The 57,671-nt window shown below is 72.3% G+C and carries 41 protein-coding genes (1 of these 41 running past the window's edge); 23 read left to right on the top strand and 18 right to left on the bottom strand.

Features of this window, described 5'->3' with window-relative positions:
- Both dnaK and UW392_RS44670 read left to right on the top strand, forming a co-directional pair.
- Positions 1 to 1,375 carry the 3' portion of a molecular chaperone DnaK gene (gene dnaK, locus UW392_RS44675; protein ID WP_320781062.1) on the top strand. 530 nt of this gene lie to the left of the window's left edge, so 1,375 of the gene's 1,905 nt are visible here — the last part of the coding sequence; its start codon lies beyond the left edge, outside the window; it ends in the stop codon at positions 1,373 to 1,375.
- Positions 1,376 to 1,456: 81 nt separating this feature from the next.
- Positions 1,457 to 3,289: a gamma-glutamyltransferase family protein gene (locus tag UW392_RS44670; protein WP_320781061.1), complete on the top strand. Its 1,833-nt coding sequence runs from the start codon at positions 1,457 to 1,459 to the stop codon at positions 3,287 to 3,289.
- Between the two features lie 21 nt (positions 3,290 to 3,310).
- Here the strand turns inward: UW392_RS44670 and narI are convergent, their stop codons facing one another.
- From narI to UW392_RS44645, 5 genes are all read right to left on the bottom strand, one after another.
- The gene (gene narI, locus UW392_RS44665; RefSeq protein ID WP_320781060.1) at positions 3,311 to 4,054 is read right to left on the bottom strand and encodes a respiratory nitrate reductase subunit gamma; all 744 of its coding nucleotides are present in this window, start codon (positions 4,052 to 4,054) and stop codon (positions 3,311 to 3,313) included.
- Positions 4,051 to 4,545: a nitrate reductase molybdenum cofactor assembly chaperone gene (gene narJ / locus UW392_RS44660; protein ID WP_320781059.1), complete on the bottom strand. Its 495-nt coding sequence runs from the start codon at positions 4,543 to 4,545 to the stop codon at positions 4,051 to 4,053. The genes narI and narJ overlap by 4 nt, the downstream gene beginning before the upstream one ends.
- The gene (narH, locus tag UW392_RS44655; RefSeq protein WP_320781058.1) at positions 4,545 to 6,161 is read right to left on the bottom strand and encodes a nitrate reductase subunit beta; all 1,617 of its coding nucleotides are present in this window, start codon (positions 6,159 to 6,161) and stop codon (positions 4,545 to 4,547) included. Before narH ends, narJ begins: the two co-directional genes overlap by 1 nt.
- Positions 6,161 to 9,856, bottom strand: coding sequence for a nitrate reductase subunit alpha (locus tag UW392_RS44650; RefSeq protein WP_320781057.1), 3,696 nt, complete (start codon positions 9,854 to 9,856; stop codon positions 6,161 to 6,163). The genes narH and UW392_RS44650 overlap by 1 nt, the downstream gene beginning before the upstream one ends.
- A 139-nt stretch (positions 9,857 to 9,995) precedes the next feature.
- Positions 9,996 to 10,859: a helix-turn-helix transcriptional regulator gene (locus UW392_RS44645; RefSeq protein WP_320781056.1), complete on the bottom strand. Its 864-nt coding sequence runs from the start codon at positions 10,857 to 10,859 to the stop codon at positions 9,996 to 9,998.
- A 127-nt stretch (positions 10,860 to 10,986) separates the two neighbouring features.
- Between UW392_RS44645 and UW392_RS44640 the strand changes: the two genes are divergently transcribed.
- From UW392_RS44640 to UW392_RS44630, 3 genes are all read left to right on the top strand, one after another.
- Entirely contained in the window at positions 10,987 to 11,292 is a 306-nt protein-coding gene (locus UW392_RS44640; RefSeq protein WP_320781055.1) for a 4a-hydroxytetrahydrobiopterin dehydratase, read from the top strand.
- 5 nt (positions 11,293 to 11,297) lie between these two features.
- Positions 11,298 to 12,047, top strand: a complete 750-nt coding sequence (locus UW392_RS44635) for a class I SAM-dependent methyltransferase (RefSeq protein ID WP_320781054.1) — start codon at positions 11,298 to 11,300, stop codon at positions 12,045 to 12,047.
- 94 nt (positions 12,048 to 12,141) lie between these two features.
- Positions 12,142 to 14,022 (top strand): rhamnogalacturonan lyase, encoded by a 1,881-nt coding sequence (locus tag UW392_RS44630; RefSeq protein WP_320781053.1) that lies wholly within the window; start codon positions 12,142 to 12,144, stop codon positions 14,020 to 14,022.
- A gap of 65 nt (positions 14,023 to 14,087) precedes the next feature.
- On the opposite strand, the gene UW392_RS44625 is transcribed toward UW392_RS44630, so the two are convergent.
- A complete protein-coding gene (locus UW392_RS44625) occupies positions 14,088 to 14,681 on the bottom strand; it encodes a TetR/AcrR family transcriptional regulator (RefSeq protein ID WP_320781052.1) in 594 nt (197 codons plus the stop codon).
- Positions 14,682 to 14,803: 122 nt separating this feature from the next.
- Between UW392_RS44625 and UW392_RS44620 the strand changes: the two genes are divergently transcribed.
- Positions 14,804 to 15,718: a chlorophyllase gene (locus tag UW392_RS44620; RefSeq protein WP_320781051.1), complete on the top strand. Its 915-nt coding sequence runs from the start codon at positions 14,804 to 14,806 to the stop codon at positions 15,716 to 15,718.
- Positions 15,719 to 15,775: 57 nt separating this feature from the next.
- Here UW392_RS44620 and UW392_RS44615 read toward each other — a convergent pair whose 3' ends face one another.
- Complete coding sequence (locus UW392_RS44615; RefSeq protein WP_320781050.1) at positions 15,776 to 18,430, bottom strand: cellulose binding domain-containing protein; 2,655 nt, start codon at positions 18,428 to 18,430, stop codon at positions 15,776 to 15,778.
- Positions 18,431 to 18,629: 199 nt separating this feature from the next.
- Positions 18,630 to 21,545 (bottom strand): glycoside hydrolase family 48 protein, encoded by a 2,916-nt coding sequence (locus UW392_RS44610; protein WP_320781049.1) that lies wholly within the window; start codon positions 21,543 to 21,545, stop codon positions 18,630 to 18,632.
- A gap of 297 nt (positions 21,546 to 21,842) precedes the next feature.
- On the opposite strand from UW392_RS44610, the gene UW392_RS44605 reads away from it, so the two are divergent.
- The gene (locus UW392_RS44605; RefSeq protein ID WP_320781048.1) at positions 21,843 to 23,561 is read left to right on the top strand and encodes a glycoside hydrolase family 6 protein; all 1,719 of its coding nucleotides are present in this window, start codon (positions 21,843 to 21,845) and stop codon (positions 23,559 to 23,561) included.
- Positions 23,562 to 23,649: 88 nt separating this feature from the next.
- Positions 23,650 to 24,558 carry a class I SAM-dependent methyltransferase gene (locus UW392_RS44600; protein WP_320781047.1) on the top strand — a complete coding sequence of 303 codons (909 nt, stop codon included), beginning with the start codon at positions 23,650 to 23,652 and terminating at the stop codon, positions 24,556 to 24,558.
- Positions 24,559 to 24,623: 65 nt separating this feature from the next.
- On the opposite strand, the gene UW392_RS44595 is transcribed toward UW392_RS44600, so the two are convergent.
- The 3 genes from UW392_RS44595 to UW392_RS44585 all read right to left on the bottom strand — a co-directional run bounded on the left by UW392_RS44595 (position 24,624) and on the right by UW392_RS44585 (position 29,147).
- Positions 24,624 to 25,457, bottom strand: coding sequence for an aldo/keto reductase (locus UW392_RS44595; RefSeq protein ID WP_320781046.1), 834 nt, complete (start codon positions 25,455 to 25,457; stop codon positions 24,624 to 24,626).
- A gap of 94 nt (positions 25,458 to 25,551) precedes the next feature.
- Positions 25,552 to 27,378, bottom strand: coding sequence for a long-chain fatty acid--CoA ligase (locus UW392_RS44590; RefSeq protein ID WP_320781045.1), 1,827 nt, complete (start codon positions 27,376 to 27,378; stop codon positions 25,552 to 25,554).
- A 269-nt stretch (positions 27,379 to 27,647) separates the two neighbouring features.
- On the bottom strand, positions 27,648 to 29,147 hold the full coding sequence (locus tag UW392_RS44585) for an MFS transporter (protein WP_320781044.1): 1,500 nt from the start codon (positions 29,145 to 29,147) through the stop codon (positions 27,648 to 27,650).
- A 119-nt stretch (positions 29,148 to 29,266) separates the two neighbouring features.
- On the opposite strand from UW392_RS44585, the gene UW392_RS44580 reads away from it, so the two are divergent.
- Positions 29,267 to 30,247 (top strand): Lrp/AsnC family transcriptional regulator, encoded by a 981-nt coding sequence (locus tag UW392_RS44580; protein ID WP_414497327.1) that lies wholly within the window; start codon positions 29,267 to 29,269, stop codon positions 30,245 to 30,247.
- Here UW392_RS44580 and UW392_RS44575 read toward each other — a convergent pair.
- Positions 30,222 to 31,106: a LysR substrate-binding domain-containing protein gene (locus UW392_RS44575; protein ID WP_320781042.1), complete on the bottom strand. Its 885-nt coding sequence runs from the start codon at positions 31,104 to 31,106 to the stop codon at positions 30,222 to 30,224. The genes UW392_RS44580 and UW392_RS44575 overlap by 26 nt on opposite strands.
- 77 nt (positions 31,107 to 31,183) lie before the next feature.
- On the opposite strand from UW392_RS44575, the gene UW392_RS44570 reads away from it, so the two are divergent.
- Positions 31,184 to 32,275 (top strand): bile acid:sodium symporter family protein, encoded by a 1,092-nt coding sequence (locus UW392_RS44570; protein ID WP_414497324.1) that lies wholly within the window; start codon positions 31,184 to 31,186, stop codon positions 32,273 to 32,275.
- Positions 32,276 to 32,279: 4 nt separating this feature from the next.
- On the opposite strand, the gene UW392_RS44565 is transcribed toward UW392_RS44570, so the two are convergent.
- The 6 genes from UW392_RS44565 to UW392_RS44540 all read right to left on the bottom strand — a co-directional run bounded on the left by UW392_RS44565 (position 32,280) and on the right by UW392_RS44540 (position 40,766).
- Positions 32,280 to 34,112, bottom strand: a complete 1,833-nt coding sequence (locus UW392_RS44565) for an exo-alpha-sialidase (protein ID WP_320781040.1) — start codon at positions 34,110 to 34,112, stop codon at positions 32,280 to 32,282.
- Between the two features lie 206 nt (positions 34,113 to 34,318).
- Positions 34,319 to 35,167 carry a formate dehydrogenase accessory sulfurtransferase FdhD gene (fdhD, locus tag UW392_RS44560; protein WP_320781039.1) on the bottom strand — a complete coding sequence of 283 codons (849 nt, stop codon included), beginning with the start codon at positions 35,165 to 35,167 and terminating at the stop codon, positions 34,319 to 34,321.
- A gap of 6 nt (positions 35,168 to 35,173) precedes the next feature.
- Complete coding sequence (locus UW392_RS44555; RefSeq protein WP_320781038.1) at positions 35,174 to 36,034, bottom strand: 2Fe-2S iron-sulfur cluster-binding protein; 861 nt, start codon at positions 36,032 to 36,034, stop codon at positions 35,174 to 35,176.
- The gene (locus UW392_RS44550) at positions 36,031 to 37,842 is read right to left on the bottom strand and encodes an NADH-ubiquinone oxidoreductase-F iron-sulfur binding region domain-containing protein (protein WP_320781037.1); all 1,812 of its coding nucleotides are present in this window, start codon (positions 37,840 to 37,842) and stop codon (positions 36,031 to 36,033) included. The genes UW392_RS44555 and UW392_RS44550 overlap by 4 nt, the downstream gene beginning before the upstream one ends.
- A 7-nt stretch (positions 37,843 to 37,849) precedes the next feature.
- A complete protein-coding gene (locus UW392_RS44545) occupies positions 37,850 to 39,778 on the bottom strand; it encodes a molybdopterin oxidoreductase family protein (RefSeq protein ID WP_320781036.1) in 1,929 nt (642 codons plus the stop codon).
- Positions 39,779 to 39,791: 13 nt separating this feature from the next.
- Complete coding sequence (locus UW392_RS44540; RefSeq protein ID WP_320781035.1) at positions 39,792 to 40,766, bottom strand: 2-dehydropantoate 2-reductase; 975 nt, start codon at positions 40,764 to 40,766, stop codon at positions 39,792 to 39,794.
- 177 nt (positions 40,767 to 40,943) lie between these two features.
- Here UW392_RS44540 and UW392_RS44535 point away from each other — a divergent pair, with 177 nt between their 5' ends.
- From UW392_RS44535 to UW392_RS44475, 13 genes are all read left to right on the top strand, one after another.
- Complete coding sequence (locus UW392_RS44535; protein ID WP_320781034.1) at positions 40,944 to 42,269, top strand: OFA family MFS transporter; 1,326 nt, start codon at positions 40,944 to 40,946, stop codon at positions 42,267 to 42,269.
- Entirely contained in the window at positions 42,250 to 42,384 is a 135-nt protein-coding gene (locus UW392_RS44530) for an MFS transporter small subunit (protein ID WP_320781033.1), read from the top strand. Before UW392_RS44535 ends, UW392_RS44530 begins: the two co-directional genes overlap by 20 nt.
- Before the next feature lie 150 nt (positions 42,385 to 42,534).
- Complete coding sequence (locus tag UW392_RS44525) at positions 42,535 to 43,482, top strand: beta-ketoacyl-ACP synthase III (protein ID WP_320781032.1); 948 nt, start codon at positions 42,535 to 42,537, stop codon at positions 43,480 to 43,482.
- A 145-nt stretch (positions 43,483 to 43,627) separates the two neighbouring features.
- Positions 43,628 to 44,305, top strand: a complete 678-nt coding sequence (locus UW392_RS44520) for a GntR family transcriptional regulator (protein ID WP_320781031.1) — start codon at positions 43,628 to 43,630, stop codon at positions 44,303 to 44,305.
- A gap of 172 nt (positions 44,306 to 44,477) precedes the next feature.
- Entirely contained in the window at positions 44,478 to 45,677 is a 1,200-nt protein-coding gene (locus UW392_RS44515; RefSeq protein WP_320781030.1) for an ROK family protein, read from the top strand.
- A gap of 88 nt (positions 45,678 to 45,765) precedes the next feature.
- Positions 45,766 to 47,283 (top strand): sugar ABC transporter ATP-binding protein, encoded by a 1,518-nt coding sequence (locus UW392_RS44510; protein WP_320781029.1) that lies wholly within the window; start codon positions 45,766 to 45,768, stop codon positions 47,281 to 47,283.
- Complete coding sequence (locus tag UW392_RS44505) at positions 47,280 to 48,347, top strand: ABC transporter permease (RefSeq protein WP_320781028.1); 1,068 nt, start codon at positions 47,280 to 47,282, stop codon at positions 48,345 to 48,347. The genes UW392_RS44510 and UW392_RS44505 overlap by 4 nt, the downstream gene beginning before the upstream one ends.
- 17 nt (positions 48,348 to 48,364) lie before the next feature.
- Positions 48,365 to 49,426 carry a substrate-binding domain-containing protein gene (locus tag UW392_RS44500; protein WP_320781027.1) on the top strand — a complete coding sequence of 354 codons (1,062 nt, stop codon included), beginning with the start codon at positions 48,365 to 48,367 and terminating at the stop codon, positions 49,424 to 49,426.
- A gap of 516 nt (positions 49,427 to 49,942) precedes the next feature.
- Entirely contained in the window at positions 49,943 to 51,094 is a 1,152-nt protein-coding gene (locus UW392_RS44495) for a Gfo/Idh/MocA family oxidoreductase (protein ID WP_320781071.1), read from the top strand.
- A 15-nt stretch (positions 51,095 to 51,109) separates the two neighbouring features.
- Complete coding sequence (locus tag UW392_RS44490; RefSeq protein WP_320781026.1) at positions 51,110 to 52,108, top strand: sugar phosphate isomerase/epimerase family protein; 999 nt, start codon at positions 51,110 to 51,112, stop codon at positions 52,106 to 52,108.
- A 159-nt stretch (positions 52,109 to 52,267) separates the two neighbouring features.
- A complete protein-coding gene (locus UW392_RS44485) occupies positions 52,268 to 55,972 on the top strand; it encodes a ThuA domain-containing protein (RefSeq protein ID WP_320781025.1) in 3,705 nt (1,234 codons plus the stop codon).
- Between the two features lie 117 nt (positions 55,973 to 56,089).
- Positions 56,090 to 57,226, top strand: coding sequence for an inositol-3-phosphate synthase (locus tag UW392_RS44480; RefSeq protein ID WP_320781024.1), 1,137 nt, complete (start codon positions 56,090 to 56,092; stop codon positions 57,224 to 57,226).
- Between the two features lie 179 nt (positions 57,227 to 57,405).
- Positions 57,406 to 57,671 (top strand): UbiA family prenyltransferase (locus UW392_RS44475; protein ID WP_320781070.1); only part of this gene is annotated, 266 nt, incomplete at its 3' end.

Genomic DNA, 57,671 nt, shown 5'->3' with positions numbered 1-57,671 from the left:
CGGCACCTTCGACGTCTCCCTCCTGGAGATGGGCGACGGCGTCATCGAGGTGAAGGCCACCAACGGCGACACCCTCCTCGGCGGCGACGACTGGGACCAGCGCGTCGTCGACCACCTCGTCAAACGGTTCAGGGGCCAGTACGGCGTCGACCTCGGACGCGACCGGATGGCGCTGCAACGGCTGCGCGAGGGCGCCGAGAAGGCGAAGATCGAGCTGTCCTCGGCCGGCGAGACCACCGTCAACCTGCCCTACATCACCGCGTCCGCCGAGGGGCCGCTGCACCTGGACGAGAAGCTGACCCGGGCCCAGTTCCAGGAGCTGACCGCCGATCTGCTCGACCGCTGCAGGACGCCGTTCCACCAGGCCGTCCACGACGCCGGGGTGGAGCTCGCCGCGGTCGACCACGTCATCCTGGTCGGCGGCTCCACCCGGATGCCGGCCGTCACCGCCCTGGTCAAGGAGCTGACCGGCAAGGAACCGCACAAGGGCGTCAACCCCGACGAGGTCGTGGCGGTCGGCGCCGCGCTCCAGGCGGGCGTCCTGCGCGGCGACGTCAAGGACGTACTGCTGCTCGACGTCACCCCGCTGTCCCTCGGCATCGAGACCAAGGGCGGCATCATGACCACGCTGATCGAGCGCAACACCACGATCCCGACCCGGCGTTCGGAGATCTTCTCCACGGCCGCCGACAATCAGCCGTCCGTCGGCATCCAGGTGTACCAGGGCGAACGCGAGATCGCCGCGTACAACAAGAAGCTCGGCGTCTTCGACCTGACGGGGCTGCCGCCGGCACCGCGCGGGGTGCCGCAGATCGAGGTGGTGTTCGACATCGACGCCAACGGCATCATGCACGTGTCCGCGAAAGATCTCGCCACGGGGCGGGAGCAGAAGATGACCGTCACCGGCGGCTCGGCACTGCCCAAGGACGACATCGACCGGATGATGCGGGAGGCCGAGCAGTACGCCGACGAGGACCGCAAACGGCGGGAGGCGGTGGAGACCCGCAACCAGGCGGAACAGCTCGTCTACCAGACGGAGAAGTTCGTCCGGGACAACAGCGACAAGATCCCCGCCGACACCCGCACGGAGGTCGAGTCGGCCGTCACCGACCTCAAGGCGCTGCTGGAGCGGAAGGCCGGCACCGCCGAACTCCGCGCCGGCGTCGAGAAGCTCGCCACCGTCAGCCAGCGCATGGGCCAGGCGATGTACGCCCAGGCCGGCCGGCAGGAGTCCGCCGACCCAGGCACCCCGGGCACGGACACGCCACCGCGGGGCGACGACACGGTGGTGGACGCGGAGATCGTCGACGACGAGAAGGACACCGGCACCGGGAAGAAGCCGGGCGAGGACTCCGGAGGCCGGGCCGCCGGCTGAGGGCCCCGGCGGGGCGCCGCGGCGACGACGGCGCCCCGCACGCCATGGACGCCCGCCCTCCGCTCCCGGTTTACTCGCGTCATGTTCACCACACGACCTACGCTGCAAGGCACCTTCGGCATGGCTTCCTCCACGCACTGGCTGGCCTCCGCCGCCGCCATGGCCGTCCTGGAGGACGACGGCAACGCCTTCGACGCGGCGGTGGCCGCGGCGTTCACGCTGCACGTCGTGGAACCGCACCTGAACGGCCCGGCCGGCGAGGTGCCCGTCATCATCGCCCCCGCCGGCTCCGCGCCCCGGGTGCTGTGCGGCCAGGGACCCGCGCCGGCCGGCGCGACCATCGCCCACTACACCTCCCTCGGCCTGGACCTGGTCCCCGGCACCGGCCCGCTGGCCGCCGCCGTCCCGGGCGCGTTCGACGCCTGGCTGCTGCTCCTGCGCGACCACGGCACCAAGTCCCTCGCGGACGTGCTGAAGTACGCCGTGGGCTACGCCGAGCACGGGCACCCGGCGGTCGAACGGGTCGGCGCGACGGTCGAGACGGTCCGGGAACTGTTCGAGACCGAGTGGACCACCTCCGCCGAGGTCTACCTCCCCGGCGGCCGCCCTCCGGCGCCGGGCGCGCTGCTCAGGAACCCGGCACTGGCGGCGACCTGGCGGCGGCTGCTCGCCGAGGCACGGGCCACCATCGCCCCGGGCACCGTCGGCACCGAGCGCCGGGACGCGGAGATCGAGGCGGCCCGCCGGATCTGGCGGGAGGGCTTCATCGCCGAGGAACTGGCCGCCTTCGCCGCCCGGCCCGTCCTCGACACCTCCGGCGAACGGCACGCGTCCACCCTCACCGGCGACGACCTCGCCGCGTACTCCGCCCACTACGAGGACCCGGTCACCCACGACTGGAACGGCTGGACCGTCGCCAAGGCCGGCCCGTGGAGCCAGGGCCCGGTCCTGCTCCAGCAACTGGCCCTGCTGGACGACGACTTCGGCACCCGGGACAGCGGCGCGGAGTACGGTTCCACGGAGTACGTGCACACCCTGGTCGAGGGCACCAAGCTGGCGATGGCCGACCGGGAGGCCTGGTACGGCGACGCCGAGGGGGCCGACGTACCGCTGGCCACGCTGCTGTCGTCCGGGTACAACGCGGCGCGGCGGAAACTGGTCGACCCGGAGCGGGCCGCCTCCGACCTGCGGCCCGGCAGCCCCGACGGACGTACCCCCCGGCTGCCCGCGGCGGCCGCGGCGGACGCGGGCACGAGCATCGCCGTCGCCCCGGGGGCGGGGGAGCCGACCGTCGCCCGGGACGGCGCCACCCGCGGCGACACCTGCCACCTCGACATCGTCGACCGCTGGGGCAACATGGTCGCGGCGACCCCCAGCGGCGGCTGGCTCCAGTCCAACCCGGTCGTCCCCGCCCTCGGCTTCCCGCTCGGCACCCGGCTCCAGATGACCTGGCTGGAGGAGGGCCTGCCCAACTCCCTGACCCCGGGCCGCCGCCCCCGCACCACCCTCACCCCCTCCCTGGCCCTGCGCGACGGCGTCCCGGTCCTCGCCTTCGGCACCCCCGGCGGCGACCAGCAGGACCAGTGGAGCCTGCACTTCCTGCTCGCCGTGGCGCTGCGCGAGAGATTCCGCGGCGGATACGACCTGCAAGGCGCGATCGACGCCCCGAACTGGCACACCGAGAGCTTCCCGTCGTCGTTCCACCCGCGTCTCACGGACCCCGGATCGCTGGTCCTGGAGTCCCGGTTCGACGACCGGACCATCGCCGGGCTGCGCCGCCTCGGCCACCGTGTCACGGTCTCCGGGCCCTGGTCGGAGGGGCGGCTGTGCGCGGTCGCGCGCGATCCGGAGACGGGTGTCCTGTCGGCCGCGGCCAACCCCCGCATGATGCAGGGGTACGCCGCCGGACGATAGCCGGACGGAACACCACGGGTCTCAGCGACCACCGCCCGGCTGCTCCAGCTCCGCCCGCTCCCACCCCGGACGGTCGGGCCGGGGTCCGAGCTGCCGGGGGTCGCGCGAGCGGTACACGATGTACGGCCGCACCAGGTACTGCACCGGCGCGCTGAACATGTGCACCAGCCGCGTGTACGGCACCAGCGCGATCAGCACCATCCCCACCACCGCGTGCACCTCGTACAGCACCGGCACCCCCGACATCAGCTCCGTCTGCGGGTTCAGCCGGAAGAGGCTGCGGGCCCAGGGGGCGATGGAGTGCCGGTAGTCGAACCCGGTGCCGGAGGAGTGCGTGAGCTTGGCGACCATGCCCAGCACGATCGACCCGACCAGGAAGACGTACATGAACTTGTCGTTGCCCGTCGTCGCCCGGAACACCGGCGCGTTGGTGCGGCGCCGGTAGACGAGCAGCCCGATGCCGATGACCGCGAGCACGCCCGCGAGGGTGCCGCCCCAGAGCGAGAAGAGGTGGTAGGCACGCTCGTTCACCCCCACCGCGTCCGTCCACGACTCCGGGACGAACAGGCCGATCAGATGGCCGACCAGCACGAACAGGATGCCGTAGTGGAAGACCGGCGAGGCGATGTTCAGCAGCTTGGACTCGTAGACCTGGGAGGAGCGGGTGGTCCAGCCGAACCGGTCGTAGCGGTGGCGCCAGACCAGGCCGGCGACGAGCGAGACCAACGCGGCGTACGGCAGCACGCCCCACAGGAAGACGGTCATCGGCGGGCTCCGGCGGTCGCGGGCGGCAGGGTGGCGCACACCGCGGCGGGCACGCACGCGTACGGCGTGCCGAAGGCGGTGAGCCGGGTGCTCAGCTGGACCAGGGCCTCCCGGTACTCGACGAGGAGCCCCATGTCACCGGTGCGGGAGGTGAACTCGAGGACGGCCGGCAGGAAGTCGGGGAGTTCCTCGCCGGTCAGCTCCAGGCCGTGGGTCCGGTACAGCTCCTTGAAGCGGACCAGGGACATCCCGCGGTTGCGGGTGTCGCCGTCGCTCCACCAGCTCAGGTACAGGCTGTGCCGGTTCTTGAAGTCGAAGACCTCGACGTAGTGGGCCTGGAGTTCGTTCTGCGGGGTGCGCGTCGCGTGGTCGGTGAACTCCCGCAGCGGCGGCGCGGCCTCCCTCAGCAGCGGCAGCCGGGTGCGGAAGTCGTCGTCGGGGTAGGTCAGGCAGAGCGCGGCCGCCTGGTAGAGCACCTCGAATCCGGGCATCAGCCCTCCTTCTCGTCATCGGCGGTCTGCCGGCGGCGCAGGATGTGGAAGTTCTCCACCGGCACCAGCGGCAGCCGCTTGCGTCCCGAGTCCTGGCCGAACGGCCCGTCACCGGCCGTCCCCGGCCCCTCGCCGCCCGGCCCCGGCCCGCCCTCGAAGTCCAGGCTGCACGTGTCGGGCAGCGCGGACGCCTCTAGGCGGTGCGCGTCGCCGACGGCGGCCGTCGGGATGACGTACCGCTCCTCGTACTTGGCGATGGCCAGCAGGCGGTACATGTCCTCGATCGCCTCGGGTGTCATGCCGATGGCCTCCGCGACGGCCGGGTCGGGTTCCTCGCCGAGGTTGACCGCCCGCATGTGGGAGCGCATCGCGGCGAGCTTCTCCAGCGACGCCCGCACCGGCCCGGTGTCACCGGCGGCGAACAGCTCCGCGAGGTACTCCAGCGGGATGCGCAGCGTGTCGATCGCGCCGAACAGGTTGTCCGCGTCTTCCCCGTCGTGCCCGGTCTCGGTGAGCGCGTCCACGACCGGCGACAGCGGCGGGATGTACCAGACCATCGGCATCGTCCGGTACTCCGGGTGCAGCGGCAGCGCGACCCGGTACTTGCTGACCAGCGCGTGCACGGGGGACCGGCGGGCCGCCTCCAGCCAGTCGTAGGGGATGTCCGCCGCCTCGCACGCCCGTCGCACCTCGGGGTCGTCCGGGTCGAGGAAGACGTCCAGCTGGGCCCGGTACAGCTCGCGTTCGTCGCTCGTCCCGGCGGCCGCCGTCACCTTGTCGGCGTCGTACAGCATCACGCCGAGGTAGCGCAGCCGCCCGACGCACGTCTCCGAGCAGACCGTCGGCTGGCCGTTCTCGATGCGCGGGTAGCAGAACGTGCACTTCTCTGCCTTGCCGGTGCGGTGGTTGAAGTACACCTTCTTGTACGGGCAGCCGGTCACGCACATCCGCCAGCCCCGGCAGCGGTCCTGGTCGACGAGGACGATGCCGTCCTCGGAGCGCTTGTACATGGCCCCCGACGGACAGGACGCCACGCACGACGGGTTGAGGCAGTGCTCGCAGATGCGCGGCAGGTAGAACATGAAGGTCTCTTCGTACGCGAACCTGACCTTCTCCCCGGTCTCCCGGCGGACCCGTTCCACCATCGGGTCCAGGTCGCCGTAGGCGGGGGCGCCCGCCAGGTTGTCGTCCCAGTTCGACGACCAGGCGATCTTCATCGGCTTGCCGTCGAGCTGCGAGACGGGCCGGGCCACGGGGTAGTCGCCGCCGAGCGGGGCGTCGGTGAGGTTCTTGTAGTCGTACGTCCAGGGCTCGTAGTAGTCCTTGATCTCCGGCAGCTTCGGGTTGGAGAAGATCCCGGCGAGCTTCTTGAACCGGCCGCCCGCCTTGAGCCTCAGCGCGCCGCGCCTGTTCAGCTCCCAGCCGCCGCGCCACTTCTCCTGGTCCTCGTAGCGGCGGGGGTAGCCCTGGCCGGGGCGGGTCTCGACGTTGTTGAACCAGACGTACTCCATGCCCCGGCGGTTGGTCCACGCCTGCTTGCAGGTGACCGAGCAGGTGTGGCAGCCGATGCACTTGTCGAGGTTCATGACCATGGCGACCTGGGCCATCGGACGCATCAGTACGTCACCTCCTGGCCGCGGCGCCGGATCACGGTGACCTCGTCACGCTGGTTACCGGTCGGGCCGAGGTAGTTGAACGCCCAGGAGAGCTGGGCGTAGCCGCCGATGAGGTGCGACGGCTTGAGGATGAGGCGGGTGAGCGAGTTGTGGATGCCGCCGCGCATGCCGGTGGTCTCCGTCAGGGGGACGTTGACGGTGCGTTCCTGCGCGTGGTGCATGTAGACGGTGCCGGGCGGCATCCGGTGCGAGACGATCGCGCGGGCCACCACCACGCCGTTGCGGTTGACCGCCTCGATCCAGTCGTCGTCCGCCACGCCGATCGCCTCCGCGTCCTGCGGCGCCATCCAGATGCTCTGCCCGCCCCGGGAGAGGGAGAGCATGAACAGGTTGTCCTGGTACTCGGAGTGGATCGACCACTTGTTGTGCGGGGTCAGGTACCGGACCGTCACCTCGCGGGTGCCGTCCGGTCCCAGCCGCGGTTCGCCGAACAGCCGGTGCATGTCGAGCGGCGGCCGGTAGACGGGGAGCGCCTCGCCGAGCTCGTGCATCCAGTCGTGGTCGAGGAAGAGGTGCTGCCGGCCGGTGAGGGTGTGCCAGGGCTTGAGCTGCTCGGTGTTCTGCGTGAACGCCGTGTACCGGCGCCCGCCGTACTCGCTGCCCGACCACTCCGGGGAGGCGTTCACCGGCACGGGCGCCGACTGCGTGTCCGCGTAGGTCACCCGGCGGCCCTCGTGCTCGGCGGCCAGGTGCGCCATCTCCTGGCCGGTCTTCGCCTCCAGGGTGCGGAACCCCTGCACGGCGAGGCGGCCGTTGGTGGTGCCGGACAGGGCGAGGATGGTGTCGGCCGCCTTCACCGCCGTGTCCAGCGAGGGCCGCCCGTCCGCCGGGCCGCCGCGCACCGGGCCGTTCTTCTCCCGCAACAGCGCCACCTCCTCGTCCGGCCGCAGCGCGATGCCCTTGGCGGGCAGCCCCTTGGCCTCGACGAGCGGTCCGAGTGCCGCGAACTTCGCGCCGATCGCCGTGTAGTCCCGCTCGACCACGGCCAGCGCCGGCATCGTCTTCCCCGGCTCCGGCTCGCACTCGCCGCGCCGCCAGTCCCGCACCACCCCGCCGGGCTGGGCGATCTCACCCGGGGTGTCGTGCTGGAGCGGGGAGGCCACCAGGTCCTTGCGGACCCCCAGGCGCCCGGCGGCCAGCTCGCTCAGCTTCTCGGCCAGCCCCTTGAAGGTGTCGAAGTCGGTGCGCGCCTGCCACGGCGGGTCCACGGCCGGGGAGAAGGCGTGCACGTAGGGGTGCATGTCCGTGCTGGACAGGTCGTGCTTCTCGTACCAGGTCGCGGCGGGGAGCACGACATCGGAGAGCAGGGTGGAGGAGGTGTGCCGGAAGTCCAGCGACAGGAGCAGGTCGAGCTTGCCCTCGGGTGCCTCGTCGTGCCAGGTCACATCCCGCGGACGCTGGTCCGGCGACGCCTCCTCGGCGCGCAGCGAGGAGTGGGTGCCCAGCAGGTGCTTGGTGAAGTACTCGGCGCCCTTCGCCGACGAGCCGAGCAGGTTGGCCCGCCACAGCGTCACGATGCGCGGCCAGTTCTCCGGCGCGTCGGGGTCCTCGCAGGCGAACTTCAGGGTCCCCGCGCGCAGTTCGGCCACCGCCTTGGCCACCGGGTCGCCGAACTCCTCGCCCAGCTCCAGCGGATTGCGGTCGAAGGTCGGGTACGACGGCATCCAGCCCAGCCGCGCCGACTGCGCCAGGCAGTCGGCGCCGGTCATCCCCGCGAACCTGCCCTCGCCCAGCGGCGAGGCGAGCACATCGGCGCCGAACCGGTCGTAGCGCCACTGGCCGGTGTTGAGGAACCAGTACGCCGTGCCGATCATCTGCCGGGGCGGGCGGGTCCAGTCGAGGGCGCCCGCCAGCGACGCCCAGCCGGTCAGCGGGCGGCACTTCTCCTGGCCGACGTAGTGCGCCCAGCCGCCGCCGTTGCGGCCCTGGCAGCCGGTGAGCTGGAGCAGCGCGAGGAAGGCCCGGTAGATCGTCTCGGAGTGGAACCAGTGGTTGGTCCCGGCGCCCATCAGGATCATGCAGCGGCCCTTGGAGCGCTCGGCGGTCCGCGCGAACTCCCGGGCGATCCGCACGCAGGCCGCCGCCGGGACCGAGGTGTGGGTCTCCTGCCAGGCCGGGGTGGCGGGGGACGCCGCGTCCTCGTAGGAGGCGGGCCAGTCGCCCGGGACACCGGGGCGGGAGACGCCGTACTGGGCGAGCAGCAGGTCGTAGACGGTCGTGACCAGCGGGCCGTCCGGGCCGCCGAGCCGGGTGGCGGGGACGCCGCGCCGCAGCACGTCGCCGCGGCCCTGGCCGTGCGGTCCGCCGTCGGTGTCGAAGCGGGGCAGCAGCACCTCGACGCCCGCCGCCGCCTCGTGCCCGTGCAGGGTGAGCCGGGGACGGAGCCCGTCGAGGTCCAGGTTCCACTTCCCCCGGTCGGCCTCGTTCCAGCGGAAGCCGAGGGAGCCGCCCGGGACCACCGCCCGGCCGGTCGCCTCGTCCAGCACCACCGTCTTCCACTGCGCGTCGGGGCCGCCCTGACCCAGGTCGGCGGCGCGCAGGAACTTGGCCGGTACGTGCGCGCCGTCCCGCTCGGTCAGCGTCACCAGGAACGGCAGGTCGGTGAAGCGGCGCACGTACTCCGTGAAGAACGGCGTCTCCCGGTCGACGAAGAACTCCTTGAGCACCACGTGCCCCATGGCCAGCGCCAGCGCGGCGTCCGTGCCCGGGTGCGGGTGCAGCCACTGGTCGGCGAACTTGGCGTTGTCGGCGTAGTCGGGCGCCACGACCACGACCTTCTGCCCCCGGTAGCGGGCCTCCGCCATCCAGTGGGCGTCCGGCGTGCGCGTCACCGGCACGTTCGTCCCCCACATGATCAGGTACGCCGCGTCCCACCAGTCGCCCGACTCCGGCACGTCCGTCTGGTCGCCGAAGACCTGCGGGGACGCCACCGGCAGATCGGCGTACCAGTCGTAGAACGACAGCATCGGCGCGCCGATGAGGGAGTGGAAGCGGGCGCCCGCCGCGTGCGACACCATCGACATCGCCGGGATCGGCGAGAACCCGGCGATCCGGTCCGGCCCGTACTTCCCGATGGTGTGGACGTGCGCGGCGGCGACCAGCTCCAGCATCTCGTCCCAGCCGGCCCGCACCAGGCCGCCCTTGCCCCGGGCCCGCTGGTAGCGGCGCCGCCGCTCGGGGTCGTCCTGGATGTCGGCCCAGGCCAGCACCGGGTCCCCCAGCCGTGCCTTCGCCTCCCGGTACATCTCCAGGAGTACACCGCGCACGTACGGGTAGCGCACCCGGGTCGGCGAGTACGTGTACCAGGAGAACGCGGCGCCCCGGGGGCAGCCGCGCGGCTCGTACTCGGGACGGTCGGGGCCTACCGACGGATAGTCCGTGGCCTGCGTCTCCCAGGTGATGATGCCGTCCTTGACGAAGACGTTCCACCGGCACGACCCCGTGCAGTTCACCCCGTGGGTGGAGGTCACGACCTTGTCGTGGCTCCACCGGTCCCGGTAGAAGGCGTCCGCCTCCCGGCCGCCGGCCAGACCGATGCTGTGCAGGTCGGGCGCGGCCGTCCCGCGGCGGAAGAACCGCCCCGCGCGCAGCAGCGCCGCCCCCGGCTCGGTGGGCGGTGTCCGCGTGTCCGTCACAAGCGCTCCTTAGCTGGCCCCGGCTTCAGCCGGCCCTGGCTTTCGAAGCTAGGGGCGAGCGGGGGAGCGCACCAGCCACAGGGGCCTGTACGGGGCCTGTACGAGACAGGCCCGTGCGCGCCGGGGCGCGCGGTTCAGCTCAGTAGGAGTCGCGGTACTCCCGCAGCAGTTCCCCGGTGCGCTGCGCCGACGCGGCCAGGGCCGTCATGTGGTCAAGGACCTCCAGGTGCGCGGAGACCTCGTCCCGGGAGTCCAGGTACAGCGCGCCGGTCAGGTACTCGGTGAAGACCATGTCCGGCAGCTCCGGCTCCGCGAACCGGAACAGGGTGAACGGCGCGTACGTCCCCGGGTGCGGGCCGGTGGCGAACTCGGCGACCTGGAGGGTCACCCGCTCGTGCCCGGCGTACTCCAGCAGCTTGTCGAGCTGCTCGCGCATCACCCGGCCGTCGATGCTCACCGGGCGGCGCAGCACCGTCTCGTCCATCACCACCCACAGGTGCGGCGGACGCTCCCGGCGCAGCAGCCGCTGCCGCTCCATGCGCAGCGCCACGTGCCGCTCGACGGCCGCCGGGCCGCTGTTCCCTATGGTCCCGGTCTCCAGCACGGCGCGCGCGTACTCCTCGGTCTGGAGCAGGCCGGGCACGAAGTGCGGCTCGTAGGTCCGCACGATCCGGGCGGCGCCCTCCAGACTCACGTACAGGCTGAACCACTCCGGCAGCACGTCGTGGTAGCGCTGCCACCAGCCGGGCCGGTTCGCCTCCTCCGCGAGGTCGACGAAGGCCGTCACCTCGGCGTCGGGCACACCGTAGGCGTTGAGCAGGATCTGCGCGTACGGGATCTTCAGGGCGACCTCGGCCGTCTCCATCCGCCGTACGGTGGCGGTGGCCACCCGCAGCACCTTCGCGGCCGCCTCACGGCTCAGGCCGGACTTCTCCCGCAGCTCCTGGAGCCGCTTGCCCAGCACCACCTGGCCCACGGTGGGTGCGGGCCGTCGGTCACTCACGCCACGCCCCCTCCAACGCGCCGAAGTATCCCCCTAGTCTGTCACGGTCCCCCGTACGTCCCACAAGCGCCGTCCGGTGGGACGCCGGGTCGCGGGTGTTCGCCGTTTCGGAAGAGGAGGGCCGATCATGGCCGTCGAACCGCTGTCGCACAAGGAGATCGAGGAGCGGCTGGCCGAGCTGCCTGGCTGGTCGTACGAGGAGGGCCGCCTCACCCGTTCCTACCGGCTCGGCTCGCACGCCGCGGCGACGGCGATGGTCGTGCACATCGCGCAGGTCCAGGAGGAACTCGACCACCACTCCGACCTGACCCTCGGCTACGACACCGTCTCGCTCAGCACGCACACGCACAGCGCGGGCGGCGCGGTCACCGAGAAGGACGTCGAACTCGCCCACCGGGTGGAGGATCTGGCCGCGGGTCACGGGGCACACTGACCTTCGTGCTGGACTACGACGAGGAAGCGGAACGGTACGACGCGTCGCGCGGTGGCGAACCCCGCGCACAGGCCGCCGCCGAGGCGGTCATCGCACTGGTCCCGGCGGACGCGCGCAGCCTGCTCGACGCCGCGTGCGGTACCGGGATCGTCACCCGGCGGCTCGCGGCCGCCCGCACCGGACTGCGGGTCGTCGGCGTGGACCTGGCCCCCGCCATGGCCCGGCAGGCCGCGGCCCGGCTGCCCGGCGCGGTGGTGCGCGCGGACAGCCGCCGGCTGCCGTTCGCGGCGGGGCGGTTCGACGCGGTGAGCAGCGTGTGGCTGCTGCACCTGGCGGCGACCGACACCGACGTGGGGACCATCGTGGGGGAGTGCGCGCGGGTGCTGCGGCCCGGCGGGGTGTACGTCACCACCGTCGACAAGGGCGCCTCGCACAACGTCGGCAGCGACATCGACGCGGTGCTCGCCGCCCGTCCGCGGAGCGTCGTCCGGGACGCCGAGGCGGCGGTGGAGGAGTGCGCCCGCGCACACGGGCTGCTCCCGGCGGGACGGGCCCGTTTCACCGGCCGGGGCCAGGGCCGCAGTCCCCGCCGCACCATCGCGGACCTGCGGCGCGGCTGGTTCATGACGCTGCCGCCGGGCGATCCGCTCGCCGACGGTTTCGCCGCCCGGCTCGCGGCCCTGCCGGACCAGGACCGGCCGCGCCCGGACCCGGTCTTCACCCTCCGGGCGTTCCGCCGCCCGGAGGGACGCTGATCCCGGGCGGGCCGATGCGCGCGGGGCGGCAACTCCCGCGCCCCCGGCGGCGACTGAGAGGGGAATCCCCCCGCCCTCTCAGGAGGCCCACCCCATGGCACACCCGCAGCACCCGCACGGACGCGGCAGACGCCGGGTCCTCGTTCCCGCCCTCGCCGCGGTCACCGTCCTGGCCGGCGCCGGGCTGACCACGCTCACCGCCGACACCGCCGAGGCCGCCACCGCCCGGCAGGTCGAGAAACTGGACCGGGGCGTCGTCAGCGTCCACACCTCCGCCGGCAACCTGGTCAGCTGGCGCTGGCTCGGCACCGACCCGAACGACGTGTCCTTCAACGTCTACCGGGCCGGTACGAAGGTCAACTCCAGCCCGGTCACCGGCTCGACCAACTACTTCCACTCCGGCGCACCCGAGCAGGCCGACTACACGGTCCGCGCGATCGTGGGCGGTGTGGAACAGGCCGACTCGGTCAACGCGATCCAGTTCCGCGCCGGCTACAAGGACGTCCCCATCTCCCCGCCGTCCGGCGGCACCACGCCCGACGGGGTCGCCTACACCTACGAGGCCAACGACGCCTCGGTCGGCGACCTCGACGGGGACGGCGCCCTGGACATCGTCCTGAAGTGGCAGCCCACCAACGCCAAGGACAACTCCCAGTCCGGGTACACCGGCAACACGATCGTCGACGGCATCAAGCTCGACGGCACCCGGCTGTGGCGGGTCGACCTCGGCCGCAACATCCGCTCCGGCGCGCACTACACCCAGTTCCAGGTGTACGACTACGACGGTGACGGCAAGGCCGAGGTGGCGATGAAGACCGCCGACGCCACGGTGGACGGCACCGGCGCGGTGATCGGCAGCTCCTCGGCCGACTACCGCAACTCCTCCGGCTACGTGCTGTCCGGCCCCGAGTACCTGACGATGTTCAACGGCCAGACCGGCAAGGCGATGGGGAGCGTCGACTACGTCCCCGCGCGCGGCACCGTCTCCTCGTGGGGCGACTCCTACGGCAACCGCGTGGACCGCTTCCTGGCCGGCACGGCGTACCTGGACGGTGCCCGCCCCTCATTGATCATGGCCCGGGGCTACTACACCCGCAGCGTGATCGCGGCCTGGGACTGGCGGGGCGGGGCGTTCACCCGCCGCTGGACCTTCGACACCAGCTCCTCCACCAACACCGGCAAGGGGTACGACGGGCAGGGCTCGCACAGCCTCTCCGTCGGGGACGTCGACAACGACGGCAAGGACGAGATCGTGTACGGCGCGATGGCCGTGGACGACAACGGCAACGGCCTGTGGACCACGAAGACGGGCCACGGCGACGCCCAGCACCTGGGCGACCTCGACCCGTCCACCTCGGGCCTGGAGTACTTCAAGGTCTCCGAGTCGACCTCGCAGCCCGCGGAGCTGTACATCAACCCGTCCAACGGCTCGGTCCGCTGGAAGCTCGACGCCTGCTGCGACAACGGGCGCGGTGTGGCCGGCGACGTGTACGCGGGCAACGACGGCGCGGAGGTGTGGTCGGCCTCCGACACCTACATACGCGACGAGGCCGGCGCCACCAAGGGCCGCGAGCCGTCCTCGGTGAACTTCCTGTCCTGGTGGGACGGCGACACCACCCGGGAACTCCTCGACGGCACCCACATCGACAAGTACGGCACGTCCTCCGACACCCGCCTGCTCACCGGTTCCGGCGTGGCCTCCAACAACGGCACCAAGGCGACCCCGGTCCTCTCCGGCGACATCCTCGGTGACTGGCGCGAGGAGGTCATCTGGCGTACGAGCTCCAACACGGCCCTGCGTATCTACTCGACCCCCACCGAGACCACCACGAAGATCACCACCCTGCTCCACGACACGATGTACCGCACGGGCCTGGCCTGGCAGAACACCGCCTACAACCAGCCCCCGCACCCGAGCTTCTACCTCGGCAGCGGCATGGCGACGGCCCCGCGCCCGTCGGTGTACACGCCGTAGGAGCCGCCGCACAGGGCTGAACCCCGCCGCGGTCCGCCGGTGCGCGCGGGCCGCGGCGGGAGCGGTCAGGGGGCCTGCCGCAGTCCCGCGACGAGCAGGCCGACCAGGCGGCGCGCGTCGTAGGTGCCGCCGTTCTCCGCGCCGATGCACAGGTTCCCGACCCCCCGCATCAGCTCGACCGGCGGCAGGCCGGGCCGGATCTCGCCCGCCTCCGCCGCCGCGTCCAGGAGGTGGCCGCACACGGGCGCGAGCCGCTCGATGAAGGAGGCGTGCAGCGCCTGGAACCCCGGGTCGTCGGAGTTGAGCACCGCGGCGAGCCCGTGCTTGGTGACCAGGAAGTCGACGAACAGGTCGATCCACCGGCCCAGTGCCGCGTGCGGGGAGGGGGCGCTCCGCAGGAGTTCGGGGCCCGCCTGCGCGCACGCCTCGATCTGGTGCCGGTACACGGCGACGATCAGGTCCGCCCGGGTCGGGAAGTGCCGGTAGATCGTGCCCGTGCCGACCCCGGCCTCGGCGGCGACGTCCCGCACCGGCGCGTTCACGCCCGACCTGACGAACACCGCGGCGGCCGCGTCCAGCAGGGCCTCCTGATTGCGCCGGGCGTCCGCCCGCCTGGGCCGGGCCGTGCCCCGCACGTCTCCCTCGTCGCCGTCCTTCACGTCCGTCCCTCCGCACGGGGTCGCCCGGGTTGCATAAACGGAACACTGTTCCGTATCGTTAACGGAACAAGGTTCCGCTTGTCGTTCTCATCATGCCAGACCGGCCTTCGAAAGGCACACCCATGCCCGCTTCCCCCTCCGCCCCGATCGTCTCCGTGCGGCCGGTCGTGCTGCCGGCCCCCGGCCGCGGCGACGACCTCCAGCTCCGCGTCTCCGCCCCCGTCACCGGCCACGACCTGCCCGTCGTGCTCTTCTCGCACGGCTACGGCCAGTCCATGGACGGCTACGCCCCGCTCGCCGACCACTGGGCCGCCCAGGGCTTCGTCGTCGTCCAGCCCACCCACCTCGACTCCCGCCGCCTCGGCCTGCCCGCCGACGACCCCCGCACCCCGGGGATATGGCGCGTCCGCGTCGAGGACCTGAAGCGCTCCCTCGACGGACTCGACGCCCTGACGGCGGCCGTCCCCGGTCTCGCCGGCCGCGTCGACCACGGCCGGATCGCCGTCGCCGGACACTCCTGGGGAGCCCAGACGGCGAGCATGCTCCTCGGCGCCCGGGTCCTCGGGGCCGACGGCACCCCGGGCGAGGACCTCTCCGACCCGCGGGTCACCGCCGGCGTGCTGCTGGCCCTGACCGGCCTCGGCGGCGCCGACCTCAGCCCCTTCGCCGCCGAGAACTTCCCCTTCATGAGCCCCTCCTTCGCCACCATGACCACCCCGGCCCTGCTGGTCGCGGGCGACAAGGACGACTCCCCGCTCTCCGTGCGCGGACCCGACTGGTTCACCGACGGCTTCACCCACAGCCCGGGGGACAAGGCCCTGCTGACCCTGTTCGGCGCGGAGCACTCCCTCGGCGGCATCACCGGGCACGAGTCCACCGAGACCACCGACGAGAGCCCGGAGCGGGTCGCCCTGCTCCGGCGGCTGACCACGGCCTGGCTGCGCACCGCCCTCGGCGCCGACGCCGCCGCCTGGCCCACGGAGCGTGCCGCACCGCAGGCCGGCCCGCACCCGCTGGGCGAGGTGCGGAGCAAGTGACGCGAAGCGGGGCGTGCTCCCGCCGGAGAGCACGCCCCGCCCGTTCCCGCGCGCGGCTCAGCCGACCGCGCAGCTCTCACCGCCCAACGAGAAGGACGCCGGTTTCCCGTTGGTCCCCGACCACTCACCGGTGAAGCCGAAGGCCACCGAGGAACCGGCCGCCACGTTCCCGTTCCAGCCGACGTTCTTCGCGGTGACGGAGGACCCCGACGCCGTGTGCTCGGCGTTCCACATCTGGGTCACCTTCTGCCCGTTCGGGAAGGTCCACCCCAGCGACCAGCCGTTCCAGGCGGCCGTCCCCGTGTTGGTCACCTTCACGTCCGCCTGGAAGCCGCCCGACCACTGGTTGGTGACCGTGTACGTCACCGAGCACGCCCCCGAGGGCTCCGGCTCGGTGCCGGGATCGGTGGAGCCGCCGGCCGTGTCCCCGTACACCACACCCCGCCCGTTGGTCGCGACGTACACCCGCCCGTACACCCGCGGGTCACCGGTGATCGCCGCACCGGTCCACCCCCACTGGTGGGCGTCGTCGTTGACCCGTGTCCAGCTCGCGCCCTGGTCGGTGGAGCGGAAGACGCCCCGCACCCCGCCGATCTTCGCGCCGGTGTAGAGGGTCTGGTACGAGGCACCGGGCGCCGCCTTGCCGAACCCGACCGTGTCGGCCTGCTCGACGTTCGACAGCCTGGTGAAGCTCGCGCCGCCGTCCGTGGAGTGCCACAGCCCGTACGCCCCGTCGCTCGCGCCGCCGGCCAGCCACACATCGCCCTCCGTGCCGGGCAGCGCCTTGAACCGCACGCTGTCCCCGCTCGGCAGCCCGGTCGCCGCCGACGCCGTGAACGTCGCGCCGCCGTCCGTACTGACGTAGAACTTCCCGGACTTGAACCCGTAAAAGGTCTTCGCGTCGACCCGGTCGGACTCCACGACCGCGCCCGCCGGGATGCCGCTCGACGCCTGCCAGGAGGTGCCGAAACCGGTCGTGTACTGCACCCCCGTGCCGGCCGGGCTCCACACGAACCGGCTGCCGTCGGCGCCCGCCGCGACCGTGCCGCCGCCGCTCACCCCCGAGGGGTCGGTGCCGCCGAACCAGTTGGCGCCGTTGTCGGTGGAGAAGGCGATGTGCGGACCGGAGTCCAGGTTGCCGACCCGGACGACCGTGTTCGGGCTGGTCTCCGCGTAGTCCAGACTCGTGCTCGACGTGAAGTTCGGCGAGGTGAACATCATCGACGGGACCTTCGTCAGGTCCGTGTGCCGGAAGCCGCCGATGTCACCGAGCGCGCTGAGCAGCGGCGCGCCCGACGGGGGAGAGGCGAGGTCGTTGACGGCCGTCTCCTCAAGACCCCGCACCATCGGCTCGATGGCGAACTTGCTCCCGGCGTCCCAGTTCGTGAGGTTCTCGGTGCCGTAGACCGTCGCGCCCGTCCCGTACATCATCCGGTCGCTGTCGAACGGGTCGATCTCCAGCGCCTCCGTCATCCACCCCAGCTTCGGTGTCTGCTCGGGCGGGGTGGGATTGGCGCCCCAGGTCAGCCAGGGCGAGGAGGAGACGTCCATGGTGTAGCGGTTCTCGCGGTTCGGGTACGACGTGTAACTCCACGCCTGCGTCCAGGTGGAGCCGCTGTCCGTGGTCCGGAAGATCTGCGTGTCCGGCCACCAGGAGCTGTAGGCCGTCGCCATCACCGTGCCCGGATGGAGCCGGTCGACGGTGAGCCCGCTGAACCCGTAGTAGGTGTCGGCCTCCGCCACCGGGCTGATGTCGGTCCAGGTGCCGGTCGCCGTCGCGTACCGGTACAGCCGCCCCTTGCCGCCGTCGTACGGCCCGCCCGTGTCACTGTAGGCCAGGTACAGGTAGCCGTTCTCGGCGTCCAGCACGCCCTTGTGCGCCAGGTACCCGGTCGGCTGCCCGGCGATCCGCTGCCAGCTCGCGCCCGCGTCCGTCGACCGGTACACGGCGTTCTCCTTGTCGGCGACCCCGACGTAGATCGTCTTCGTCGCCGAGGTGCCGCTCCCCGTCGACTCGTCGAAGGTGACCCAGGTGATGCCCTGGTTGTCGGAGCCGTAGCCGCTGGTGTCGCTCGGGTCCTGCGCGTAGTTCCCGGGGTTGGGGAAGGCCGTCACCTGCGACCAGGTGACCCCCGCGTCGGCCGACCGCCACAGCCCCTTGCCGCTGGGCGCGCCCAGGTACAGCACCCGGTTGTCGTGCGGGTCGACGGCGAGCCGCTCGCCCATGCCGCGCCCCGGCATGTTCCCGCCCAGCTTGAACGGCAGGTCGGTCTTCTGCCAGGTCGCGCCCCGGTCACCGGAGCGCAGCACGGCACCGTTGCCCGGGTCCCAGGAGTTGGTGTACGTGCCGACCGCCGCGTACACCCGGTCGGGGTCGACGGAGTCGGAGGCGACACTGACGACACCGGTGTGCCCCCAGTCGTCCCAGCCGACGTGGTCCAGGAGCGGCGTCCAGGTCTTCGTCGCCTGCTGCCACCGGTAGGCGCCGCCGATGTCGGTACGGGCGTACGCCAGGTCCTTCTCGGTGCGGTTGAAGACGATGCCGGGGACGAAGCCGCCGCCGTCGATCCGGGCGTTCTTCCAGGTGTAGGTGTCGGCGGCGACGGAGACGTCCGGCTCCGGCGCCTCGGCGGCCAGCGCGGCGGGCGGCCCGCCGGTCAACAGCCCGGCCGCAAGCGCGAGCGCGGCGGTGAGTATGCGGGTCCTGTGCACGGAGGACCGTCCTTCCGGAGGGGAGGGGGACGCGTACGGCCGGGTGGCACACGAGCCACCCGGCCGGTCCCGTCGTCCGGTGACGGGACAACACGCGGAGCGTCAGGCGCCCCGAAAGGGGCGCGGGGAACTGCGCGACCAGCCACGACGGACCCGCGGTCGGACAGACCCCGCACCCTCGCGGGACGCCGGGCGGGGGCTACTCCAACAACTCCGCGTACGAGCCCATGGCAAGCGCGATGTCCGCCTGGGCCCAGAACCGGTGATACGTGAACGTGGGCGCGGCCCCACCCGCCAGATAGCTCTCGACCTTCGACCAGTTCGGGTCGTCCTCGTAGAAGGACCGAATGGACTCGAACGTGGACGACGCGTTGATCGCGTCCCCGTTGGGCATCGTGCCGCTCCACCCGCTCGGGACGTACACACTGTCGTCGAAGCGGTTGTAGTCCGCCCGGGTCTCCGGAACCGCGATACCCAGCGCGTCCTGGTTGTTCTCCCACATGCCGTCGAGCAGCGCCTTGGCCGTGGAGGCCGCCTCGGTGTCACCGGACCGGTCGGCGTAGTACGTCAGTGTCTTGGCGTACGCCGCCGCCACACCCACGTCGTTCGTGTAGTCCGCGACCGACACGTGCAGCGAGCTGTTCGCCCCCGGCGAGGACGCGTTCCAGGTGTCGGGCGCGCCCGACCACTGGAGCGTCGAGGGGATGCGGAACGACCCGTCCGGGTTGACCGTCGTCTCCGACAGCGCCCAGTCGACCCACTTGTCGAGCACCGCCTTGGCGTCGGCGTCACCGCTCTGCTGGTAGTACTCGGCGACCCGCTCCATGGACCACGCCTGGAAGCCGAACCACTGGTTGGACGGCGGGTCGTGGTACACCGGCTTCTCGTCGTAGTACATGCCGTAGAACGTCGGCGTACCGGCCGGCGGGGTCGCGTACCGGCCCTGCCAGCTGTTGGTCGCGCCGCCCGCGATGCCGCCCTCGTCCGACTGGAGCCAGCGGTAGAACTCGATCTGCCGGTCCAGTGACTTGGCCCAGTCCGCCTGTCCCGTCGCCGACTTGGGCTTCAGGTCGGCGTAGGAGCTGAGCGCGTAGGCGGCCAGGGGGTTCTGGTAGCCGCCGTGGGTGTGGCTGGAGCCGATGCGCCAGGCCCAGCCCGCCGAGGTGTCGTAGGCGCCGCCCCACGCGTAGTACCAGGAGAGCAGGTAGTGCGAGGCGTCCTTGCCGGTGCCCGCCGGGCAGCTCGTCGCCCCCACGCAGTTGCCGACCTTCTTGAAGTACTTGTCGAACATCGCGTAGCGCAGGTAGTCGCCCATCTTGGCGGCCTTGGCGACGGTCCCGGAGACCTCCGAGCCCTTGCCCTGCTCGTCCGCCCAGAGGTCCGCCCAGTACGCGGCCTGCACGGCCCGCGCGTCGGCGTCCGGGGCGTTGGTGAACTTCCACTGCTTGGCGTAGGAGGCGTCACCGGTGAACAGGTCCAGATAGCCGTTGGTGGAGCCGTACTTGAAGGCGTCGCAGGTGGGCTGCGGCACCGTCTCCCACACCGACTCCTGCGCGCCGCGCTGGAAGGTGTTGATGTACGACGGCCCGGTGTCCGACGGGCCCGCCTCGCACTTGCCGGGCGAGTTGCCGTAGCCGTAGACGTTGTCCACGTCCTGGAGCCAGTGCATGCCGTACACGTCGTCCGTGCCGTACGCCGACTTCAGCTCGGCGGCGATCGGGTCGGGACCGACGGAGACCGTGCTGTCCAGCGCCGCCGGGTACTGCTGCGGCGTGTCCCACTCGGGCGCGTAGGTGGCCGGCTTGGACGCGTTGTACGAGGCGTTGGTCGGCTGGTCGGCGTGGGTGGGGATCATGTACTTCTCCATGATGTCCCAGGCCCCGTTGAACCGGGTCCAGTCACCCGTCACCTTGCCGTACATGGCCTGGAGCCAGAGCAGGTAGCTGTACGCCTCCGACGTGGTCTCGTGGCCGTGGTCGGGCGCCTCGACGATCAGCGTCTCCACCGAGTGGTACGGGATGCCCTCGGGGGAGAAGTAGCCGTTCGCCGGGTCGGTGATCTTCCCGTACAGCTCCAGGAACCGCGCGTCGTACTCGGTCGCGGCCTCCAGCTGGGTGACGGTGACCGTCGCCTTGCCGTGGCCCGGGGCCGTCGACTCGAAGACCGCCGCGCCGGTGCCGGAGGCGTTGGCGCCGATGGTCACCTTCTGCGCGGTGGACCAGTTCGACGGGGTGAAGGTGAGCGACGCGCCGCCGGTCACCGACAGGCCCGTGTTGCCGCTCGTCCGCGCGGTGGTGACGGTGACGTTCGCGGTGGGCTGCGTGGACAGCTTCACCTCGTACGTCCCCGACTCACCCTGCTGGACACCGAGCTGGGCCGGTGTGGCGACCACGGTGGGTCCGGCGGCGACGGTGATGCCGACCGGCGTGGAGGTGCCCGCCGCGCCCAGGCTGTCGTACGCCTTCGCCACCAGAGAATGACTGCCCACGGTCAAGCCGGAGGCGGAGTACGTGTACGGCGCGCTGCTGTCGGTGCCGAGCAGCGTGGCGTCGTCGTAGAACTCCACCTTGGTGACGGTGGCGCTGTCGGCCGCCGCGGCGGTGGCCGCCAGCGGGACCGCCTGGCCCTGGGAGTACACCGCGCCCGCGGTCGGGCTGGTCAGCACGGTGATCGGCGGCTGGTGCGCGCCGGTGCACGCGGTGCCGTTGACCGCGAACGACGTCGGCGCGGTGTTGGTGCCGCTGTAGGTGAACTGCGCGCCGGTGGTGACGGCGGCGCCGGCGCCTATTCGAGCGTTGTACGCGGCGTTGGCCACCGTCACCGTCGAGCCGGACTGCGACCAGGTTCCGTTCCATCCGTTGGTGAGCTTCTGGTTGCCCGAGTAGCCGTACGTCAGCGTCCAGCCGTCGATGGCGTCGGTGCCCCGGTTGGTGAGGGTCAGTTCGGCGGTGAAACCGGAACCCCAGTCGTTCGTCTTGTAGTCCACGCTGCACTGAACCGCCGCCGCGTGCGCGGTGGTCGTGCCGGTGCCCACCAGGGTGAGCGGGAGCGAGAGGGCCGCCAGCGCGGCGGTCCACAGCCGCCGCGCTGCACGGCGTCTTCGTTCTCGGAGCATGGTGCTGGTTCCTCCTAGCGGCTCGTGCGGAGAGCGGGAGAGGGGAGGAGCAACAAGCCTTGAACCAGTGGGAGCGCTCCCATGTTGAGGAGAGGGGTGCGTGCGGTCAAGGTGTGTGAAGAGTCGAAAAAGTTCGACGGGCCGAGTCGCGGGAAAGTCGGTGACTCCCCTGTTCTTTACCGTCACTTGGCGCTAACTTCGTCGGCACCAGTGGGAGCGGGTCCATCACGTCACAGCAGTCAGTACTCGTTCGGTACTCGACTGCTCGGTCACTCGATGAAGAGGACATCCGCACCCATGAGCCGTAGCAGAACTGCGTTACTGGCCGCCCTCGCGCTCGTCGCCGGTGCCTCCGGCGCGGCGTACGCCGCCGTTCCCCCGGACGTCGGCGCGGCAGCCGTCCCGTGCACCGTGGACTACAAGGTGCAGAACGACTGGGGTTCCGGCTTCACCGCCGCGGTCACCGTCACCAACAACAGCACCGCCAAGTCCAGCTGGTCCCTCAAGTGGTCCTACGCCGGCAACCAGAAGGTGACCAGCGGCTGGAACGCCAAGATCAGCCAGAGCGGTACGGCCGTCACCGCGGCCAACGAGTCGTACAACGGCACCCTGTCGACCGGCGGCTCGGCGAGCTTCGGCTTCCAGGGCACCTACAGCGGCACCAACGCGGTCCCGGCCACCTTCACCCTCGACGGTGTCACCTGCAACGTCGACGACGGTTCCACCGACCCGACGGACCCCGAGGAGCCGACCGGCCCGAACGCCCGGGTGAACAACCCCTACGACGGCGCCAAGGTGTACGTGAACCCCGAGTGGTCCGCGAAGGCCGCCGCCGAGACGGGCGGCAGCCGCATCTCCAACCAGCCGACCGGCGTGTGGCTGGACCGGACCGCGGCCATCGAGGGCGTGAACGGCGGCATGGGCCTGCGCGACCACCTCGACGCCGCGCTGACGCAGAAGGGCTCCGGCGAGCTGGTCGTGCAGCTCGTCATCTACAACCTGCCCGGACGTGACTGCGCGGCCCTCGCCTCCAACGGCGAGCTGGGCCCGACGGAGATCGACAAGTACAAGACGCAGTACATCGACCCGATCGCCGCGATCCTCGCCGACTCCAAGTACGCCGGCCTGCGGATCGTGACCACCGTCGAGATCGACTCGCTGCCCAACCTGGTCACCAACACCACGCCGCGCGCCACCGCCACCGCCAACTGCGACGTGATGAAGGCCAACGGCAACTACCAGAAGGGCGTCGGCTACGCCCTGAACAAGCTGGGCGACGTCGCCAACGTCTACAACTACATCGACGCCGGCCACCACGGCTGGCTCGGCTGGGACGACAACTTCGGCGCGTCGGCCAACCTCTTCAAGGAGGCCGCGACCACCGAGGGCGCCACGGTGAGCGACGTGCACGGCTTCATCGTCAACACCGCCAACTACAGCGCGCTGAAGGAGGAGAACTTCACGATCAACGACAGCGTGAACGGCACCTCCGTGCGCCAGTCCAAGTGGGTCGACTGGAACCGGTACACCGACGAGCTGTCCTACGCCCAGGCCATGCGCAACCAGCTGGTCTCCATCGGCTTCGACAGCAACCTCGGCATGCTGATCGACACCTCCCGCAACGGCTGGGGCGGCTCGGCCCGGCCCACCGGACCCGGCGCCACGACCACCGTCGACACCTACGTCGACGGCGGGCGCTACGACCGCCGCATCCACCTCGGCAACTGGTGCAACCAGTCCGGAGCCGGCCTCGGTGAGCGTCCGCAGGCCAGCCCCGCGACCGGGATCGACGCCTACGTCTGGATGAAGCCCCCGGGTGAGTCCGACGGCTCCAGCACCGCCATCGACAACGACGAGGGCAAGGGCTTCGACCGGATGTGCGACCCGACGTACACCGGCAACCCGCGCAACAACAACAACATGTCCGGCGCCCTGGCCAACGCGCCGATCTCCGGACACTGGTTCTCCGCCCAGTTCCAGCAGCTGATGCAGAACGCCTACCCGCCGCTGTCGTAGCGGAGCTTGCTGTTTCGGCAAGTTGATTTGCCTCCCGTGCCGGGGTCGGCGCACGCTGGCCGCACCACGACACGGGAGGCGGACCGGCATGGGCCACGACCACCACGACCACCACGACCACCACGAGCACGGCGGTGCTCACCACCACGACCACGACGCCCACGACTGGGCGCGGATGGCGCCGCTGCTGGAGGCCGAGGCGGAGCTGTACGCGCCGCTGTACCGCTCGGCCCTGGCCTGGACCGCCCGCGAGGCGCCCGCGCCGGGGCTGGTCATCGACGCGGGCAGCGGACCCGGCGTCGTCTCCGGCCTGCTCGCCGAGTCCTTCCCCGGCGCCCGGCTGGTGGCGGCCGACGGCGCCGCGCCGCTGCTGGAGCGGGCCGCCGCCCGCGCCGAGCGCCTCGGGTACGCCGACCGCTTCGAGACCCTGGCCGGCGACCTGCCGGACGCGCTCGGCGGCCTGCCCTACCCGGCCGACCTGGTCTGGGCCAGCCGCAGCCTGCATCACCTCGGCGACCAGCGCGCCGCCCTCGCGGCCTTCGCCGGGCACCTCGCGCCCGGCGGCACCCTGGCCCTCCTGGAGGGCGGGCTGCCCGCCCGGTACCTGCCGCGCGACCTCGGCTTCGGCCGCCCGGGACTCCAGGCCCGGCTGGACGCGGCACACGAGGACGTCTTCGCGCGGATGCGCCGGGAACTGCCGGGTTCCGTCGCCGTCGCCGAGGACTGGCCCGCGCTGCTCACCGCCGCCGGACTGAAGCACACCGGCAGCCGCAGCTTCCTGCTGGATCTGCCCGCCCCGCTGGACGAGCCGGCCCGTGCCTTCGTCACCACGATGATCACGCGGCTGCGGTCCATGGGCGAGGACCTCCTCGACGCCGACGACCGCGCCACCCTCGACCGGCTCCTCGACCCCGGCGACGAGGGCAGCGCCCACCGCCGGCCGGACCTGTTCGTGCTGGCGGCGCACACGGTTCACACGGGCGTACGGGTCTCCTGACCCCGTGCACGGCGACGGCCCGGCACCCTGTGGCAGGGGGCCGGGCCGCGCGTGGGTCCGCTCGGTCAGTCGTTGACGTCCGCCGGGTCCGCACCCACCCGGCGGTCCTCGTTGAGGGCGCTGATCGCCGCGAGGTCCTCGTCGTCCAGGCTGAAGTCGAAGACGTCGATGTTCTCCTTGATCCGCGACGGGGTCACGGACTTCGGGATCACGATGTTGCCGGTCTGCAGGTGCCAGCGCAGGACGATCTGGGCCGGGCTGCGGTCGTGCTTCTGGCCGATGGCGACGATGGCGGGGACCTCCAGGAGGCCCTTGCCGGAGCCGAGCGGCGACCACGCCTCCGTGGCGATGCCCTGCTCGGCGTGGTACTCGCGGGAGGCGTGCTGCTGGAGGTGCGGGTGCAGCTCGATCTGGTTGACGGCGGGGATGACCGACGTCTCGCCGATCAGCCGCTCCAGGTGCTCCGGCAGGAAGTTGGAGACACCGATGGCACGCGTCCGGCCGTCGGCGAGGAGCTTCTCGAACGCCTTGTAGGTGTCGACGTAGCGTCCCCGGTCCGGCATCGGCCAGTGGATCAGGTAGAGGTCGACGTAGTCCAGGCCCAGCTTGGACAGGGACGTGTCGAAGGCGCGCAGGGTGGAGTCGTACCCCTGCTCGCTGTTCCAGAGCTTGGTGGTGACGAAGAGGTCCTCACGGGGGAGGCCGGAGGCGGCGAGGCCCTTGCCGGTGCCCTTCTCGTTGCCGTAGATCGCGGCCGTGTCGATGCTGCGGTACCCGGCTTCGAGGGCCGTCGTGACGGCGGTCTCGGCCTCGTCGTCCGGTACCTGCCAGACGCCGAAGCCCAGCTGGGGCATCTCGACGCCGTTGTTCAGGATGATCGGGGGGACCTGGCTGCTCACGGGCTGTTGATCCTTCGGTTGTGGTCAGATGGTGCTCCCATCGTCAACGATCACGAGGCCATACGCATTCCTGATGGCGGAAAAGGCGGAAAGGTCACGCCTGGTACAGGGCCTCGACCTCGGTGCCGTACGCCTTCTCGATCGCCCGGCGCTTCAGCTTGAGCGACGGGGTGAGCAGCCCGTGCTCCTCGGTGAACGGCTGCGCCAGGATGCGGAAGGTCCGGATGGACTCGGCCTGGGAGACGAGCGTGTTGGCGGCGACCACCGCGCGCCGCACCTCGGTCTCCAGATCCGCGTCGCGCACCAGCTCCGCCGGGGTCATCCGGGGCTTGTTCCGCATCGCCAGCCAGTGCTCGACCGCCTCAGGGTCGAGGGTGACCAGGGCGGCCACGTAGGGCCGGTCGTTGCCGACCACGATGCACTGGTTGACCAGCGGATGGTCCCGGACCCGCTCCTCCAGGACCCCCGGCGAGACGCTCTTGCCGCCGGAGGTCACCAGGATCTCCTTCTTGCGGCCCGTGATGGTGAGGAAGCCGTCCTCGTCCAGCGCGCCGAGGTCGCCGGTGGCGAGCCAGCCGTCGTGCAGGGACTCGTCGGTCGCCTTGGGGTTGTTGAGGTAGCCCTGGAAGACGTTGGCGCCGCGCAGCCAGATCTCGCCGTCGTCCGCGATGTGCACGGTGACTCCGGGGACCGGGTGGCCGACGGTGCCGTAGCGGGTGCGCTCGGGAGGGTTGGCGGTGGCCGCCGCGGTCGACTCGGTGAGGCCGTAGCCCTCGTAGATCTGCACGCCGGCGCCGGCGAAGAACAGCCCCAGCCGGCGGTCCATGGCGCTGCCGCCGGACATCGCGTTGCGGATGCGGCCGCCCATCGCGGCGCGGACCTTGGCGTAGACGAGCTTGTCGAAGAACTGGTGCTGCATCCGCAGGGCGGCGGAGGGGCCGGGGCCGGTGCCCCAGGCCTTGGCCTCGACGGCCTCGGCGTACTTCACCGCCACCTCGACGGCCCGCTCGAAGGGGGCGGACCTGCCCTCCCGTTCGGCCTTGCGGCGGGCCGCGTTGAACACCTTCTCGAAGATGTACGGCACGGCCAGGATGAACGTCGGCCGGAACGCGGCCAGGTCCGGCAGCAGCGCGGCGGCGTTGAGCTGCGGCTGGTGGCCGAAGCGGACCCGGCCGCGGATCGCGGCGACCTCCACCATCCGGCCGAAGACGTGGGCGAGGGGGAGGAACAGCAGGGTCGCCACCTCGTCGCCCCGGCGGGAGTGGAACACCGACTCCCACCGGTCGATGACGGTGTCCGCCTCCCACATGAAGTTGCCGTGCGAGATGACGCAGCCCTTGGGGCGTCCGGTGGTGCCCGAGGTGTAGATGACGGTGGCGACCGACTCGGGGGTGACGGCCTGGCGGTGCCGGTGCACCACCTCGTCGTCGAGATGGGCACCGGCCTCGTACAGCTCCTGCACCACGCCCGCGTCCAGCTGCCAGAGCCGGTGCAGGTGGGGGAGGCGGTCGATGACGGTGGCGATCGTCATCGCGTGGTCCTCGTGCTCGACGACGGCGGCCGTGACCTCGGCGTCGTACAGCATCCAGAAACACTGCTCGGCCGAGGAGGTGGGGTAGACCGGCACGACCTGCGCGCCGATCGCCCACAGCGCGAAGTCGAACAGCGTCCACTCGTAGCGGGTGCGGGACATGACGGCGACCCGGTCGCCGAACCTGATGCCCTGGGCGAGCAGCCCCTTGGCCAGGGCCAGCACCTCGTCGCGGAACTCGGCGGACGTGACGTCCCGCCACTGTCCCGAGGGGTCCTTGCGGCCGAGCGCGATGTGCTGCGGATCCTCCTGGGCATGCCGGAAGACCGAATCGGCCAGGCCGCCCACCGGCGGCGGCAGCGCCGACGGCGGGCTCGTGAACTCGCGCAAACCCCGCTCCCCGCTCCTCGTCCCCGCACAGCGCGGTGAAAGCTACCCCAACCCCGAGGGGGTGGGGAGGGGGTGCGAGTCCGGTCCCGGTCCCGTGGGACACGTCCTGCCGCGGGACGATTCCCCCCACACGGGGAAGGGTCGGGCGCCAATCCTGACGGTTGGGTAAGCGTCGGGGCCGTGATCTCCACGGAATCTGTACGGGGTGGTCGGGCGTGCGGCCCGGGTGCGGGTACGTCGTGGTCGCTCGCGCAGTTCCCCGTGTCCCTTCAGGGGCGCGGGGAACTGCGCGACAAGCCACGGTGCACCCGCGGTCGAAAGACTCGCTGCACCGGCGGGCGACCGCCTCCTTCCGCGAGGGCGAGGACCGCCACGCCCGCGACGGCCGCGACCGTCCCCGCCGTGACCGCCGTCGCGTTCAGACCGTCGGCGAACGCGGTGCGCAGCACGTGTTCCCCGAACGCGTCCCGCAGCGCCGACGCGGCGCCGCCCGCCAGCGCGTGGGACGCGTCGTGCGGGAGGGTGTCCTCCATCCGGGAGGCCAGCACCGTGCCGAAGACCGCGATGGCCAGCGCGTACCCGAGCTGCCGGAACGTGTTGACCGCGCCGCCCGCCATCCCCGCCCGCTCCGGCGGCACCGACGCCAGCGCCGCGCCGGAGATCCCCGGCGTGACCAGCCCGGTCCCGGCGCCGACCAGCAGCAGCCCCGGCACCAGCGCGGACGCCGTGGAGGACGCGTCGAGGAACGCCATGCAGTACTGGCCCGCCGCGATCAGCAGCAGCCCGCCGCCGATGGTGAACCGGGCCGGCACCCCGTGCAGCAGCCGCCCGCCCACCGCGGCCACCAGGAACGACGCCAGCGACAGCCACACGAAGACCAGGCCGCCGCGGACCGGGCTCATCCCGAGCAGCGTCTGCAGCCAGATCGAGGTGTACGCCATCACCCCGAACGCCGCCCCGTTGAAGGCGAGCGCCGCCAGCATCACCGCGGTGAACGCGGGCCGCGCGAAGAGCCGCACGTCGAGCAGCGGATCGGCGACCCGCAGCTCCACGGCGACGAACCCGGCCAGCAGCAGCACCGCGCAGCCGAACGCCGTCAGCGTGCCGCCCTCCGCCCAGCCGTGCGACCCGGCCCGCACCGCCCCGTACGTCACCGCCGCCGCGAACGCCGCGAACAGCACCGCGCCCGGCCGGTCCAGGCGCCGTCCCCGCGCCCCGCGCGACTCCGGCACCACCCGCAGCGTCAGCCAGACCGCGGCCACGCTCACCGGCAGGTTGACGTAGAAGATCCACCGCCAGCCGGGGCCGTCGGTGAGCACGCCGCCGAGGACCGGTCCGACCGCCGCCGCGGCGCCGCTCACCGCGCCCCACACGCCGAGCGCCACCGACCGCTGCCGTCCCCGGTAGACGGAGCCCAGCAGCGGCAGCGTCGTCGCGAACATCGCCGCCGCGCCCACCCCTTGCAGCGCCCGCGCGGCTATCAGCATCACCGGACCGGTGGCCACCCCGCACAGCAGGGACGCCACCGCGAACAGCACCACACCGGCCACGTGCGTCCGGCGCCGCCCCAGCACGTCCGCCGCGGCGCCCGCGCCGAGCAGCAGCGCGGCCAGCGCCAGCGCGTACCCGTCCATCACCCACTGCAGGTCGCTCAGCGAGGCGTCCAGCCCCCGGGCCATGTCCGGCAGGGCCACCACCGCGATGGTGACGTCCAGCAACAGCATGAAAGTACCGAGGCATACCGCGGTGAGCGGTCCCCATGTACGCATCGCGTCCTCACTCCGTCTCCGGGAAGCCCGTCGCCTCCCGTTCCGTACGATGGCCCCCGGCCGACCGATGGCACCGGTCACCGGCGACGCGACGACGGAAACCGACGGGAGCAGCACCTGTGCAGATGGAATCCGACACGTTCGACCGGCTGGACCTGCGGCTGCTGCACGCGCTGGAGGTGAACGGACGGGCCTCCTTCAGCCGGCTCGGGACCCTCTTCGGCGTCTCCGACCGGACGGTCGCGCGCCGCTACCGCAGACTGACCGCCGAGGCCGGACTGCGCGTCGTGGCGGTCCGCGACGCCGAGCGCCTCGGCCGCGACCAGTGGACGCTCCGGCTGCGCTGCGTCCCCGACAGCGCGCTCGCCATCGCCGACGCGCTCGCCAAACGGCCCGACACCAGCTGGATCGGGCTCGCCGCGGGCGGCACGGAGGTCATCTGCGGCACCCGCCCGCGCAGCAGCGGCGACCGCGACGACCTGCTCCTCGGCAAGCTGCCGCGCACCCCCCGCGTGCTGGAGATCCGCGCCCACCAGATGCTGCACCGCTTCTACGGCGGCCCCGACGGCTGGCTGCGCAAATTCGACGTCCTCACCGACGAGGAGGTGGCCGCGCTGCGTCCCGCCGTCGCCCCGGAGCCCGGCCCGGCCCGGACGGAACCGGAGGACGAGCCGCTCCTCGCCGTCCTGGAGCGCGACGGCCGCGCCACCTACCCCGAACTGCAGCGCGCCACCGGCCGCTCCGAGTCCGCCGTCAAACGCCGGCTCGCCGCGCTGCTCTCCTCCGGCGCGGTCTACATCGACGTCGAGTACGACTCCGCCGTGTTCGGCTACCCGGTGACCGCCGCCCTGTGGATCACCGCGGGCCCGGCCGATCTGCACCGGGTCGGCGAGGCCCTCGCCGGCCACCCCGAGATCGCCCACGCGGCGGCGACCGCGGGCCCCTCCAACCTCGCCGCCACCGCGGTGGTGCGCAGCACGGCCGACCTCTACGCCTATCTGAGCGGCCCGCTCGGCCACCTGGAGGGCGTCCGGCAGGTGGAGGCGTCACCGTTCCTGCGCCGGGTGAAGCAGCTCATCTACCCGCGTCCCGTGTCCTGACCGCGTGCAGCCGGTCGCCGCCGGCCAGGACCGCCGCGGCCAGCGCGTCCGCCGCGTCCTGCGCCGAGGTGCGCCGCTCCCCGGTGACCAGCACGAAGTCGACCCGGCCCAGCTCCGGCAGCCCGGCCCGCTCCGGCACCCGGACCAGGCCGGGCGGGATCAGCCCCCGCGAGTGCGCCATCACGCCGAGGCCCGCGCGGGCCGCCGCGATCAGGCCGTTGAGGCTGCCGCTGGTGCACGCGATCCGCCACTCGCGGCCCTGGCGCTGCAACGCCTCCAGGGCGAGCGCCCGGGTGATGCCCGGCGGCGGATAGACGATGAGCGGCACCGGACGGCCCGGGTCGAGGCGCAGCCGCTCCGCGCCGATCCACACCAGCCGGTCGTGCCAGACCGGTTCGCCCCGCGGGTCCTCGGGCCGCCGCTTGGCCAGCACCAGGTCGAGCTTGCCGGCGGCCAGCCGCTCGTGCAGCGTCCCCGACAGCTCCACCGTCAGCTCCAGGTCCACCTCGGGGTGGTCGTGCCGGAAGCCCTCCAGGATCTCCGGCAGCCGGGTCAGCACGAAGTCCTCCGACGCGCCGAACCGCAGCCGGCCGCGCAGCCGGGTGCCGGTGAAGAACGCCGACGCCTGCTCGTGGACGTCCAGGATGCGCCGGGCGAAGCCGAGCATCGCCTCGCCGTCCTCGGTCAGCTCCACCGAGTGGGTGTCCCGGGTGAACAGCGGCCGGCCCGTCGCGTCCTCAAGGCGCCGCACGTGCTGGCTCACCGTCGACTGCCGCAGCCCGAGCCGCCGCGCGGCCTGCGTGAAACTCAGCGTCTGCGCCACCGACAGGAAGGTCCGCAGCTGGGTGGGGTCGTACACCGGGCCAAGGTTATTACGGATCGCGATGACAGTCAGTGCGGTGTACCGGATTCCCGATCACCGGGTGAGGGAGCAGGATGGAGCGGGGACCCGTACGCCGTCCTCCGACCGTCTGCGATACGAGCAAGTGGAGCACCGTGAAACGCCTGAGCCCGCCGCGCCGGCTGCCGATCGACCCGTACATCCTCCTGCTGCTGGGGACGGTGGGCCTCGCGGCGCTGCTGCCGGCCCGCGGGACGTCGGCGGATGTCGCCTCCGGCGCCTCCACGGCCGCGATCGCGTTCCTCTTCTTCCTCTACGGTGCCCGGCTCTCCACCAAGGAGGCCATGGACGGGCTGAAGCACTGGCGGCTCCACGTCACCGTCCTGGCCTGCACCTTCGTCGTCTTCCCGCTGCTCGGACTGGCCTCCCGCGGCCTCGTCCCGGTCTTCCTGACCGACCCGCTGTACCAGGGCCTGCTCTTCTGCACCCTGGTCCCGTCGACCATCCAGTCGTCGATCGCCTTCACCTCGATCGCCCGCGGCAACGTGCCCGCCGCGATCTGCGCCGGCTCCTTCTCCTCACTGGCCGGCATCGTCATCACCCCGCTGCTGGCCGCCGCGCTCCTCGGCGGCAGCGGCGGCGGCTTCTCCGCCGACTCGGTGGTGGAGATCGTCCTGCAACTGCTGGTCCCGTTCGTCGCGGGGCAGGTGCTGCGGCGCTGGATCGGCGGCTTCGTCGTCCGGCACAAGAAGGTCCTCGGGCTGATAGACCGCGGCTCCATCCTCCTCGTCGTCTACACGGCGTTCAGCGAGGGCATGGTCCAGGGCGTCTGGCACCAGGTCAGCCCCGTCCGGCTGGCCGGACTGCTCGCGGTGGAGGCCGTCCTGCTCGCCGTGATGCTGCTGCTGACCTGGTACGGCGCCAAGGCGCTGCGGTTCGGCCGGGAGGACCGGATCGCCATCCAGTTCGCCGGGTCCAAGAAGTCGCTGGCCTCCGGACTGCCCATGGCGAGCGTCCTGTTCGGCGCGCACGCCTCGCTGGCGGTGCTGCCGCTGATGCTCTTCCACCAGATGCAGCTGATGGTCTGCGCGGTCATCGCCAAGCGCCGCTCGCACGACCCGGTCGCCGAGGACACCGCCGCGGTGGCCCCGCCGGTCCCGACCGCCGCCGGGACGCCGGGGCGCTGAGCGGTCAGCCGCCGGCGTCCACCCGGTCAAGGGGCAGCCACAGCACGGTGCCCCCGCCAGACGGCCGCCCGTCGGCGATCTCCTCGTCGTCCAGCGCCCGGCCCCACACCCGTACGTCGTCCAGCGCGCCCGCGAAGTGCGCCCGGCCGTCCATCCGGGCACCGACGTGCACCCCGAACGCCGAGGTCCGCGACACCGACCCCGGCACGTCCGCCGTGTCGGCCCGCTCCCCGTCGAGGAAGAGACTGAGCCGCCCGTCACCCCGGCGCAGCACCGCCCGGTGCCAGCGGCCGTCGTCGCGGGCCCCGGCCAGCCGCACGTACGCCGACCGGGGCGCCGACGCCCCCTCCCGCACCGTGATCAGCCCCGTCACCCGGTCCCGCGCGGGTTCGGCGCGCAGCCACACCTGGGGCTGGCGGGTGCCGATGCCGCCCATCCACAGCAGCGGCTGTTCTCCACCGCCCGCCGTGTACCGGAACCGCAGCGACACCGTGAAGTCCCGCTCCCCGAGCGGCAGTCCCCGCCGGTACGGCAGCCGCACCTCGTCGTCGACGCCGTCGAGGGACAGGGCGCCGTCCGCCGCCGCGGCACCGCCCAGCACGGCGGCCGGAGCGGCGCCCGGCGCACGGTCGGGGGTGGTGGGATCGGCCCCGCGCCGCGCCCGCAGCCACTTCTCGTCGAAGAGCGCGAACCGGATCTCGTCGCGGGCGTCGGCCGTACCCGCCTCGTACAGCAGCCCCACCGTGGTGTCGTCGAGGGCGACCAGGTCCGAGTAGCCGGACCAGTCCCGGGTGACGACGGTGGCGCGGTCCACGCTGTCCCAGGTGGCGCCGCCGTCCCAGGAGGAGCGGACCGCCATCGTGCGGCGCCGGTCGGGGTCGGCCGGCGCGGACAGCAGCAGCCGGTCGCCGAGCCGCAGCAGCGCGCCCTGCACCTGCGGGGTGTACAGGTCGGGCACCGCCTCGAAGGGCCCGGCGAAACTGTCGCCGCCGTCCTCGCTGACGGTCTGCGAGCGGTGGCCGAGATCGGTGCCGTCCTGCTCCCGCCCGCCGACCAGCAGGGTGCCGTCGGCGCGTTCGGCGAGCGTCACCTCCGACGGCTTCTGCCGGAAGGTGCCGTCGTCGGCGACGGGCCAGGTGTCGGTGGCGCCGACCCGCCAGTGCGCGCCGCCGTCGTCGCTGACGACGAGCGCCGCGTGATGGGCCGTCACCCGGCCGTCCCGCCACGTCTCGGCGTTGACCCCGAGGACCAGCCGGCCCGCGCGGTCGCCCCCGGTGAGCTGGACGCCGTGCACGGGACCGGTGGCGTACCAGGACGTCCAGCCCGGCGGGCGGATCTCCGGGGTGAGGTCGCGCGGCGCCGACCAGGTCAGGCCGTCGTCGTCGCTGTACTGAAGGTGCGGGGCGCGGTCGCAGGGAATCGCGCACCCGGCACCGTCCGTCCGGCCGGTGTTGTACGTCTCCACCAGCAGGACGCGCCCGGTGGCCCGGTCCACGACCGGCGCCGGGTTGCCGTGGGTGTCGCCGCCGCCCTCGTTGACGACCCGTACCGGGCTCCAGGTCCGGCCGCCGTCGGTGGAGCGCCTGACCACGAGGTCGATGTCGGTGGCGTCCCCGCAGTCGCGGACCCGGCCCTCGGCGAAGGCGAGCAGCGTGCCCTCGGTGGTCCGCACGACCGCCGGGATGCGGAAGCAGGCGTAACCGGAGTCCGCTCCGGCCCGGAAGAGGACCTGCTGCTCGAAGCGCGGGGCGCGGGCGCCGGCCGGTTCGGGCGCGGCGAACTGGGCGACGGCCAGGGTGAGCAGGGAGGCGAGGACGGTCAGCGGGGATCGCGGCATGGAACGGTGGCCCTTCAGGCGGCCGATCGGCAGATGATCGGTAGCCGGTCGTCAGGCCATCAGTAGATCAAGTCATCACATGCCGGATATGTCCTCCCGGAGCCTCCGCGTGTCGCGCCGCGAGCCGGGGAGCACGGCTTCCCCCCGGGCCGGCGCAGGGGGCGCTCCCCGCCGGCCGGGGTTCGGCCGCCGTGTCGCGGACGGGGTCAGCCCTGGGCGGCCGCGGCCCGCAGGGCGACGCGTTCCTCGCCCGCGTACACGTTCATCGAGTTGCCCCGCAGGAAGCCCACCAGAGTCAGGCCGGTCTCGGCGGCCAGGTCCACGGCGAGCGACGAGGGCGCCGACACCGCCGCCAGTACGGGGATGCCGGCCATGACGGCCTTCTGCGCCAGTTCGAACGAGGCCCGGCCGGAGACGAGCAGCACGGACCGGGACAGCGGCAGGGCGTCGTTCTGCAGGGCGCGGCCGACCAGCTTGTCCACGGCGTTGTGGCGGCCCACGTCCTCCCGGATGTCGGCCAGTTCGCCGTCCTCGGTGAACAGGGCCGCCGCGTGCAGCCCGCCGGTGCGGTCGAAGACGCGCTGGGCGGCGCGCAGCCGGTCGGGCAGGCCCGCCAGCAGGTCGACGTCGACCCGGAGCGGCGGCGTGTCGGCGACGGGGTGACGGGTCGTCGTACGGACCGCGTCCAGGCTCGCCTTGCCGCACAGGCCGCAGGAGGAGGTGGTGTACACGTTGCGTTCGAGGGTGATGTCGGGGATCACCACGCCGGGCGCCGTCTGCACGTCCACCACGTTGTAGCTGTTGGAGCCGTCGACGGTGGCCCCCGCGCAGTACACGATGTTCCGCAGGTCGCTCCCGCTCGCCAGCACCCCCTCGCTGACCAGGAACCCGGCGGCGAGCGCGAAGTCGTCGCCGGGGGTGCGCATGGTGATGGCGAGGGGCTTGCCGTTGAGCCGGATCTCCAGCGGTTCCTCGGCGACGAGCGTGTCCGGCCGGGACGAGACCGCCCCGTCGCGGATGCGGATCACCTTGCGTCGTTCCGTGACTCGTCCCATGCCTGATCAGTCCCGGTTCTGTACGTGCTGGTAGCCGAAGCGGCCCTTGATGCAGAGGTTGCCATGGGTCACCGGGCTGTCGTGCGGCGAGGTGACCTTGACGATCTCATTGTCCTGCACATGGAGGGTGAGGCTGCATCCCACCCCGCAGTAGGCGCACACCGTGGTCGTCTCGGTCTGCGCCGACTCGTCCCACCTACCCGCCGCGCGCAGATCGAACTCCGATTTGAACGACAGCGCCCCCGTGGGGCAGACCTCGACGCAGTTGCCGCAGTACACGCACGCCGAGTCGGTCAGCGGCGCGTCGTGCTCGACGGCGATCCGGGCGTCGAAGCCGCGCCCGGCCACCGAGATGGCGAAGCTGTTCTGCCACTGGTCGCCGCAAGCGTCCACACACTTGTAACAGAGTATGCATTTGCCGTAATCGCGGACGTAGAGGTCGTTGTCGATCCGGGGCTGCTCGTCCACCCGGGCCGCGTCCGGTCCGAAGCGGTCCGGCTCCGCCTCGTACTCCTTGATCCAGTCGGCCGCCCGCGGGGTGGTCGACAGGTCCACGGAGGAGGCGAGCAGTTCCAGGACGACCTTGCGGCTGTGCCGGACCCGTTCGGTGCCGGTGCGCACCTCCATCCCGGGCTCCGCCTGCCGGGAGCAGGCCGGGACGAGGGTGCGCGCCCCCTCGACCTCCACGACACACGCCCGGCAGGCGTTCTTCGGGGCGAGCGTGTCGCCCTGGCAGAGCGTCGGCACGTCCTTCCCGGCGGCCCGGCAGGCGTCCAGGACGGTCGCCCCCTCGGGCACCCGGGCCTCCTCGCCGTCCAGGGTGAACTCCACCAGCCGGCGCGGCACCCCCAGCGGTATCGCGGTCATGCGTACGCCCCCAGACGGTCGATGGCGGATTCAACGGCGTTCCACGCGGTCTGCCCGAGGCCGCAGATCGAGGCGTCCCGCATCGCCCGGCCGACCTCCCGCAGCAGCGCGATGTCGTCCGCGGCGGCGGCCCCGGTGCGCTCCGCGATCCGGTGCAGCGCCTCCTCCTGCCGTACGGTGCCCACCCGGCACGGCACGCACTGGCCGCAGGACTCGTCGCGGAAGAACTCCGCGATGCGCAGCAGCAGCCGGGGGAGCGGCACCGTGGAGTCGAAGGCCAGCACGACGCCCGAGCCGAGGGTCGTGCCCGCCGCGCGGGTGCCCTCGAAGGTGAGCGGGATGTGCGTCTCGTCCGGGCGGACGAAACCACCGGCCGCGCCGCCGAGCAGCACCGCGCGCAGCCCGTCGCGGACCCCGGCCAGGTCGAGCAGCTCCCCGAGGGTCGCGCCGAACGGCAGCTCGTAGACGCCGGGCCGGTCCACGCTGCCCGACACGCAGAACAGCTTGGGGCCGGTGGACGCGCCGGTGCCGATCGCCGCGTACGCCTGGGCGCCCATGGTCAGGATCGGCAGGACGTTGACCAGCGTCTCGACGTTGTTCGCGGCCGTCGGCCGGCCGAACAGGCCCTTCTCCACCGGGAACGGCGGCTTGGCGCGGGGTTCGCCGCGGCGGCCCTCGATGGAGTTGAACAGGGCCGTCTCCTCGCCGCAGATGTAGGCGCCCGCGCCGCGCCGGATCTCGATGTCGAAGGCGTACCCGTGGCCGAGGACGTCGTCGCCGAGCAGCCCGCGGGCCCGCGCCCGTTCGACGGCGTGCTCCACGCGGTGGAGGGCGCGCGGGTACTCGCCGCGCAGATAGAGGTAGCCGCGGTGCGCGCCGGTGGCGTACCCGGCGATCGTCATCGCCTCGATCAGCGCGTACGGGTCGCCCTCAAGGAGCACCCGGTCCTTGAAGGTGCCCGGCTCGGACTCGTCGGCGTTGCACACCACGTAGTGCGGGTGGTCCGGCCGGGCCGCCGTGGCCTGCCACTTGCGGCCGGTGGGGAAGGCGGCGCCGCCGCGCCCGAGAAGGCCGGAGTCGGTGACCTCGCGGATCACCCCGGCGGGGCCGAGGGCGAAGGCGCGGCGCAGAGCCGCGTACCCGCCGTGCGCCCGGTAGTCGTCCAGGGAGGCCGGGTCGACGACGCCGACCCGGCGCAGCAGCACCAGCCCGTCCTGCCCGGCCTGCGGGACCGCCGCGACGGCCGGGGGTTCCTCGGGCGCCGAGTCGGGGGCGGTCGCCGCGAACGCCGCCGACCGAGCCGTCGCCGGGGCCGCCACGGCCGTACGGACCGGCTCGCCGGCCCGGACCGCGAGCGCCGCCGGGGCACGCTCGCACAGCCCGAGACAGGGGCTGCGCTGCACGGTGACACCGGGCGTCCCGGGGAGAGCGGCGCACAGCCGCTCGGCGCCGGCCGCCGCGCACGCCAGGTCGGTGCAGACGTGCAGCACGGTGGCGGGCCGGGGACGGAGCGAGAACAGCGCGTAGAAACTGGCGACGCCGTACGCCTCCGCCGGCGGCACCGTCAGCCGCCGGCACACGTAGTCCAGGGCGCCCTCGCTGATCCAGCCCACCCGGTCGTTGACCGCGTGCAGCGCGGGCAGCAGCAGGTCGCGGCGGTCCCGGGCGGCCCGGCCGCCCCGCGCCCACCTCAGATCGGCGTCGGAGCGGTCGGCGCCCTCCCAGGCGGACTCGGGCGGGCCCAGCAGGGCGTCGACGGCCGCCCGTTCCTCGTCCGTCGGTTTGCTGTCACCAAAACGCAGGTCCACGTACTCGTCACCTCACGACGGTCGCGACGGGCAGCTTCTCGATCCGGATCGCCGACGCCTTGAACTCCGCCGTCCCGGCGATCGGGCAGTTCGCCTCGATCGTCAGCCGGTTGGTGTCCACCTCGTCGGGAAAGTGGAAGGTCATGAACGCGAGGCCCGGCCGCAGCGCCGGGTCGACCCACACCGGCGCCTCCACCCAGCCGCGCCGCGAGGACACCCGTACCGTCTCGCCCACCACGACCCCGTAGCGCTCGGCGTCCTCCGGGGACAGCTCGACGCTCTCGCCGCGCCGCAGCGGCGACGCGAACGCCCCGCTCTGCACCCCGGTGTTGTACGAGTCGAGGCGGCGGCCGGTGGTGAGCCGCACCGGGTACTCCTCGTCGGTGAGGTCGACCGGCGGATCGTGCCGGACGATCCCGAACGGCGCCCGGGGACCGCGCAGCGCCGGATCGGACTCCCACAGCCGGCCGTGCAGGTAGGACGGTTCGAGCCGCTCGGTGCTCGGGCAGGGCCACTGGATGCCCCGGTGCTCGTCCAGCCGGGCGTACGTCATCCCCTGGTGGTCCGGCGACAGCGAGCGCAGCTCGTTCCAGACCGCCTCGGCGTCGGCGTACTTCCAGTCGTGGCCGAGCCGCCCCGCGAGGTCGCAGATGATGTCGATGTCCTCGCGGGCCTCGCCCGGCGGGGTGAGCGCCCGGCGGACCCGCTGCACCCGCCGCTCGCTGTTGGTGGTGGTGCCGTCGGTCTCCGCCCAGCCGGCGGTGGCGGGCAGCACCACGTCCGCCAGGGAGGCGGTCTTCGTGAGGAAGATGTCCTGCACGACGAGGAAGTCCAGGGCGCCGAGGCGGCGTACGGCCTGCTCGCTGTCGGCCTCCGACTGCGCCGGGTTCTCGCCGACGCAGTACACGGCCTTCAGCGAGCCGTCCTCCATCGCCTCGAACATCTCGGTGAGGGTCATGCCGTGGTGCGGCTGGACGACGGTGTCCCAGGCCGACTCGAACTTGTGCCGGACCTCCGGATCGAGGAGGTCCTGGAAGCCGGGGAGGCGGTTGGGGATCGCGCCCATGTCGCCGCCGCCCTGCACGTTGTTCTGCCCGCGCAGCGGTTGCAGCCCCGAGCCGTACCGGCCGACGTGCCCGGTCAGCAGGGAGAGGTTGACCAGCGCGCGGACGTTGTCGGTGCCGTTGTGGTGCTCGGTGATGCCTAGGGTCCAGCACAGCTGGGCGCGGTCGGCGCGGGCGTAGGCGTGCGCGAGGTCGCGGATCGCGGCGGCCGGTACGCCCGTCACCTTCTCGGCGAGCGACAGCGTCCACGGCTCGACCAGCGCACGGTACTCCGCGAAGCCGCTGGTGGCCCGCTCGACGAACGCCTCGTCGGCCAGGCCGGCGTGGATGATCTCCCGGCCGATCGCGTGCGCCAGCGGGATGTCCGTGCCGACGTCCGGGCCGAGCCAGCTCTCCGCCCACTCGGCGGTGGAGGTGCGGCGCGGGTCGACGGCGTACATCCGGGCGCCGTTCCTGATCCCCTTCAGCACGTGCTGGAAGAAGATCGGGTGCGCGAAGCGGGCGTTGGAGCCCCACATCACGATGGTGTCGGTGTGCTCGATCTCCTCGTACGAGGAGGTCCCGCCGCCCGAGCCGAACGCGGCGGACAGTCCGGCGACGCTCGGCGCGTGGCAGGTGCGGTTGCAGGAGTCGACGTTGTTGGTGCCCATCACGACCCGTGCGAACTTCTGCGCCACGTAGTTCATCTCGTTGGTGGCGCGGGCGCAGGAGAACATGCCGAACGCGCCGCGCGCCTCGTCGAGTCCGCGGGCCGCGCGGTCGAGCGCCTCGTCCCAGGAGGCCGGGCGGAACGGCTCATCGCGGGAGTCGCGCACCAAGGGGCGGGTGAGGCGGGTGTAGTTCCTGGGGCCGGTGCGGTCGCGTTTCCTCATGCGGTGTCGCTCCTCATGCGGCGTTGCTCCTCAGCGCGAGCAGGTCCGAGATGGCGTGCACGGTGCGCAGGGTGGGCACCGGGACGCCGGTGATCCCCGCCAGTTCGACGACGGCGGCGAGCAGGACGTCGAGTTCGAGCGGTTTGCCGCGCTCCAGGTCCTGGAGTGTGGAGGTGCGGTGGTCGCCCACCTTCGCGGCGCCCGCGAGACGGCGTTCGACGGAGACGGCGACCTCGCACCCGAGCGCCTCGGCGACCGCCAGGGTCTCCGTCATCATCGTGCCGATCACCCGGCGGGTGCCGCCGTGCGCGCACATCTGGCCCATGGTGGCGCGGGCCAGCGCGCTGATCGGGTTGAAGGAGATGTTGCCCAGCAGCTTCAGCCAGATGTCGTTGCGCAGGTCCGGCTCGACCGGGCACTTCAGACCGCCGGCGACCATGGCCGCGCTGAACTCCCGGCAGCGCGCGGACACCTCGCGGCCGGGCTCGCCGATCGAGAAGCGCGTGCCCTCGACGTGGCGGACGACGCCCGGTCCCGCCAGCTCGGTGGCCGCGTAGACGACGCAGCCGACGGCCCGCTCCGGCGCGAGCACCGCACTGACCGCGCCGCCGGGGTCCACACTGTCGAGGCGGCGGCCGTCGTGCGGGCCGCCGTGGCGGTGGAAGTACCACCAGGGGATGCCGTTCTGGGCGGCGACGACCGCCGTCGTGCCGTGGAGCAGCGGCTCGATCAGCGGCCCGCACGCCGCGTACGAGGTGGCCTTCAGCCCCAGGAAGACGTAGTCGGCCGGGCCCACGTCGGCCGGGTCGTCGGTGGCGCGCGGGTGTGCGGTGAAGTCACCGCGCGCGCTGCGCACCCGTACCCCGTGCCGCCTCATGGCCGCCAGATGCGGTCCACGGGCGATGAGATGGACGTCGGCACCCGCGCGGTGGAGCGCGGCGCCGACGTAGGCGCCGATCGCACCGGCGCCGAGGACTGCGACTTTCATGTCCGGTTAGCTCCGTTCGGTCGAGGGATACCGCGGAACTGCCGACTCTGTCGACGAAATATTGTCTACAGTATGGAGGTTGGGGCGGCAAGGGATTGTGCACAGCCGGTGGCACTGGGTGGTTGTTTGATCAACTGTCTTCTCAAGCGACGTCCGGCTCCCTACGGTTGGGGACTCATGAGTCCCCCTGTCGCACCGCCCGGCTGGAGCCGCTGGCTCGTTCCCCCGGCCGCCCTCTCGGTCCACCTCTCCATCGGCCAGGCCTACGCCTGGTCCGTGTTCAAGCCGCCGCTGGAATCGGCGCTCGGCCTCAGCGGCACCCAGAGCGCGCTCCCCTTCCAGCTCGGCATCGTCATGCTGGGCCTGTCCGCCGCGTTCGGCGGCACGCTCGTGGAGAAACGCGGACCGCGCTGGGCCATGACCGTGGCCCTGATCTGCTTCTCGTCCGGCTTCCTGCTCTCCGCGCTCGGCGCGGCCACCGAGCAGTACTGGCTGATCGTCCTCGGCTACGGCTTCGTCGGCGGCATCGGCCTCGGCATCGGCTACATCTCGCCGGTCTCCACCCTGATCAAGTGGTTCCCGGACCGGCCCGGCATGGCCACCGGCATCGCCATCATGGGCTTCGGCGGCGGCGCGCTGATCGCCTCGCCCTGGTCGGCGCAGATGCTGGAGTCCTTCGGCAGCGACAGCTCCGGCATCGCGCTCGCCTTCCTCGTGCACGGGCTGTCGTACGCCGTGTTCATGCTCCTCGGCGTGCTGCTGGTGCGGGTGCCGCGGCCGGTGAAGGGCGCCGCGGACACGCCGGGCGCGGTCACGGGACCGCGGGTCTCCGCCCGGTCCGCCGTGCGCACCCCGCAGTTCTGGTGCCTGTGGCTGGTGCTCTGCATGAACGTCACCGCGGGCATCGGCATCCTGGAGAAGGCCGCGCCGATGATCACGGACTTCTTCGCGGACACCTCCGCGCCGGTCTCCGCCACGGCCGCCGCCGGTTTCGTCGCCCTGCTGTCGGCCGCCAACATGGCGGGCCGGATCGGCTGGTCCTCGACCTCCGACCTGATCGGCCGCAAGAACATCTACCGCGTCTACCTCGGCGTCGGCGCCCTGATGTACGCGCTCATCGCCCTCTTCGGCGACTCCTCCAAGCCGCTGTTCGTGCTCTGCGCCCTGGTGATCCTCTCCTTCTACGGCGGCGGCTTCGCGACCATCCCCGCCTATCTGAAGGACCTGTTCGGCACCTACCAGGTCGGCGCCATCCACGGCCGGCTGCTCACCGCCTGGTCCACGGCCGGCGTCCTCGGACCGCTGATCGTCAACTGGATCGCCGACCGCCAGGAGGAGGCGGGCCAGCACGGCGCGTCCCTGTACGGGCTCTCCTTCGTCATCATGATCGGCCTGCTCGTCGTGGGCTTCGTCGCCAACGAACTGGTCCGCCCCGTCCACCCCCGCCACCACGTCCCCGCACCCGAGTCCGAGGAGGCCGCCGATGTCGCCCGACAGCAGTGAGAGCACGCCGGACCGGCGCCCGCTGATCGTCTTCTCCTGGCTGTGGGTGGGGCTGCCGCTCGCGTACGGCCTGTACGAGCTGGTGCGCAAGGCGACTCAGCTCTTCACGGGGTGACCCGCGGCTCCGCGAGGATCACCCGCGGCGGCTGACGGAAGCCGACAAGGAGGGCTTCGTAATCCTGTCGCATCACCTGCAGTCGTACCCGTGAGTCACTGATCAGACTGGTGGATCCCGCAACCCGCAGGCAATTGAGGGGATCCGCTTATGCACGGCTCGCGCATCACGGGCGTCGGCCACCACCAGCCCGCCAGGGTGCTCACCAACGAGGACCTGGCGGGCCTGGTCGACACCAGTGACGAGTGGATCACGAGCCGGGTGGGCATCCGCACCCGCCGGATCGCCGGTCCCGACGAACCGGTCGACGAACTCGCCGCGCACGCCGCCGCGAAGGCGCTCGCCGCGGCCGGCGCGACCCCCGCCGACGTCGACCTGGTGCTGGTCGCCACCTCCACCGCCATCGACCGCTCCCCGAACACGGCCGCCCGGGTCGCCGCCCGGCTCGGCATGGGGAGCCCCGCCACGCTGGACCTGAACGTGGTGTGCGCCGGGTTCACCCACGCCCTGGCCACCGCCGACCACGCCGTCCGCGCGGGCAGCGCCCGCCGGGCGCTGGTGATCGGCGCCGACAAGATGTCCGACGTCACCGACTGGACCGACCGCACCACCTGCGTCCTGGTGGGGGACGGCGCGGGCGCCGCCGTGGTCGAACCCGCCGCCGAGGGCACCGCACCCGGCATCGGTCCCGTGCTGTGGGGCTCGGTGCCCGAGATGGGGCACGCCGTGCGGATCGAGGGCACCCCGCCGCGGTTCGCCCAGGAGGGCCAGAGCGTCTACCGGTGGGCGACCACCCGGCTCCCCGCCATCGCCCGCGGGGTGTGCGAGCGGGCCGGAGTGGATCCCGCCGACCTCGCCGCCGTCGTGCTGCACCAGGCCAACCTGCGCATCATCGAGCCGCTCGCCGAGCGCATCGGCGCGGTCAACGCCGTCGTCGCCCGCGACGTCACCGAGTCCGGCAACACCTCGGCGGCCAGCATCCCCCTCGCGCTCGCCAAACTGGTGGAGCGCGGCGAGATCGGCACCGGCGACCCGGTCCTGCTCTTCGGCTTCGGCGGCAACCTCTCCTACGCCGGGCAGGTCGTCCGCTGCCCCTGAGCCCGGAGGCCGAAGGCTCCCCGGCCGGGAGCCTTCGGCGGCCCCCGAGGAGCGGCGCCGAGGCGCCGTAGACTGTAGACGAAAGACAATTGATACTTTCTTTACCGTCTTTCTGCCGCGTCTTTCTTCCGCCGAGGGGGCCGATATGTTGTCGACCGGACTGCCGCAGGGTGCGGTGCCCAAGCTCGAACGACCCGGCCCCCTGCGCGACCGCGTCTACGAGGCGCTGCTCGAACTCATCACCACCCGGGCCCTCAGCCCCGGCCAGCACCTCGTCGAGAGCGAACTCGCCGGTCACCTGGGCGTCTCCCGGCAGCCGGTGCGCGAGGCGCTCCAGCGGCTGAACACCGAGGGGTGGGTCGATCTCCGGCCCGCCCAGGGCGCGTTCGTGCACGAGCCGACGGAGGAGGAGGCCGACCAGCTGCTGACCGTCCGTACGCTGCTGGAGGCCGAGGCGGCCCGGCTCGCGGCGGCCAACGCGACGAGCGCGGGCGTGGCGGCCCTGGAGGAACTGTGCGCCGAGGGCGAGGCGGCCGTCGCGGCGGACGACGTGGACGCGGCGGTCGCCCTGAACGCCCGGTTCCACGCGAAGATCATGGAGCTGGCGGGCAACACCGTCCTCGCCGGGCTCGCCGCGCAGGTCGACCGCCGGGTGCGCTGGTACTACACGCCGATCGCCCGGCAGCGCGGCCAGCAGTCCTGGACCGAGCACCGCGAGCTGATCGCGGCCGTCACCGACCGGGACGAGCAGCGCGCGACCGGGCTGATGCGCGAACACACGGAACACACCCGCCGCTCGTACCACGCCCGCGCCACGTCCTGAGAGCCGACGCCGTCGGCCGGCGGCCCCGGTGGCCCTTCTTTGTCCTGTGAGTGGAGAAAGTCGGCGGCAATCTGTGCACAGCTTCTTCCCAGGTTCGGCAGCCGCTGCTAGGTTCCCCTCGAAAGCACAGCCACAGGCAGCCGGTTGAGGCGGGGAGGGGCACGTGAGACGCATGACCGCACGACCCGCCAACGCCCATCAGGCCCGGTTGCTGAAGCTGCTGCGCGACGGCGGTCCCAACTCCCGCGCCCAGCTGGGCGACCAGGTCGACCTCTCCCGGTCGAAACTGGCCGTGGAGGTGGACCGGCTGCTGGAGACCGGACTGGCCGTCGCCGACGGACTCGCCGCCTCCCGTGGTGGGCGCCGCTCGCACAACATCCGGCTCAACCCCGGACTGCGGTTCCTCGGCGTCGACATCGGCGCGACCTCGGTCGACGTCGCCGTCACCAACGCCGAGCTGGAGATCCTCGGACACATCAACCAGCCCATGGACGTGCGCGAGGGCCCCGTCGCGGTCTTCGAGCAGGTCCTCGCCATGGCCGCCAAGCTGCGCGCCTCGGGACTCGCGGAGGGCTTCGACGGCGCCGGCATCGGCGTCCCGGGACCGGTCCGCTTCCCCGAGGGCGTCCCGGTGGCCCCGCCGATCATGCCCGGCTGGGACGGCTTCCCCGTACGGGAGGCGCTCAGCCAGGAACTCGGCTGCCCGGTCATGGTCGACAACGACGTGAACCTCATGGCGCTGGGGGAGCAGCACGCGGGCGTCGCCCGCACCGTGCACGACTTCCTCGTCGTCAAGATCGGCACCGGTATCGGCTGCGGCATCGTCGTCGGCGGTGAGGTCTACCGCGGTACGACGGGCAGCGCCGGCGACATCGGGCACATCCAGGCCGTACCCGAGGGCCGCCCGTGCGCCTGCGGCAACCGGGGCTGCCTGGAGGCCCACTTCAGCGGCGCGGCACTGGCGCGCGACGCCACCGAGGCCGCCCAGCAGGGCCGTTCCGCCGAACTCGCGAGCCGCCTGGAGGCGGGCGCGGGCGGGGCGGGAGCCGTGACCCTGAGCGCCGCCGACGTCGCCGCCGCCGCCGCGGCCGGAGACCCGACCGCACTCGACCTCATCCGTGAGGGCGGCACCCGCACCGGCCAGGTCATCGCCGGCCTGGTCAGCTTCTTCAACCCCGGCCTCGTGGTGATCGGCGGCGGGGTGACCGGCCTCGGCCACACCCTGCTCGCCGCGATCCGCACCCAGGTCTACCGCCAGTCACTGCCCCTGGCGACCGGCAACCTGCCCATCGTGCTCGGGGAGCTGGGCCCCACCGCCGGAGTCATCGGCGCCGCCCGGCTCATCAGCGACCACCTGTTCTCACCCGCGTAGCACCCCCGCCTCCCGGCACCCTTCCTGTACAGCGCGCTGCTCCGCCCTGCCCTGACACCGGCCCGTACGCCCGCCGAGGGGACCTCACATGGCACCAGAACCACCGCTGCTCAGCATGTCCGGCATCACCAAGTCCTTCCCCGGGGTCCGGGCCCTGGACGGCGTCGACCTCGACGTCCAGGCCGGTGAGGTGCACTGCCTGCTCGGCCAGAACGGGGCCGGGAAGTCCACGCTCATCAAGGTGCTGGCCGGTGCCCACCAGCCCGACACCGGCACCATCGACTGGCGAGGAGAAACGGTTACTCTGCGCTCGCCCATCGCCGCCATGCGCCTGGGCATCGCCACCATCTACCAGGAACTCGACCTGGTCGAGCACCTCTCCGTCGCGGAGAACGTCCACCTCGGCCACGAGCCCACCACCGCCGGATTCGTCGTCCGCGGCCGCGCCGCCCGGGTGTCCACGGCCGCCCTCCTGGAACGGCTCGGCCACCCCGAGATCGACCCCGGCCGCCTGGTCGGCGACCTGTCGGCGGCCCACCAGCAGATCGTGTCCATGGCCCGCGCCCTCTCCCACGACGTACGGCTGATCGTCATGGACGAGCCGTCCGCCGCCCTCGACCCCGACGAGGTCGACAACCTCTTCCGGATCGTCGCGAACCTCACCGCCGCCGGGGTCGCCGTCGTCTACATCTCGCACCGCCTGGAGGAGATCCGCCGCATCGGCGACCGGGTCACCGTCCTCAAGGACGGCCGCGCGGTGGCGGGCGGCCTCCCGGCGAAGTCCACCCCCACCAAGGAGGTGGTGGCGCTGATGACCGGCCGGAACGTCGAGTACGTCTTCCCCGACCGGCCCCCGGCCCCGCCGGCCGCCGCGCCGGTGCTGAGTGTCGAGGGACTCACCCGCGACGGCGAGTTCGCGCCGCTCGACCTTCAGGTGCGGCCCGGCGAGATCGTCGGCCTCGCCGGACTGGTCGGCTCCGGCCGCTCCGAGATCCTGGAGACCGTCTACGGCGCCCGGAAGCCGTCGGCCGGACGGGTGCTGGTCGACGGCCGCCCGCTCAGGCCCGGCAGCGTACGGGCCGCCGTCCGCGCGGGCCTCGGACTCGCCCCCGAGGAGCGCAAGGCCCAGGCCCTGCTGATGCTGGAGTCCGTCACCCGCAACGTGTCGGTGTCGTCGATGTCCCGCTTCTCGCGCGGCGGCTGGCTCGACCGGGGCGCCGAACGGGGCGCCGCCCGCGCCGCCGTCCGCGAACTCTCCCTGCGCCCCGACAACCCCGACGTCCCCGTGCGCACCCTGTCCGGCGGCAACCAGCAGAAGGCCGTCCTGGCCCGCTGGCTGCTGCGCGGCTGCCGCGTCCTGCTGCTCGACGAACCCACCCGCGGCGTCGACGTCGGCGCCCGCGCCGAGCTGTACGCGGTCGTCCGCAGCCTCGCCGACGAGGGCCTCGCCGTGCTGCTGGTCTCCAGCGAGGTCCCCGAGGTGCTCGGCCTCGCCGACCGGGTGCTGGTCCTGCGCGAGGGCCACGTCGTGCACGAGGCGCCCGCCCGCGAACTCGACGAACACCGCGTACTCGACCTCGTCATGGAAGGGAGCCCGGCGTCATGACGCAGCACGTGTCACCACCCCGCGACGGCAACGGCAACGGCAACGGCCACGGCACCGGTGCCGGCACCGGGACCGGGACCGGCAAGGCGGCCCCGGTGGACGGGACGCCCGCCTGGCGGGGCGTGCTCGCCCGCGCCGACGTCCGCATCCTGTCCCTGCTCGGCGTGCTCGCCGTACTGGTCCTCATCGGCGGCATCACCAAGCCCGACGAGTTCCTGGACACCCGCAACCTGCAACTCGTCCTCACCCAGGCGTCCGTCATCGGCGTCGTCACCGTCGGCATGACCTTCGTCATCATGTCCGGCGGCATCGACCTCTCCGTCGGCGCCATCGTCGCCCTGGCCTCGGTGTGGGCGACGACGGTCGCCACCCAGGAGTACGGGTTCTTCGGCATCCTGTTCACCGCGATCGTCGTCGGCGTCGGCTGCGGACTCGTCAACGGCGTCCTCATCGCCTACGGCGCGATGGTGCCGTTCATCGCCACCCTCGCCATGCTGGCCTCCGCCCGCGGCCTCGCCCTGCAGATCACCGACGGCCGTACCCAGGTCGTCACCGTCACTTCCGTCCTCGACCTCGGCGAACGCGACGCCTACGTCCTCGGTATCCCGCCGCTGGTCCTGGTCTTCGCCGCCGTCACCGTCATCGGCTGGCTGGTGCTCAACCGCACCACCTTCGGCCGCCGCACCGTCGCCGTCGGCGGCAACGCCGAGGCCGCCCGCCTCGCCGGCATCGACGTCCGCCGCCAGCGCCTCTACCTCTACCTGCTCTCCGGCCTGTGCTGCGGCATCGCCGCCTTCCTGCTCATCGTCCTGTCCGGCTCCGGCCAGAACACCAACGGCAACCTCTACGAACTCGACGCCATCGCCGCCGCGATCATCGGCGGCACGCTGCTCAGCGGCGGCCGGGGCACCATCGTCGGCTCCGTCCTCGGCGTCCTCATCTTCACCACGATCACCAACATCTTCGCCCTGAACAACCTGCAGAGCGACGTCCAGCAGATCGCCAAGGGCGCGATCATCGTCGCCGCCGTGCTGGTCCAGCGCCGTACCGCGAGCACGACCTGAGGAAAGGGTTGACCGACATGCCAGAGCACACGCCTTTCGCGAGCCGCAGAGGGCTGCTCTTCGGAGCCGCCGCCGTGTCCGCCGGCGCCTTCCTGACCGGGTGTACGAGCAACGAGTCCGACGACTCCGACGACCAGGACCAGTCGGACGCCAACTCCCAGCCCGCCGCCGACGACAAGCCCGGCAAGCAGGTCACCATCGGCTACGCCGGTCCGCTCGCCGACCACGGCTGGCTCAACGCCATCAACGACCAGGCCAAGGGCCGCGCCGAGAAGTACGAGGACGTCACCCTGGAGGTCACCGAGGGCTCCAACGACACCGCCCAGCAGATCGGCCAGATCGAGACCCTCATCAACAAGAAGGTCGACGTCCTGGTGGTGCTGCCAGCCGACGGCAAGGCCCTCACCCAGGTCGGGCTGAAGGCGATGCGCGCCGGGATACCCGTGGTCAACCTCGACCGTATCTTCAACACTCCGCAGGCGTACCGATGCTGGGTCGGCGGCGACAACTACGGCATGGGTCTCAACGCCGGCCACTACATCGGCGAGAAACTCAAGGACAAGTCCGGCGCCAAGGTCGTCGAACTCGCCGGCATCGACAACCTGGAACTGACCCGGCAGCGCACCCAGGGCTTCGACGACGCCCTGAAGAACTACCCGAACATCAAGAAGGTCGCCCGCCAGGCCGCCGACTTCACCGTCGAGTCCGGCCAGGCCAAGATGGCCCAGCTGCTCCAGGCCCAGTCGTCCTTCGACGCGCTGTGGAACCACGACGACGACCAGGGCGTGGGCGCCCTGCGCGCCATCGAACAGGCCGGCCGGGACGACTTCCTGATGGTCGGCGGCGCGGGCGCGCTCTCCGCGTTCCAGGCGATCGAGCAGGACGACAGCGTCCTGAAGGCGACCGTCCTCTACCCGCCGACCATGGCCGCCTCCGCGATCGACCTCGCCCGCGCCCTCGGCCAGGGCAAGGGCGTCAGCGGCCTCGCCGAGTACGAGATCCCGGCCCACCTCACGCTCTACTCGGCCGTCGTCGACAAGGAGAACGTCGACCGGTACATGTCCACCGGCTTCAAGTAGCCGGGCCGTACCCACCGGCTTCACGCAAGGGGCCCGCCACCCCGCCCCGCCGGCCCGACCGGCCCGGGGCGGGACCCCGCCCGGGGGCCGGCCGGTCCCCGGGCGCGGGGGCGTGCGCCGCCGCACCACCACGACGAGGAGGACATCCGCATGGGACAGCCGCAGCAGCCCGAGGGGGCCGGGGCGGAGCCGGCAGCCGACCGGCCCGGCACGGGCACCGGAGCCGGCACCGGCACCGGCACCGGTGCCGGGACTGGAGCCGGGGCCGGTACCGGTATCCGAGCGGGGACCGGAGCGGGGACTGGTGCCGGGACCGGAGCGGGGACCGGCAGTGCGGCCGAGAACGGCACCACAGCCGGGTCCGGTACCGCGGTCGGGTCCGGCAGTGTGGTCGGGGCCGGTATCGCGGTCGGGTCCGGCAGTGCGGCCGGGTCCGGTACCGCGGTCGGGGCCGGTACCGCGGCCGGGACCGGCATCGCGGGGGCACCCGGCGCCAGACCGCCGCTGCGGGTCGGCATGGTCGGCTACGCCTTCATGGGCGCCGCCCACTCCCAGGGCTGGCGCACCGCCGGACGCGTCTTCGACCTGCCGCTCGACCCCGTCCTGGCCGTGATCTGCGGGCGGGACGCCGACGCCGTCCGCACCGCGGCCGTCCGGCACGGCTGGGCCGCCGCCGAGACCGACTGGCGGGCCCTGGTCGAACGCGACGACGTCGACCTCGTCGACATCTGCACCCCCGGCGACAGCCACGCCGAGATCGCGCTCGCCGCGCTCGCCGCCGGCAAGCACGTCCTGTGCGAGAAACCGCTGGCCAACACCGTCGCCGAGGCCGAGGCGATGACCCGCGCCGCCGAGGAGGCCGCCGCCCGCGGCCAGGTCGCCATGGTCGGCTTCAATTACCGCCGGGTGCCCGCCACCGCCCTGGCCCGCCGCATGGTCGCCGAGGACCGCCTCGGCCGGCTGCGCCACGTACGCGTCACCTACCTCCAGGACTGGCTGGTCGACCCGGCCGCCCCGCTGACCTGGCGGCTGCGCAAGGAAGCCGCCGGCTCCGGCGCGCTCGGCGACCTCGGTGCCCACATCGTCGACCTCGCCCAGTACCTGACGGGGGAGCGGCTGACCGGCGTCTCCGCCCTCACCGAGACCTTCGTACGCCGACGGCCCCTGCCCGCCGGGGCCGCCCAGGGCCTCTCCGCCGCCTCGGCCGACACCACCACCGGCGAGGTCACCGTGGACGACGCCGCCCTCTTCACCGGCCGCTTCCCCTCCGGCGCCCTCGCCTCCTTCGAGGCCACCCGGTACGCCACCGGCCGCAAGAACGCCCTGAAGGTCGAACTCAACGGCGAGAAGGGCTCCCTCGCCTTCGACCTGGAGCGCCTCAACGAACTCTCGTACCACGACGGCACCGAACCCGCCACGCACGGCGGCTTCCGCCGCATCCTCGTCACCGAACCCGACCACCCCTACCTGGACGCCTGGTGGCCGCCCGGCCACGGCCTCGGCTACGAGCACACCTTCGTCCACCAGGCCCGCGACCTCGTCCACGCGATCGCCGCCGGACACGCGCCCGAACCGTCCTTCGCCGACGGGCTCCAGGTGCAGCGGGTGCTCGCCGCCGTGGAGGAGAGCGCCGGGAAGAACGCCGTCTTCACCCCCGTGACCGCCTGAGGAGGATTCCGTACGATGCCGCGCGACTTCACCCTGTTCACCGGACAGTGGGCCGACCTGCCTCTGGAGGAGGTCTGCCGCCTCGCCCGGGACTTCGGCTACGACGGACTCGAACTCGCCTGCTGGGGCGACCACTTCGAGGTCGACAAGGCCCTCGCCGACCCGTCCTACGTCGACGGCCGCCACCAGCTCCTCGACAAGTACGGCCTGAAGTGCTGGGCCGTCTCCAACCACCTCGTCGGCCAGGCCGTCTGCGACGCCATCATCGACGAACGCCACGAGGCGATCCTGCCCGCCCGGATCTGGGGCGACGGCGACGCCGAGGGCGTACGGCAGCGGGCCGCCGCCGAACTGAAGGACACCGCGCGGGCCGCCGCCCGCCTCGGCGTCGACACCGTCATCGGCTTCACCGGCTCCGCGATCTGGCACCTCGTCGCCATGTTCCCGCCGGCCCCCGAGTCGATGATCGAACGCGGCTACCAGGACTTCGCCGACCGCTGGAACCCCATCCTCGACGTCTTCGACACCGAGGGCGTCCGCTTCGCCCACGAGGTCCACCCCAGCGAGATCGCCTACGACTACTGGACCACCCGGCGAGCCTTGGAGGCCGTCGGCCACCGGCCCGCCTTCGGCCTCAACTTCGACCCCTCCCACTTCGTGTGGCAGGACCTCGACCCGGTCGGCTTCCTGTGGGACTTCCGCGACCGGATCTACCACGTCGACTGCAAAGAGGCCCGCAAGCGTCTCGACGGCCGCAACGGCCGCCTCGGCTCCCACCTGCCCTGGGGCGACCCCCGCCGCGGCTGGGACTTCGTCTCCGCCGGACACGGCGACGTCCCCTGGGAGGACGTCTTCCGCATGCTGCGGTCCATCGGCTACCAGGGCCCCGTCTCCGTGGAGTGGGAGGACGCCGGCATGGACCGCCTCCAGGGCGCCCCCGAGGCCCTGACCCGCCTCAAGCAGTACGACTTCGAACCGCCGACGGCCTCCTTCGACGCGGCGTTCGGCAATTAGCCCCCGTTCCGTTCCGGGGTGACGGCGCACCCCGGCGCCCGCACCGCACGTTCTACGCGCCCATCCGCACGTTCCACGCGCCCATCCGCACGTCCTGCGCACCCATCCGCACGTTCTACGCACCCACCCGTACGGCCTACCCGTTCCCGGAGGGACCTCGTGCACAGAACCAGGCTCAGAACCACCAGGAGAACCAGGCACCGCACCGCCCTCGCCCTCTTCACCGGCCTGCTGCTGGCCGTGGGCACCCCCGCGACCGTCGCCGGCGCCCACCCCGGCCACCCGGCGGCCGAGGAACCGACCGCCGCCGAGGGACAGTTCCAGCAGGTGCCGCTCGCCAAGGGCGAACCCGAGACGGGCGAGCCGATGTCGCTCGCCGTCCTCCCGGACCGCAGTGTCCTGCACACCGCCCGCGACGGCACACTCCGCCTCACCGACCAGGGCGGCGTCACCAAGGTCGCCGGCAAGATCCCCGTCTACAGCCACGACGAGGAGGGCCTCCAGGGCGTCGGCGTCGACCCGGACTTCGCGGACAACCGGGCGATCTACCTCTACTACGCCCCGCCGCTCGACACCCCCGAGGGCGACGCCCCGGAGAACGGCACCCCCGAGCAGTTCGCCGCGTTCGACGGCGTCAACCGGCTCTCCCGCTTCACCCTCAACGCCAACGGCACCCTGGACCTCGCCAGCGAGAAGAAGGTCCTCGACGTCGCCGCCTCCCGCGGCACCTGCTGCCACGTCGGCGGTGACATCGACTTCGACGCCGACGGCAACCTCTACCTCTCCACCGGCGACGACTCCAACCCGTTCGCCTCCGACGGCTACACCCCGATCGACGAGCGCCCCGACCGCAACCCGGCCTTCGACGCCCGCCGCTCCTCCGGCAACACCAACGACCTGCGCGGCAAGATCCTGCGGATCAAGGTCGCCGAGGACGGCTCGTACACCGTCCCCGAGGGCAACCTCTTCGCGCCCGGCACCGAGAAGACCCGCCCCGAGATCTACGCGATGGGCTTCCGGAACCCGTTCCGGATCAGCGTCGACGAGAAGACCGGCATCGTCTACGTCGGTGACTACGGCCCCGACGCCGGCGCCGCGAACCCGAACCGGGGACCGGCCGGACAGGTCGAGTTCGCCCGCGTCACCGAGCCGGGCAACTTCGGCTGGCCGTTCTGCACCGGCGCCAACGACCCGTACGTCGACTACGACTTCGCCACCGGCACCTCCGGCGAGACCTTCGACTGCGCCGCCCCGAAGAACACCTCGCCGCACAACACCGGCCTCGTCGACCTGCCGCCCGCGCAGCCCGCGTGGATCCCCTACGACGACGACTCCGTGCCCGAGTTCGGCAGCGGCTCCGAGTCCCCGATGGCCGGCCCGGTCTACCACTACGACCCCGACCTCGACTCGTCGGTGAAGTTCCCCGAGGAGTACGACGGCGACTTCTTCGCCGGGGAGTTCGGCCGCCAGTGGATCAAGCGGATCGAGGAGAACGGCGATGGCTCGGTCGCGTCGATCAACGACTTCCCGTGGACCGGCACCCAGATCATGGACATGGACTTCGGCCCCGACGGCGCGCTGTACGTCCTCGACTACGGCCTCTCCTGGTTCCAGGGCGACGAGCACTCCGGCCTCTACCGGATCGAGAACGCCGAGGACGGCTTCTCCCCGATCGCCGAGGTGAGCGCCGACAAGACCTCCGGCGCGGTCGGCCTCAAGGTGAAGTTCACCGCCACCGTCAAGGACGCCGACTCCCCGAACCTCACCCACAGCTGGGACTTCGGCGACGGCACCACCGGCGAGGGCCTCACCCCCACCCACAAGTACAAGAAGGCCGGCACCTACACCGCGACCTTCACCGCCAAGGACCCCGAGGGCAACACCGGCTCCGCCAGCGTCCGCATCGTCGTCGGCAACACCGCACCCGAGGTGAGGATCGACGTCCCCGGCAACGGCGCCCTGGCCGCCTTCGGTGAACCCGTCCCCTTCAAGGTGACCGTCACCGACCCCGAGGAGACGATCGACTGCTCCAAGGTGAAGGTCGCCTACAGCCTCGGCCACGACAACCACGCCCACGAGCTGACCAGCGAGACCGGCTGCGAGGGCACCCTGAAGCCGCCCGCCGGTGACGGCGGCCACGACCCCAACGCCAACATCTACGGCGTCGTCGGCGCGAGCTACACCGACGGCGGCGCGAACGGCCAGGAGGCCCTGACCGGCACCGCCCGCACCGTCCTCCAGCCGCTGCACCGCCAGGCCGAGCACTTCACCACCCAGTCCGGCGTCTCGGTGATCGACAAGACCGGCGCCAACGGCGGCAAGACCGTCGGCGACGTCCACGACGGCGACTGGATCTCCTTCAGCCCGTACAGGTTCGACGGGCAGAAGAAGGTGACCGTCCGCGCCTCCTCCGGCGGCGACGGCGGCTTCGTCGAACTGCGCACCGGCTCGCCCGACGGCCCGCTGCACGGCTCCGCGTACATCCCGCCGACCGGTGGCTGGGAGACGTTCCAGGACGTCGACGTGCCGCTGCGGTCCCTGCCGAAGAAGACCACCGACATCTACCTGGTCTTCAAGGGCGGCGACGGCGCGCTGTTCGACGTCGACGACTTCGAGTTCTCCAAGGAGCCGTACCGGAACGGCAAGAAGGTCCTCGTCTTCTCCAGGACGGCCGGCTTCCGCCACGACTCCATCCCCGAGGGCATCGCCGCGCTGAAGGAACTCGGCGCCCCCGCCGGCATCACCGTCACCGCGACCGAGGAGGCCAAGCAGTTCACCACGGCCAACCTCGCCAAGTACGACGCGGTCGCCTTCCTCTCCACCACCGGTGACGTCCTCGACGCCGACCAGCAGAAGGCGTTCGAGAACTACGTGGCGGGTGGCGGCGGATACCTGGGCGTCCACGCCGCCGCCGACACCGAGTACGACTGGGAGTTCTACGGCGGCCTCGTCGGCGCCTACTTCGACTCCCATCCGGCCATCCAGAAGGCCACCGTCCGCGTCGAGGACCACGAGCACCCCGCCACCGCCCACCTGGGCGACACCTGGGAGCACACCGACGAGCTGTACAACTACCGCACCAACCCGCGTGAACAGGCCAAGGTCCTCGCCACCCTCGACGAGACCACCTACGACGGCGGCACCATGAAGGGCGACCACCCGATCGCCTGGTGCAAGCCGTACGAGGGCGGCCGCTCCTTCTACACCGGCCTCGGCCACACCAAGGAGTCCTACGCCGACGAGGCCTTCCGCGCCCACCTGCTCGGCGGCCTCCAGTACGCCACCGGCCAGGTCAAGGCGGACTGCAAGCCGAGCAAGGGCCACCGGAAGATCTTCAACGGCCAGACCCTGGACGGCTGGAAGCAGGCCGGCCCCGGCAAGTTCGACGTCCGGGACGGCACCCTGGTCTCCGAGGGTGGCATGGGCCTGCTCTGGTACCAGGCCAAGGAGCTGAAGTCGTACTCCCTCAAGCTCGACTGGAAGATGCGGGGCGACGACAACTCCGGTGTCTTCGTCGGCTTCCCGGCCTCCGACGACCCCTGGTCCGCGGTGAACAAGGGCTACGAGATCCAGATCGACGCCACCGACGCCGCCGACCGCACCACGGGCTCCGTCTACTCCTTCAAGTCGGCCGACATCAAGGCCCGCGACCAGGTTCTGAGGCCGCCCGGCCAGTGGAACTCCTACGAGATCAAGGTCCAGGGCGAACGCCTCCAGGTGTTCCTCAACGGAGTCAAGATCAATGACTTCACCAACAAGGACCCCGAGCGGAGCCTGACCGACGGCTACATCGGCCTGCAGAACCACGGCGCCGACGACCAGGTCTCCTTCCGGAACATCCAGCTCAAGCAATTGCCGAACTAGCCCCACCGGGGCGACCAGACGGCGGCGGGCGGGGGACGCCGGACCCCCGCCCGCCGTCACCACCCGGCCCAGCGGGCCGGGGCGCCACCCCCGACGCGTCCGACAAGGAGGCTGCCCATGTCCGCGTCCCCTTCCCTTTCCCCCTCCCCCCGTACCGGTGTCTGGCTGATCGGTGCGCGCGGGTCCGTCGCCACCACCGTGGTGGCGGGCTGCGCCGCCGTGACCGCCGGCCTGCACCCGCCGACCGGGATGGTCACCGAGGCACCCGAGTTCAGCGGCTCCGCACTGCCGCCGCTGACCTCCCTGGTCTTCGGCGGCCACGACACCGTGGACTGCCCGCTGCCCAAGCGCGCCGAGACCCTCGCCGCCGCCGGCGTGCTCCCGCCCGGCCTGCCGTCCGCCGTCCACGCCGAACTCGCCGCCGCCGACGGTGAGATCCGCCCCGGCGGCCCGCTGCCCGGCGACACCCGCACCGCCGAGGAACTCATCACCGCCTTCGCCGCCGACATCCGCGACTTCGCACACCGCACGGGTGTCGCACGCACCGTGGTCGTCAACGTCGCCTCCACCGAGCCGCTGGCCACCGGCGACGACCTGCCGCCCAGCTCGCTCTATGCCGCGGCGGCCCTCCGCGCCGGCTGCCCCTACGTCAACTTCACGCCCTCCACCGGCCTGCACCACCCGGCCCTGACCGACCCGGTGGCAGCCAGTGGCCTGCCGTACGCCGGACGCGACGGCAAGACCGGCCAGACCCTGCTCCGCTCGGTCCTCGGCCCGATGTTCACCCAGCGGGCCCTCGCCGTCCGCGCCTGGTCCGGCGCCAACCTGCTCGGCGGCGGCGACGGCGCCGCCCTCGCCGACCCGGCCGCCGCCGCGGCGAAGAACGCCGGCAAGGAACGCGTCCTCGCCGACACCCTCGGCGCCCCTGTCGAGGGCCAGGTCCACATCGACGACGTCCCCGCCCTCGGCGACTTCAAGACCGCCTGGGACCACGTCGCCTTCGACGGCTTCCTCGGCACCCGCATGATCCTCCAGACCATCTGGCAGGGCTGCGACTCGGCGCTCGCCGCACCCCTCGTCCTCGACCTGGCCCGGCTCACCGCCCGCGCCCACGAAGCGGGCCTCACCGGCCCCCTGCGCGCCCTCGGCTTCTACTTCAAGGACCCGGTGGGCGACGGCCCGTCCGGCCTGGGGGAGCAGTACGCGGAACTCCTCGGCCTCGCCGCCCGCCTCGGCACGGGTGAGCGCCGGTGATCCGCCGCCGGTCCCGCGGTAGGGCGTGTGTTCCCTCGTCCTTCCGTAGTACGTCATGTGCCCCCTCCTCGTCCCGCAGTACGCCGCGTGTCACCTCCCGCTCCCGCACGGCGTCCTCCGCCGATTCCTCGGTTCCCGCCGCCGTCCGGGCGTGGGCGGAGCTTCTCCGGCTCCCCGCGCTGCTCACCGTGCCCGGCGACGTACTGAGCGGAGCGGCGGCGACGGGCACCCCGCCCGGCCCCCGCACCGCACTCGCCATCGGCTCCTCCCTCTGCCTCTACGAGGCCGGCATGGTCCTCAACGACTGGGCCGACCGCGCCGAGGACGCCGCCGAACGCCCCCGCCGCCCCCTCCCGTCCGGCCGCGTCCGCCCGGCCGCCGCGCTCACCGCGGCCGGTGTCCTCACCGGCGCCGGACTGGCCCTCGCCGCCCGCGCCGGCCGCCC

The organism is Streptomyces sp. CRN 30, assembly GCF_034105845.1.
Note: the sequence above shows the minus strand (reverse complement) of the source record. Positions and strands in the feature narration are given on the sequence as shown.

Bases quoted from the DNA above. Each gene is read 5' to 3' on its own strand.
- UW392_RS44670 (WP_320781061.1), top strand. From the start codon at position 1,457: ATGTTCACCACACGACCTACGCTGCAAGGCACCTTCGGCATGGCTTCC.
- narI (WP_320781060.1), bottom strand. From the start codon at position 4,054: ATGACCGTCTTCCTGTGGGGCGTGCTGCCGTACGCCGCGTTGGTCTCG.
- narJ (WP_320781059.1), bottom strand. From the start codon at position 4,545: ATGCCCGGATTCGAGGTGCTCTACCAGGCGGCCGCGCTCTGCCTGACC.
- narH (WP_320781058.1), bottom strand. From the start codon at position 6,161: ATGCGTCCGATGGCCCAGGTCGCCATGGTCATGAACCTCGACAAGTGC.
- UW392_RS44640 (WP_320781055.1), top strand. From the start codon at position 10,987: ATGGCCGTCGAACCGCTGTCGCACAAGGAGATCGAGGAGCGGCTGGCC.
- UW392_RS44630 (WP_320781053.1), top strand. From the start codon at position 12,142: ATGGCACACCCGCAGCACCCGCACGGACGCGGCAGACGCCGGGTCCTC.
- UW392_RS44620 (WP_320781051.1), top strand. From the start codon at position 14,804: ATGCCCGCTTCCCCCTCCGCCCCGATCGTCTCCGTGCGGCCGGTCGTG.
- UW392_RS44610 (WP_320781049.1), bottom strand. From the start codon at position 21,545: ATGCTCCGAGAACGAAGACGCCGTGCAGCGCGGCGGCTGTGGACCGCC.
- UW392_RS44605 (WP_320781048.1), top strand. From the start codon at position 21,843: ATGAGCCGTAGCAGAACTGCGTTACTGGCCGCCCTCGCGCTCGTCGCC.
- UW392_RS44600 (WP_320781047.1), top strand. From the start codon at position 23,650: ATGGGCCACGACCACCACGACCACCACGACCACCACGAGCACGGCGGT.
- UW392_RS44585 (WP_320781044.1), bottom strand. From the start codon at position 29,147: ATGCGTACATGGGGACCGCTCACCGCGGTATGCCTCGGTACTTTCATG.
- UW392_RS44570 (WP_414497324.1), top strand. From the start codon at position 31,184: ATGGAGCGGGGACCCGTACGCCGTCCTCCGACCGTCTGCGATACGAGC.
- UW392_RS44565 (WP_320781040.1), bottom strand. From the start codon at position 34,112: ATGCCGCGATCCCCGCTGACCGTCCTCGCCTCCCTGCTCACCCTGGCC.
- fdhD (WP_320781039.1), bottom strand. From the start codon at position 35,167: ATGGGACGAGTCACGGAACGACGCAAGGTGATCCGCATCCGCGACGGG.
- UW392_RS44555 (WP_320781038.1), bottom strand. From the start codon at position 36,034: ATGACCGCGATACCGCTGGGGGTGCCGCGCCGGCTGGTGGAGTTCACC.
- UW392_RS44545 (WP_320781036.1), bottom strand. From the start codon at position 39,778: ATGAGGAAACGCGACCGCACCGGCCCCAGGAACTACACCCGCCTCACC.
- UW392_RS44540 (WP_320781035.1), bottom strand. From the start codon at position 40,766: ATGAAAGTCGCAGTCCTCGGCGCCGGTGCGATCGGCGCCTACGTCGGC.
- UW392_RS44535 (WP_320781034.1), top strand. From the start codon at position 40,944: ATGAGTCCCCCTGTCGCACCGCCCGGCTGGAGCCGCTGGCTCGTTCCC.
- UW392_RS44530 (WP_320781033.1), top strand. From the start codon at position 42,250: ATGTCGCCCGACAGCAGTGAGAGCACGCCGGACCGGCGCCCGCTGATC.
- UW392_RS44525 (WP_320781032.1), top strand. From the start codon at position 42,535: ATGCACGGCTCGCGCATCACGGGCGTCGGCCACCACCAGCCCGCCAGG.
- UW392_RS44520 (WP_320781031.1), top strand. From the start codon at position 43,628: ATGTTGTCGACCGGACTGCCGCAGGGTGCGGTGCCCAAGCTCGAACGA.
- UW392_RS44515 (WP_320781030.1), top strand. From the start codon at position 44,478: ATGACCGCACGACCCGCCAACGCCCATCAGGCCCGGTTGCTGAAGCTG.
- UW392_RS44510 (WP_320781029.1), top strand. From the start codon at position 45,766: ATGGCACCAGAACCACCGCTGCTCAGCATGTCCGGCATCACCAAGTCC.
- UW392_RS44505 (WP_320781028.1), top strand. From the start codon at position 47,280: ATGACGCAGCACGTGTCACCACCCCGCGACGGCAACGGCAACGGCAAC.
- UW392_RS44500 (WP_320781027.1), top strand. From the start codon at position 48,365: ATGCCAGAGCACACGCCTTTCGCGAGCCGCAGAGGGCTGCTCTTCGGA.
- UW392_RS44495 (WP_320781071.1), top strand. From the start codon at position 49,943: ATGGTCGGCTACGCCTTCATGGGCGCCGCCCACTCCCAGGGCTGGCGC.
- UW392_RS44490 (WP_320781026.1), top strand. From the start codon at position 51,110: ATGCCGCGCGACTTCACCCTGTTCACCGGACAGTGGGCCGACCTGCCT.
- UW392_RS44480 (WP_320781024.1), top strand. From the start codon at position 56,090: ATGTCCGCGTCCCCTTCCCTTTCCCCCTCCCCCCGTACCGGTGTCTGG.